The organism is Mesorhizobium kamtschaticum (genome assembly GCF_056174585.1).
This window is the reverse complement of record NZ_CM149691.1, coordinates 849,279-905,557: the sequence shown is the minus strand read 5'-3', so window position 1 is coordinate 905,557 and position 56,279 is coordinate 849,279. Positions and strand designations below refer to the sequence as shown.

Annotated in this window: 52 protein-coding genes, 1 tRNA gene and 3 pseudogenes (2 of these 56 cut by a window edge); 25 read left to right on the top strand and 31 right to left on the bottom strand. The window is 62.3% G+C overall.

Going from position 1 to position 56,279, the window contains the following annotated elements:
- Positions 1-689 carry the 3' portion of an acetamidase/formamidase family protein gene (locus tag AC0V7N_RS04330; RefSeq protein WP_475455021.1) on the top strand. 256 nt of this gene lie to the left of the window's left edge, so only the last 689 of its 945 coding nucleotides appear in the window; its start codon lies beyond the left edge, outside the window; it ends in the stop codon at positions 687-689.
- A pseudogene (locus AC0V7N_RS04325) lies at positions 686-2,492 on the top strand (ABC transporter ATP-binding protein). The gene AC0V7N_RS04330 and the pseudogene AC0V7N_RS04325 overlap by 4 nt, the downstream one beginning before the upstream one ends.
- A gap of 86 nt (positions 2,493-2,578) precedes the next feature.
- On the opposite strand, the gene AC0V7N_RS04320 reads toward AC0V7N_RS04325, so the two are convergent.
- From AC0V7N_RS04320 to AC0V7N_RS04310, 3 genes are read right to left on the bottom strand one after another with little or no spacing between them, the layout of a single operon-like run.
- Positions 2,579-6,124, bottom strand: a complete 3,546-nt coding sequence (locus AC0V7N_RS04320; RefSeq protein WP_496627731.1) for a glycoside hydrolase family 99-like domain-containing protein — start codon at positions 6,122-6,124, stop codon at positions 2,579-2,581.
- 38 nt (positions 6,125-6,162) lie between these two features.
- Positions 6,163-7,464 (bottom strand): rhamnan synthesis F family protein, encoded by a 1,302-nt coding sequence (locus AC0V7N_RS04315; protein ID WP_475455015.1) that lies wholly within the window; start codon positions 7,462-7,464, stop codon positions 6,163-6,165.
- Positions 7,454-8,233 (bottom strand): glycosyltransferase, encoded by a 780-nt coding sequence (locus AC0V7N_RS04310; RefSeq protein ID WP_496627730.1) that lies wholly within the window; start codon positions 8,231-8,233, stop codon positions 7,454-7,456. The genes AC0V7N_RS04315 and AC0V7N_RS04310 overlap by 11 nt, the downstream gene beginning before the upstream one ends.
- Before the next feature lie 468 nt (positions 8,234-8,701).
- On the opposite strand from AC0V7N_RS04310, the gene AC0V7N_RS04305 reads away from it, so the two are divergent.
- The 10 genes and pseudogenes from AC0V7N_RS04305 to AC0V7N_RS04260 all read left to right on the top strand — a co-directional run bounded on the left by AC0V7N_RS04305 (position 8,702) and on the right by AC0V7N_RS04260 (position 19,370).
- Complete coding sequence (locus AC0V7N_RS04305; RefSeq protein ID WP_475455011.1) at positions 8,702-9,910, top strand: ABC transporter substrate-binding protein; 1,209 nt, start codon at positions 8,702-8,704, stop codon at positions 9,908-9,910.
- A gap of 12 nt (positions 9,911-9,922) precedes the next feature.
- Positions 9,923-10,702 (top strand): ABC transporter ATP-binding protein, encoded by a 780-nt coding sequence (locus AC0V7N_RS04300; RefSeq protein WP_475455009.1) that lies wholly within the window; start codon positions 9,923-9,925, stop codon positions 10,700-10,702.
- A complete protein-coding gene (locus AC0V7N_RS04295) occupies positions 10,695-11,405 on the top strand; it encodes an ABC transporter ATP-binding protein (protein ID WP_475455007.1) in 711 nt (236 codons plus the stop codon). Before AC0V7N_RS04300 ends, AC0V7N_RS04295 begins: the two co-directional genes overlap by 8 nt.
- A 7-nt stretch (positions 11,406-11,412) precedes the next feature.
- Entirely contained in the window at positions 11,413-12,300 is an 888-nt protein-coding gene (locus AC0V7N_RS04290) for a branched-chain amino acid ABC transporter permease (RefSeq protein ID WP_475455005.1), read from the top strand.
- Between the two features lies 1 nt (position 12,301).
- Positions 12,302-13,297 carry a branched-chain amino acid ABC transporter permease gene (locus AC0V7N_RS04285; protein ID WP_475455003.1) on the top strand — a complete coding sequence of 332 codons (996 nt, stop codon included), beginning with the start codon at positions 12,302-12,304 and terminating at the stop codon, positions 13,295-13,297.
- A 298-nt stretch (positions 13,298-13,595) separates the two neighbouring features.
- Positions 13,596-14,435: a hypothetical protein gene (locus tag AC0V7N_RS04280; protein ID WP_475455001.1), complete on the top strand. Its 840-nt coding sequence runs from the start codon at positions 13,596-13,598 to the stop codon at positions 14,433-14,435.
- A 424-nt stretch (positions 14,436-14,859) separates the two neighbouring features.
- Entirely contained in the window at positions 14,860-16,743 is a 1,884-nt protein-coding gene (locus tag AC0V7N_RS04275; RefSeq protein ID WP_475454999.1) for a putative bifunctional diguanylate cyclase/phosphodiesterase, read from the top strand.
- Between the two features lie 26 nt (positions 16,744-16,769).
- Positions 16,770-17,008, top strand: a pseudogene (locus AC0V7N_RS04270) (ABC transporter ATP-binding protein); the annotation flags it as partial.
- Positions 17,009-17,264: 256 nt separating this feature from the next.
- Positions 17,265-18,173 carry a tyrosine-type recombinase/integrase gene (locus AC0V7N_RS04265; RefSeq protein WP_475454997.1) on the top strand — a complete coding sequence of 303 codons (909 nt, stop codon included), beginning with the start codon at positions 17,265-17,267 and terminating at the stop codon, positions 18,171-18,173.
- Positions 18,174-18,176: 3 nt separating this feature from the next.
- Positions 18,177-19,370 (top strand): IS91 family transposase, encoded by a 1,194-nt coding sequence (locus AC0V7N_RS04260; protein WP_475453809.1) that lies wholly within the window; start codon positions 18,177-18,179, stop codon positions 19,368-19,370.
- 1,062 nt (positions 19,371-20,432) lie between these two features.
- Here the strand turns inward: AC0V7N_RS04260 and AC0V7N_RS04255 are convergent.
- The 10 genes from AC0V7N_RS04255 to AC0V7N_RS04210 all read right to left on the bottom strand — a co-directional run bounded on the left by AC0V7N_RS04255 (position 20,433) and on the right by AC0V7N_RS04210 (position 30,617).
- Complete coding sequence (locus AC0V7N_RS04255) at positions 20,433-20,720, bottom strand: hypothetical protein (RefSeq protein WP_475454995.1); 288 nt, start codon at positions 20,718-20,720, stop codon at positions 20,433-20,435.
- 251 nt (positions 20,721-20,971) lie between these two features.
- A complete protein-coding gene (locus AC0V7N_RS04250) occupies positions 20,972-21,766 on the bottom strand; it encodes a methyltransferase domain-containing protein (protein WP_496627729.1) in 795 nt (264 codons plus the stop codon).
- A 120-nt stretch (positions 21,767-21,886) separates the two neighbouring features.
- Complete coding sequence (locus tag AC0V7N_RS04245) at positions 21,887-22,138, bottom strand: hypothetical protein (RefSeq protein ID WP_475454991.1); 252 nt, start codon at positions 22,136-22,138, stop codon at positions 21,887-21,889.
- Between the two features lie 130 nt (positions 22,139-22,268).
- Positions 22,269-23,249 (bottom strand): 2-dehydropantoate 2-reductase, encoded by a 981-nt coding sequence (locus AC0V7N_RS04240; RefSeq protein ID WP_475454989.1) that lies wholly within the window; start codon positions 23,247-23,249, stop codon positions 22,269-22,271.
- Between the two features lie 2 nt (positions 23,250-23,251).
- Entirely contained in the window at positions 23,252-24,772 is a 1,521-nt protein-coding gene (locus AC0V7N_RS04235; RefSeq protein ID WP_475454987.1) for an acyl--CoA ligase, read from the bottom strand.
- A 280-nt stretch (positions 24,773-25,052) separates the two neighbouring features.
- Positions 25,053-26,639 carry a gamma-glutamyltransferase gene (gene ggt / locus AC0V7N_RS04230; protein WP_475454985.1) on the bottom strand — a complete coding sequence of 529 codons (1,587 nt, stop codon included), beginning with the start codon at positions 26,637-26,639 and terminating at the stop codon, positions 25,053-25,055.
- A gap of 47 nt (positions 26,640-26,686) precedes the next feature.
- Entirely contained in the window at positions 26,687-27,487 is an 801-nt protein-coding gene (locus tag AC0V7N_RS04225) for an ABC transporter permease (RefSeq protein ID WP_475454983.1), read from the bottom strand.
- The gene (locus tag AC0V7N_RS04220; protein WP_475454981.1) at positions 27,484-28,410 is read right to left on the bottom strand and encodes an ABC transporter permease; all 927 of its coding nucleotides are present in this window, start codon (positions 28,408-28,410) and stop codon (positions 27,484-27,486) included. Before AC0V7N_RS04220 ends, AC0V7N_RS04225 begins: the two co-directional genes overlap by 4 nt.
- Positions 28,407-29,492 (bottom strand): ABC transporter ATP-binding protein, encoded by a 1,086-nt coding sequence (locus tag AC0V7N_RS04215; protein WP_475454979.1) that lies wholly within the window; start codon positions 29,490-29,492, stop codon positions 28,407-28,409. The genes AC0V7N_RS04220 and AC0V7N_RS04215 overlap by 4 nt, the downstream gene beginning before the upstream one ends.
- 84 nt (positions 29,493-29,576) lie before the next feature.
- A complete protein-coding gene (locus AC0V7N_RS04210; protein ID WP_475454977.1) occupies positions 29,577-30,617 on the bottom strand; it encodes an ABC transporter substrate-binding protein in 1,041 nt (346 codons plus the stop codon).
- 238 nt (positions 30,618-30,855) lie between these two features.
- On the opposite strand from AC0V7N_RS04210, the gene AC0V7N_RS04205 reads away from it, so the two are divergent.
- On the top strand, positions 30,856-31,557 hold the full coding sequence (locus tag AC0V7N_RS04205; protein ID WP_475454975.1) for a GntR family transcriptional regulator: 702 nt from the start codon (positions 30,856-30,858) through the stop codon (positions 31,555-31,557).
- A gap of 110 nt (positions 31,558-31,667) precedes the next feature.
- Here AC0V7N_RS04205 and AC0V7N_RS04200 read toward each other — a convergent pair whose 3' ends face one another.
- Genes AC0V7N_RS04200 through AC0V7N_RS04185 form a run of 4 tightly spaced genes read right to left on the bottom strand, consistent with a single transcriptional unit; the run spans position 31,668 to position 34,436 of the window.
- Positions 31,668-32,438, bottom strand: a complete 771-nt coding sequence (locus tag AC0V7N_RS04200) for an MBL fold metallo-hydrolase (RefSeq protein WP_475454973.1) — start codon at positions 32,436-32,438, stop codon at positions 31,668-31,670.
- Positions 32,439-32,440: 2 nt separating this feature from the next.
- A complete protein-coding gene (locus tag AC0V7N_RS04195) occupies positions 32,441-32,911 on the bottom strand; it encodes a group II truncated hemoglobin (RefSeq protein ID WP_475454971.1) in 471 nt (156 codons plus the stop codon).
- Between the two features lie 23 nt (positions 32,912-32,934).
- A complete protein-coding gene (locus tag AC0V7N_RS04190; RefSeq protein WP_475454969.1) occupies positions 32,935-33,507 on the bottom strand; it encodes a putative antibiotic biosynthesis monooxygenase in 573 nt (190 codons plus the stop codon).
- Positions 33,504-34,436 carry an SMP-30/gluconolactonase/LRE family protein gene (locus AC0V7N_RS04185; protein WP_475454967.1) on the bottom strand — a complete coding sequence of 311 codons (933 nt, stop codon included), beginning with the start codon at positions 34,434-34,436 and terminating at the stop codon, positions 33,504-33,506. Before AC0V7N_RS04185 ends, AC0V7N_RS04190 begins: the two co-directional genes overlap by 4 nt.
- A gap of 152 nt (positions 34,437-34,588) precedes the next feature.
- Between AC0V7N_RS04185 and AC0V7N_RS04180 the strand changes: the two genes are divergently transcribed.
- Complete coding sequence (locus tag AC0V7N_RS04180; protein WP_496627728.1) at positions 34,589-35,509, top strand: LysR substrate-binding domain-containing protein; 921 nt, start codon at positions 34,589-34,591, stop codon at positions 35,507-35,509.
- A gap of 227 nt (positions 35,510-35,736) precedes the next feature.
- Here the strand turns inward: AC0V7N_RS04180 and AC0V7N_RS04175 are convergent, their stop codons facing one another.
- The 4 genes from AC0V7N_RS04175 to AC0V7N_RS04160 form a co-directional block, all read right to left on the bottom strand.
- Positions 35,737-36,489, bottom strand: coding sequence for an SDR family NAD(P)-dependent oxidoreductase (locus AC0V7N_RS04175; RefSeq protein ID WP_475454963.1), 753 nt, complete (start codon positions 36,487-36,489; stop codon positions 35,737-35,739).
- Between the two features lie 91 nt (positions 36,490-36,580).
- Positions 36,581-36,949 (bottom strand): DUF427 domain-containing protein, encoded by a 369-nt coding sequence (locus tag AC0V7N_RS04170; RefSeq protein ID WP_475454961.1) that lies wholly within the window; start codon positions 36,947-36,949, stop codon positions 36,581-36,583.
- The gene (locus AC0V7N_RS04165) at positions 36,942-37,829 is read right to left on the bottom strand and encodes an alpha/beta fold hydrolase (protein WP_475454959.1); all 888 of its coding nucleotides are present in this window, start codon (positions 37,827-37,829) and stop codon (positions 36,942-36,944) included. The genes AC0V7N_RS04170 and AC0V7N_RS04165 overlap by 8 nt, the downstream gene beginning before the upstream one ends.
- Positions 37,830-37,899: 70 nt before the next feature.
- On the bottom strand, positions 37,900-38,643 hold the full coding sequence (locus AC0V7N_RS04160; RefSeq protein WP_475454957.1) for an SDR family NAD(P)-dependent oxidoreductase: 744 nt from the start codon (positions 38,641-38,643) through the stop codon (positions 37,900-37,902).
- 153 nt (positions 38,644-38,796) lie between these two features.
- On the opposite strand from AC0V7N_RS04160, the gene AC0V7N_RS04155 reads away from it, so the two are divergent.
- Entirely contained in the window at positions 38,797-39,693 is an 897-nt protein-coding gene (locus tag AC0V7N_RS04155; RefSeq protein ID WP_475460201.1) for a LysR family transcriptional regulator, read from the top strand.
- Between the two features lie 26 nt (positions 39,694-39,719).
- Here AC0V7N_RS04155 and AC0V7N_RS04150 read toward each other — a convergent pair.
- Both AC0V7N_RS04150 and AC0V7N_RS04145 read right to left on the bottom strand, forming a co-directional pair.
- Positions 39,720-39,796: transfer RNA gene (locus AC0V7N_RS04150), tRNA-Arg, on the bottom strand.
- Positions 39,797-40,062: 266 nt separating this feature from the next.
- Positions 40,063-41,550, bottom strand: coding sequence for an ATP-binding protein (locus AC0V7N_RS04145; protein ID WP_475454955.1), 1,488 nt, complete (start codon positions 41,548-41,550; stop codon positions 40,063-40,065).
- Positions 41,551-41,831: 281 nt separating this feature from the next.
- Between AC0V7N_RS04145 and rpmH the strand changes: the two genes are divergently transcribed.
- The 5 genes and pseudogenes from rpmH (at position 41,832) to AC0V7N_RS04120 (ending at position 45,670) form a co-directional block, all read left to right on the top strand.
- A complete protein-coding gene (gene rpmH, locus AC0V7N_RS04140; RefSeq protein WP_008833937.1) occupies positions 41,832-41,966 on the top strand; it encodes a 50S ribosomal protein L34 in 135 nt (44 codons plus the stop codon).
- A 35-nt stretch (positions 41,967-42,001) separates the two neighbouring features.
- Positions 42,002-42,333: pseudogene (gene rnpA, locus AC0V7N_RS04135) on the top strand (ribonuclease P protein component).
- 14 nt (positions 42,334-42,347) lie between these two features.
- The gene (gene yidC, locus AC0V7N_RS04130) at positions 42,348-44,159 is read left to right on the top strand and encodes a membrane protein insertase YidC (RefSeq protein WP_496627727.1); all 1,812 of its coding nucleotides are present in this window, start codon (positions 42,348-42,350) and stop codon (positions 44,157-44,159) included.
- Between the two features lie 194 nt (positions 44,160-44,353).
- Positions 44,354-44,914: a fasciclin domain-containing protein gene (locus AC0V7N_RS04125; RefSeq protein WP_475454951.1), complete on the top strand. Its 561-nt coding sequence runs from the start codon at positions 44,354-44,356 to the stop codon at positions 44,912-44,914.
- Positions 44,915-45,103: 189 nt separating this feature from the next.
- A complete protein-coding gene (locus AC0V7N_RS04120) occupies positions 45,104-45,670 on the top strand; it encodes a fasciclin domain-containing protein (protein WP_475454949.1) in 567 nt (188 codons plus the stop codon).
- A gap of 199 nt (positions 45,671-45,869) precedes the next feature.
- On the opposite strand, the gene AC0V7N_RS04115 is transcribed toward AC0V7N_RS04120, so the two are convergent.
- The 3 genes from AC0V7N_RS04115 to AC0V7N_RS04105 are packed head-to-tail and all read right to left on the bottom strand — an operon-like array spanning position 45,870 to position 49,172.
- On the bottom strand, positions 45,870-47,417 hold the full coding sequence (locus AC0V7N_RS04115; protein WP_496627726.1) for a DHA2 family efflux MFS transporter permease subunit: 1,548 nt from the start codon (positions 47,415-47,417) through the stop codon (positions 45,870-45,872).
- Positions 47,414-48,715 carry an HlyD family secretion protein gene (locus AC0V7N_RS04110; protein WP_475454945.1) on the bottom strand — a complete coding sequence of 434 codons (1,302 nt, stop codon included), beginning with the start codon at positions 48,713-48,715 and terminating at the stop codon, positions 47,414-47,416. The genes AC0V7N_RS04115 and AC0V7N_RS04110 overlap by 4 nt, the downstream gene beginning before the upstream one ends.
- Positions 48,708-49,172 carry a MarR family winged helix-turn-helix transcriptional regulator gene (locus tag AC0V7N_RS04105; protein WP_475454943.1) on the bottom strand — a complete coding sequence of 155 codons (465 nt, stop codon included), beginning with the start codon at positions 49,170-49,172 and terminating at the stop codon, positions 48,708-48,710. Before AC0V7N_RS04105 ends, AC0V7N_RS04110 begins: the two co-directional genes overlap by 8 nt.
- A gap of 174 nt (positions 49,173-49,346) precedes the next feature.
- On the opposite strand from AC0V7N_RS04105, the gene AC0V7N_RS04100 reads away from it, so the two are divergent.
- The 3 genes from AC0V7N_RS04100 to yihA all read left to right on the top strand — a co-directional run bounded on the left by AC0V7N_RS04100 (position 49,347) and on the right by yihA (position 51,076).
- Positions 49,347-49,661, top strand: coding sequence for a hypothetical protein (locus tag AC0V7N_RS04100; protein WP_475454941.1), 315 nt, complete (start codon positions 49,347-49,349; stop codon positions 49,659-49,661).
- A gap of 120 nt (positions 49,662-49,781) precedes the next feature.
- Positions 49,782-50,420, top strand: coding sequence for a CatB-related O-acetyltransferase (locus AC0V7N_RS04095; RefSeq protein ID WP_496627725.1), 639 nt, complete (start codon positions 49,782-49,784; stop codon positions 50,418-50,420).
- Positions 50,417-51,076, top strand: a complete 660-nt coding sequence (gene yihA / locus AC0V7N_RS04090; protein WP_032937353.1) for a ribosome biogenesis GTP-binding protein YihA/YsxC — start codon at positions 50,417-50,419, stop codon at positions 51,074-51,076. The genes AC0V7N_RS04095 and yihA overlap by 4 nt, the downstream gene beginning before the upstream one ends.
- A 58-nt stretch (positions 51,077-51,134) precedes the next feature.
- On the opposite strand, the gene AC0V7N_RS04085 is transcribed toward yihA, so the two are convergent.
- From AC0V7N_RS04085 to AC0V7N_RS04065, 5 genes are all read right to left on the bottom strand, one after another.
- The gene (locus AC0V7N_RS04085; protein ID WP_475433006.1) at positions 51,135-51,323 is read right to left on the bottom strand and encodes an integrase core domain-containing protein; all 189 of its coding nucleotides are present in this window, start codon (positions 51,321-51,323) and stop codon (positions 51,135-51,137) included.
- A gap of 145 nt (positions 51,324-51,468) precedes the next feature.
- Positions 51,469-52,842: an IS30 family transposase gene (locus AC0V7N_RS04080; RefSeq protein WP_496627724.1), complete on the bottom strand. Its 1,374-nt coding sequence runs from the start codon at positions 52,840-52,842 to the stop codon at positions 51,469-51,471.
- Positions 52,757-53,416, bottom strand: a complete 660-nt coding sequence (locus tag AC0V7N_RS04075; protein ID WP_475460199.1) for an IS3 family transposase — start codon at positions 53,414-53,416, stop codon at positions 52,757-52,759. The genes AC0V7N_RS04080 and AC0V7N_RS04075 overlap by 86 nt, the downstream gene beginning before the upstream one ends.
- The gene (locus tag AC0V7N_RS04070) at positions 53,395-53,745 is read right to left on the bottom strand and encodes a transposase (protein ID WP_183460044.1); all 351 of its coding nucleotides are present in this window, start codon (positions 53,743-53,745) and stop codon (positions 53,395-53,397) included. Before AC0V7N_RS04070 ends, AC0V7N_RS04075 begins: the two co-directional genes overlap by 22 nt.
- Positions 53,746-53,918: 173 nt before the next feature.
- Complete coding sequence (locus tag AC0V7N_RS04065) at positions 53,919-54,659, bottom strand: TetR/AcrR family transcriptional regulator (protein ID WP_475454935.1); 741 nt, start codon at positions 54,657-54,659, stop codon at positions 53,919-53,921.
- Between the two features lie 127 nt (positions 54,660-54,786).
- Here AC0V7N_RS04065 and AC0V7N_RS04060 point away from each other — a divergent pair, with 127 nt between their 5' ends.
- Both AC0V7N_RS04060 and AC0V7N_RS04055 read left to right on the top strand, forming a co-directional pair.
- Positions 54,787-55,974, top strand: coding sequence for an HlyD family secretion protein (locus AC0V7N_RS04060; RefSeq protein WP_496627723.1), 1,188 nt, complete (start codon positions 54,787-54,789; stop codon positions 55,972-55,974).
- 73 nt (positions 55,975-56,047) lie between these two features.
- A protein-coding gene (locus AC0V7N_RS04055) for a DHA2 family efflux MFS transporter permease subunit (RefSeq protein WP_475454931.1) crosses the window boundary here: on the top strand, positions 56,048-56,279 show its start. It continues 1,364 nt past the right edge of the window; 232 of the gene's 1,596 nt are visible here — the first part of the coding sequence; it begins with the start codon at positions 56,048-56,050; its stop codon lies beyond the right edge, outside the window.

Genomic DNA, 56,279 nt, shown 5'->3' with positions numbered 1-56,279 from the left:
AGATGTTCAAACCGTCCGGCTTCGGCTGGACGGCAAACATTCCGGGTTTTGGGCTGCTCGCCGACGACTTCAGGGAGCCGGCGCTCAACATCTGGAAGTACGACGCCGCCTCGCTCGAACCGGCGCTGTTCGGCAAAAACGCGCGTGTGCCGCTGAAACCCTTTGCCGGCACCATCGGCAACGCCCCGGCTGAGATGGGCCACCATTCGGTGGTGCCGCCGAGGCGCGTCGGCGGCAATCTCGACATCCGCGACCTCGCTGCCGGCACCACGCTTTACCTTCCGGTGGAAGTGGCGGGTGCGCTGTTCTCGGTGGGCGATACGCACGCCGCGCAAGGCGACGGCGAGGTCTGCGGCACGGCGATCGAAAGCCCGATGGATGTCGTGCTCAAGCTCGACCTGGTCAAGGACGCCAGGCTGAAGACGCCGCGCTTCACCACCTCCGGCCCGGTGACACGTCACCTCGACGCCAAGGGCTATGAGGTGACGACCGGCATCGGCCCCGATTTGATGACCGGTGCCAAGGAAGCGGTGGCGCAGATGGTCGACCTGCTCGCCGGGCGGTACAAGATAGACCCGGTCGAGGCCTACATGCTGGCCTCGGTGTGCGGCGATCTCCGCATCAGCGAGATCGTCGATATGCCGAACTGGGTGGTGTCGTTCTACTTCCCGCGCTGCGTGTTTGAATGAACGCAGGCGTGGCCAGAAAACGGACCGGGGCGGCTGCCCCGGTGGCGGCGGGACCGGTGCTCGACATCGCCAACCTGTCCGTCAGCGTGCGTGGCGAGGACGGCGAGCGCGAGGTCGTCTCCAACCTGTCGCTGACGCTGGCGCGGGGCGAAACGCTCTGCATTGCCGGCGAATCCGGCTCCGGAAAGTCGATGACGGCGCTGGCAATCATGCAATTGCTGCCGCAGCCTGCCGCCCGCATATCGTCAGGCAAGATCCGCCTTGGCGACACCGACCTGGCAACCCTCGACGAGCGCCGGATGCGCCGCATTCGCGGCGACCGCATAGCCATGGTCTTCCAGGAGCCGATGACCTCGCTCAATCCGGTGCTGTCGATCGGCCGGCAGCTCACCGAATCGATCGAGGCGCATACCAGCCTGTCGCAGGCTGAGGCGCGTCAACGCGCCATCGAGGCGCTGAAGGCGGTGCGTATTTCCGAAGCCGAAAGCCGGCTAAAACAGTTTCCGCATGAACTGTCCGGCGGCATGCGCCAGCGGGTGATGATCGCCATGGCGCTGGCGCTTGAACCCGACGTGCTGATCGCCGACGAGCCAACGACGGCACTCGACGTCACCGTGCAGGGTGAGGTGCTGGAACTGTTGCGCGACCTGCAGCGCCAGCATGGCACCAGCGTCATCCTCATCACCCACGACATGGGCGTGGTCGCCGAAATGGCCGACCGCGTCATCATCATGCCGGCACGGCCGCATGGTCGAGGAGGGCAAGACGTCGGACATTTTCGCCCGGCCGCAGGCCGACTATACGCGCGAACTGCTCGCCGCCGTGCCGCGCATCGGCAGCGGCGTCGGCCGCCAGAAATCCAGGGATGCGGCCGAAGCCTCAAAACCGACCAACGTCGCCGATGTCAAAGACCTGCATGTCCGCTTCGATCTGCGCGGTGGCGTCTTCGGCCGGGTCACCCGCCGGGTCCATGCGGTCGAGGGCGTCAGCTTCTCGATCGCGCCCAACGAAACGCTGGCGCTGGTCGGTGAATCCGGTTGCGGCAAGTCGACCACCGCCAAGGCGCTGGCCGGACTGGTGCCTTATAGCGGCGACATCGTCATTGGCGGGCGCAATCTCTCTGGTCTCGGTCGCGACGAACGCAAGGCCGTGCGCCGCGACGTGCAGATGATTTTCCAGGACCCCTTCGCCTCGCTCGACCCGCGCATGCGCGTCGGCGATCTCGTCGCCGAGCCGCTGGTGATCCACGGCATCGCCTCGAAGGACGAGCGCCACGCCCGCGTGGCCGCACTGTTCGAGCACGTCGGCCTGTCGGCCGATCAGATGGAACTTTATCCGCACGAATTCTCCGGCGGCCAGCGCCAGCGCGTCTGCATCGCCCGTGCACTCGCCTTGCGGCCGAAGCTGATCATCGCCGACGAAAGCGTGTCGGCGCTCGACGTCTCGGTGCAGGCGCGCGTGCTCGATCTGTTGAAGGAATTGCAGCGCGAATTCGGTGTCGCCTATCTCTTCATTTCGCACGACATGGCGGTGGTCGAGAACATTTCCGACCGCGTCGCCGTCATGTATCTCGGCCAGATCGTCGAGATGGGCACGCGCGACCAGGTCTTTTCCAACCCGCGCCACCCCTACACCAGACGGCTGATCGAGGCCGTGCCGGTGCCCGATCCGGCACAGCGCAGAAGCCGCTTCGCCCGCCTCGACCAGGAAATCCCGAGCGCCACGCGCAGGATCGGCGAGGCCCCGCTGAAACTGGCCTTGCAGGATGTCGGCAACGGCCACCTCGTCGCCGCCAGCAATTAGAGCAATTCCAGGAAAAGTGCGAAACGGTTTTCCGTCCGGAATCGCGTCAAAACAAGGAATTCGCGCAGCCATCTCACTTCGCCAGCTCACGCCGCCGGGGAACGGCTTTCCGGTGGTTTTGCAGGGAACTCGCCCAATGCCTTTAGCGAATACAAGCTTTCGATCTCTTCCGCCGGGCGCCCGGGGAACTGCCGGTTCCAGAGCTGTACGACATGTTCCGCCATTTTCAGCTTGATGGCCAAATCCGTCCCGTATGTGCGCAACACATGGTGATGGATCACCTGCCGTGTGCGCAGCAGGGCCTCTGAATGGGAAGCCATGATGAGGCTGGTTACGCTCTCCCTGTGCCGGCGGTGATGGTTGAGCATTGCGGACTCGTAGGCGACGGAGCCGTTACGGATTGCCTCGAGGATAAAGTACCAATCGCCGCTCGTAGGCAGGGACAGGAGGTGCTCGGCGAAATCGGTCGTGATTTCAAACTTCCGGAAAACCGCGGCACTGATGTTGAAGACCGTATTCCTGACACCCAGCCCGTCGTTGATCTCCTGTTCCGCCGAAACCCGGTAGCTGCGTTTCCATTTGAAATTGGAGAGATCGGTGAGGTACGGGCTGGACGGATAGTCGCCGACGATCTCGCTTCGATCGTTGATGATCTTCGATGCGCAGAAGGCAAATTTCACGCTGGGATCGCGGAACAAGGGCACGAGTGTTTCGAGGAAGCCCGGGTCCGATACGTCGTCGGCTTCGGCGATCCAGATCAGATCGGCCTTTGCAAGCGCTATGCCCTGGAACCACTGAGGATAGGGCGCTCCGGAATTGCTTTCATTGACGACGACACGTGTGCCATGGATGCCGGCATAATAATCCAGAACCGATTGGCTATCGTCTGTCGAGGCATCGTCCAGGATGATGAGCTCGAAATCCTGAAAGGACTGCCCCAGGATACTGTCCATACGCTCGTGCAGATAGCGGGCGTAATTATAGTTCGGCACGATGATCGATACAGCGGGCGGCTTGTTTGCGACCTTACGCATCGTCGACAGCAGGCGTGGAAAGACCCGATCGGTGGAATAATGCCGCCTTGCCTTGACGCTCGCCTGTTTGCCGAGCCGCATCCGCAACGGCTTGTCCCGGATCAGTTTCAGCGTCGCATCGGCCATCGCGGCGGGATCGGCCCATTCGACGATGATGCCGGCATCGTCTTCGACGAAATCCGGTGCCCCGCCGCTGTCTGCGAAGCAGATCACCGGCAATTCGGCGAATGCCGCCTCCAGCATGACACGGCCGAACGGCTCTTCGCGGGAGGTCAGAAGAAACAGATCGGCACCCAGCAGATGGCCGCGCACATCCTCGACATCGCCCAGAAATGTAACCTTTTCGTCCAACCCGTCCGCCCGCAACCTGTCGAGTTGCTGGGACCACGTACCGAGAGCCTCATCCTGTTCCCGCTGCGGAAACGAGCCGAGCCAGTAGAAATGATAGTCCTCGACCCCGCGTGCCCGAAGAATTCGGGCCACCTCGATAAAGAGGTCGGCACCCTTGCGGAATGGCATACCGAGGCCGGATCCCAGGACGATGGTCTTGTCCATCGGCCAGCCGAACAGCCGGCGACGTTCGAGGCGCGGGATTTCCGCACGATTGTGATCGGCGCCGGGTTGCGGAACCGCACTTGGAATGACGTCTATGGCATTCGTTTCGACCTTGTACTCGGCTACCAGATAGTTCCGGACACTTGAGGAGCACGCTATGAATCTCCGCGTGTGGGAAACGACATCCCCCATGTCGTCCTTGGCGTATCGGGCGATGCTCGTTGCCAATTCCCTGGCATGCGTCAGGATAGGGATGCCCAGTTCACCAAGCAGCGCGTGCACACGGCCGGTGGCCAGACTGTTGCAATAGATGAGATCCGGTCTGCCACCGTACCAATCGGTGATGCTGGCCAGCCTCGTGGCGGCCGTCTCGGTCTGCGAAACCAGATCATCCAGAACGACGGTATCGACGATGCGTCGAAACTGTTCGAGCCGTTCACCACCTGCCAGGCACAGCACCTTGATCTCCAGGTCTGTGTGCGCCTGGAGCCACTGCACGATGTCGATCAAAGATGACTGCGCTCCACCGACACCCGCATCGTGCGACACGAACAAAACGCGCCAGGAAGGGTCCTTGCGCGATTTGCCAGCGACTGGTGGAGCCGTCAGGACGTCCCGCGTCTCCTGCAGATAGGCGTATCCATAGCGGGCATCAGGCTCGAGATAGGCTCCCTCCGCCCATTCGTTCCAGGCATTGACGAAGATCAGGCGGCTGTCGAAATCGGCGAAACGATCGCATGTATCGACGACCGCGTTGGCGAGCCATTCTCCATAGAGGGACGGCGACGCGTTGGCCAGAATGTAGGCAGCCGTCATCCTGCGCGCAGTATTGTCCCAGGAGGGGCAAAGTCCGCGAAACAGCGTGTAGGGAACCTGCGGATAGGCGCGGCTGCGATTGGCAAGCTCCGCCCAGTCATAGATCCTCCCCGTGAAGCCGCTGTCGAGCGTCGGGATAGAGGCGCTGATTTCGGGGGATCTTCCAAGACTCGGCGGAAACTCGATGGCGGCGTCGAATCCGAATTCGTCAGGATCGACCATGTCGAATGACTGCGGATAGGCGAGAAAAATCTCGCCGATGCCGGCTTCCCGGCAATAGGCTCTCCAGCGCTGTGCCGTTTCAGCTGCTGACGGAAACAATCCGGGCCGGTAGACCATAAGCAGTGGCTTGCCGCCGATACGGATGTAGCGCCGGTCCCGAAAATAGCCGGATACATATTCGATGAAGGCCAGGTCGTCCTCGGGCGAGTGTGATTGCGGAATCAACACTTCCTGCTCGCGCCCATCCCAGCGGCGGCTCCAGTGCTCGTTTGCCCAATTGATGCAGAAGCCCAGTTCGTGCGCATCGTTTTCGACGAATTGGGTGATCGGCATCTCGAGCAGGCGCCTGCCGTTGAACCAGTAGAAGTGGAAACAGAACCCCGAGATACCGTATTGAAGGGCAATCTCGATCTGCTCCTTCTGGATATCCTTCACCCGCAAATCATAGAAACCGAGGTCAGCCGGCAGCCTGGGTTGATAATGACCCTCGAACAGCGGCACCGCGCGTGTCACGTTCGTCCATTCCGTGAAGCCCTTTCCCCAAAAGGCATCATTTTCGGGGATCGGGTGGAACTGTGGTAGGTAGAAGGCGATGACGCGCGCCCGCAAATCGGCAGGTCGCTTCTCGCTCGATCGTGGCACATAGGTGTCGGGCCTTTGGATGGAGCCACTTACGGCCACGGACAAATTCATGGCCGCGGCACGGGTCTCGCGCTCTTCACTCTTGCCGAAGCGTATGTAGTGATCCAGCGGATTCATCGCCGCCAAAGCGACGTCGCGATACCTGGCCAGATAGTACTCGGTGTCGAAATCCGGATTCGGGTTTCGGAACTCGGCGACGCCATGATCGATATAATGCAGGATCGGGTCGATCCCGCTCGCTGCTACATCCGGATTTTGAGCCAGATACCATGGTTTATCGAACTGTCCGCTGGCGCGAATTCGTTGCCAAACCCGAAATCTCCTCCACCGCTTCCTGCTGGTGCTCGATCTTACAAAGACCATCAAGTCGGATCTATTCAATAGGGTCTGCCTCGCGGGAATCAGGCTGCATTTTCATCGTCCCAGGCAGTTCCGGAGATCTTCGTGCAGATCATTCCGAGTATCCGCTCGAGCGCATGCTGCAATGTGCCGTCTAGCTGACCTGCTTCGCTGGGAAATGACGTCAGGGACAGATCAAGCTGCTTGAGGGGTTCCAGTGCCTCGCGCCGAACCCAGAACATCGTTCCGGCAAAGAAGTCGAGGCGGCAGTCAGTCGCCACCCCCATCGTCTCCAGCAGGTTGAGGATCATCGACTTGTTCTTGCCCCACGCGGCGTCCTCGCTCTTCCATTCATTGGGCAATCGAAAGCGACGGGACCCGATCATGTCCGTCTCCCGCGAACGCTCAAACTCGGCGATGATGCGGTCAACCACGTCGCGGGATCCGATCAGGTCGAAGACACTCGCCTGGCGCCAAACCTCACCAAGGATCATCCGCGGTCCACTCAGATCCGACTTCTTGCCGTGCAGTTTGCAGATGAGATCGAAGGGATCGAGTCGTCCTTCGCGCAGCAATTGGATGAAGGGACCGACGTCGCGACCGCGATTGTCATAGACAATGATCTCGGCGTTCCGAAATCGTGCCTGGACGCGTTGCGCGAGTGCCGCATCGGGTCGGGTCAGTGTGAGGATGAGATGGAACGGACGACCGATCGCCTCCAGCAGCGCCTCGAACTCGGGCCAGAGATCGGGATAATGCAGATGCAACGCAACGGCGATCTTCGGCGCGGCGATGGGCGGGCGTTCCGGAGGTCGGATCGAGGGACCTTCAAAGTGCCGCGACAGGGTCTTCTGCAGATTAGGACTTGCCACCCCAAAGCCCCAAGCGGCGACGCTTTTGAGCGAATGGGTCAAATCGCGCCCTTCCGGTCCCGCAATATGCAGGAGAGGGCGCAGCACAATGCCTTGGCCCAGCGGCAGCTCAAATCGTTTCTGGCGACGGCGGCGGCGCAACACTGTGCCAAGATCCCTGATCGTCAGGGGGCGGATGCTTGCGGCAACGATGTCGCTTCCATCGAATTGCAACACCAGGCCGCCTTCGCTGCTTTTGAGCAGATAGGACGTCCGCTTGATAACCGGCACATAGACGACCCTGTTCGGATGTCCTGGGCGGCGAACAATGAGCCGAAGAAACGGCATCCGCCTGTCTGTCGGCGAAATCTCGACGATGTAGCGTCCCGGCGCGTCGATGGGGATTTCGCTCACGTCACTGCTTCGGTCGACGCCGCATGCCTCTTCTTTTCGCGGCTCGCGGGGCAGGACATCAGGCAAGGCAACTCTGGTGTCGGCAGTGTCAGGCGACATAGCCGCTGTTCCGATTCGCGTGCGATCGGTCAAGGATGCTGTCAAATATACCTATCAGTCGGCCCAGGGAATTGATCAGTCTGTTTCGATTAAGCGTAAGGCAGTAGAAGCCTATTTTCGTTGAATAGCGCAGTATGTCCACAAATGGGCTATAGGCGATGCCGTATTTTTTGCGCAAGTGGATTTCCGAGCGCATCTTCGACCGATACCGGAAGATCCGGGACCGGGTTGATTGCGCAACCGAAGTGCCAACGTCGTGGACGGCATGCGCGCTGCTGACAAGGATCATCGGCTCGTCACGCTGCAGCAGACGATGCGAGAGGTCGTCATCTTCGAAATACAGAAAGATATCCTCATCAAACCCGCCCGTATCAAGGAAGAGCGTTCGTTTGATCATGAACACGCCGCCATTGACGAAGCGGACGCAACAATCCCCCCACACCTGCCGGATACGTGTGGGCAGCGACACGCCGGAAAGGCGATCGATTTCGCTCTGCTCGCGAAACCATAGCCGCCCATCCACCGTGTTTGTGCGCGGCACGAAGACGCCGCAATTCGGGTAGCGTTCAGCCGCCTGCACAAGCGCATCGACGGCGTCCGTCCCAAGACGCACGTCGGGGTTGATGAACAGCAAATACTCCCCCGATGCCGCCGCCGCGCCGATGTTGCAGGCGTGCCCGAAGCCGAGGTTTACAGCATTATCAATACGATGAATGGAAAAGCCCGATAGGGCTGCAGAAGATCGTCGGTACTTGCATTGTCGACGCATATGATCTCCAGCCCTGGCGGCAGGCGAGCGAGCGCACCACGCACGGTATGCGCGCTGTTATGCGTCACGGTAATAGCGGTTATCGACCTATTCATTGCCAAGCCATTCCTGATATCTCAGTTGGCTTCCCCGTGGAAGGCTAGCGATCCATGCGCAATCTAAGCGCTGCCACGCAGGCGGTCGAGTCAATACTCCTGACTAAGATAGGGGTAATGGTCGCGCCAACCCCGCCATGCCACTGGTCACGGCTCACATCGTCGTGCTGCGTCCCTGGCTTCCGGCTGGCGCGATCCAGCCAATCGGCTCGGCTGGCCACCTGGCGGCGGTAAACTCCCGGCGAGGAAGGGCTGCTTCGAACCAGAAATCCGCAACGGCCCCTTGCCGTTCATGCCCATCTTGCTCATGTTCAATACCGTTTGCTGATGATCGTTGGGGGACGGTCGCATTCACAATGGGAGGAAGTTGACCATGAAGGCATGCTATTTCGTTTCCGCCGCGCTTCTCGCCGCGGCTGCAGTCCCCGCCTCGGCCGCCGAAATTTCCGATGGGAAAGTCAAGATCGGCATCCTCAACGACCAATCCGGCGTCTATGCCGATTTCGGCGGCAAATGGTCGGTCGAGGCGGCCAAGATGGCGGTCGAGGATTTTGGCGGCAAGGTGCAGGGCGCGCCGATCGAGATCATCAGCGCCGACCATCAGAACAAGCCTGACATCGCCTCCAACATCGCTCGGCAGTGGTATGACACCGAACAGGTCGATGCCATCATGGAACTGACGACCTCCTCGGTCGCGCTCGCCGTCCAGGGGATTTCCAAGGAAAAGAAGAAAATCGATATCGTCACGGGTGCTGCGACCACCGAGCTGACCGGCAAGCAATGCTCGCCCTATGGCTTCCACTGGGCCTATGACACCCATTCGCAGGCGGTGGGAACAGGCGGCTCCCTGGTGCAGCAGGGCGGCGACAGCTGGTTCTTCGTCACCGTCGACTATGCCTTCGGCTATTCGCTCAAGGAGCAGACCGCCAAGTTCGTCGAGGCCCACGGCGGCAAGGTGCTGGGCGAGGTGCGCTATCCGCTGGGGTCGACCGATTATTCATCCTTCCTGCTGCAGGCGCAGTCGTCGGGCGCCAAGGTCATCGGCCTGGCGAATGCCGGCCTGGACACCTCCAACTCGATCAAGCAGGCGGCTGAATTCGGCATCGTCCAGGGCGGCCAGCGCCTTGCGGCACTTCTGTTCACGCTGGCCGAGGTGCATGGGCTGGGCCTTCAGGCAGCGCAAGGCGTCGTGCTGACCGAGGGCTATTACTGGGATCGCGACGACAAGAGCCGCGAATTCGGACAGCGCTTTTTCAAGCGCACCAACCGCATGCCGAACATGATCCAGGCGGCGACCTATTCGGCGGTGACGCAGTATCTGAAGGCGATCGACAAGGCCGGCACCGACGAGACCGAGGCTGTCGCCAAGCAATTGCATTCAATGCCGGTGGACGACGCCGTTATGACCAACGGCAAGGTGCAGGCGGACGGCAACATGGTCCACGACATGTATCTCTACCAGGTCAAGGCGCCCAGCGAGAGCACCAAGGATTGGGACTACTACAAATATCTCGCCACCATTCCCGGCAACGAGGCCTTCCTGAGCGAGAAGGACAGCGGCTGTCCAACGGCGGCCCAGTGATCGGCGCGGCCCATGGCGCCGCCTGACCTCAACGCGAACGAGCCTCGGGTAGTGCTGTCCGCCCGCGGGCTGCGGCGTGATTTTGCCGGCTTCGTTGCCGTCAAGAATGTCGATCTCGATGTCCGCCACCGCAACATCCATGCGCTGATCGGACCCAACGGCGCCGGCAAGACCACCGTTTTCAACCTGCTCACCAAGTTCCTGGCGCCGACCAGCGGCCGGATCGAACTGCTCGGCCACGACATCACCCGCACCTCGTCGGCGAAAGTGGCGCGGATGGGGCTGGTGCGCTCGTTCCAGATATCGGCGATCTTTCCGCATCTCAGCGTGCTCGACAATGTCCGCGTCGCGCTGCAGCGGCCGGCTGGCCTCGGCGTCCAGTTCTGGCGCTCGCTTGCCGCGCTCGATCGGTTGACGCCGCGTGCCGTGGAGCTGCTGCGTTCCGTCGGTCTCGACGATGCCCGTAACAAATTAGCCGGCGATCTTTCCTATGGCAGGAAGCGCGTGCTCGAGATCGCCACGACCCTGGCGCTCGATCCGAAAGTGCTGCTCTTGGACGAGCCGATGGCCGGTATGGGACATGAGGACGTGGCCACGGTTTCCGCCCTCATTCGTTCGGTCGCCGGCGACCGCGCTGTTCTGATGGTCGAGCACAATCTGACTGTCGTCGCCGATCTCTGCGACTGGATAACGGTCATGCAGCGCGGCGAGGTGCTTGCGGCCGGCGACTACGCCACGGTCAGCCGCGACGAACGTGTGAAGGTCGCCTATATGGGCACCGCCGATGACTAGCGCCGCGCCCCTGCTCGCGGTCCGCGGTCTCAACGCCTGGTATGGCGAGGGCCATGCGCTGCACGGCGTCGATCTTGAGGTGTTTGCCGGCGAGACGGTGACGCTGCTCGGCCGCAACGGCGTCGGCAAGACGACGACGCTGCGCGCCATCATGGGGCTGATCCGCAAGCGAACCGGCGAGGTCATTTTCGACGGAGCCGACCTGATGCGGCTGCCGCTGCACCGCACCGCGCATCAAGGCATAGGCTTCGTGCCCGAGGAGCGCGGCATCTTCGCGACGCTGACCGTCGACGAGAACCTGGTCCTGCCGCCAATCGTCGCCGAGGGTGGCATGAGCGTCGCTGAGATATTCGATCTCTTCCCCAATCTGAAGGAGCGGCGCAACAGTCCCGGCACGAGGCTGTCGGGCGGCGAACAGCAGATGCTGGCGATCGCGCGCATGCTGCGGACCGGCGTGAAGATGCTGCTTCTCGACGAACCGACCGAGGGCCTGGCGCCCGTCATCGTGCAGCGCATCGGCGAGTTGCTGGTGACGTTGAAGAAGCGTGGCATGACGATCCTGCTGGTCGAGCAGAATTTCCGCTTCGCCAGCCGTGTCGCCGATCGTTTCTATCTGATGGAGCACGGCAAGGTCGTGGCCGGGTTCCCGGTCGGCGAACTCGCTGACCGCATGACGCAGCTCCACGACGTTCTGGGGGTATGACGGCGCCATGACGATGATCTTCGGAATCCCCGTCCAGGCGCTCCTCGGCCAGTTGCTGGTCGGGCTGATCAATGGCTCCTTCTACGCCATGCTGAGCCTGGGTCTGGCTGTCATTTTCGGCCTGCTGCGCGTCATCAATTTCGCCCACGGCGCCCAATATATGCTCGGCGCCTTCGTCGGTTATCTCTTGCTCACCTATCTCGGCATCGGCTATTGGCCCGCACTGATCCTCGCGCCGCTGATTGTCGGCCTCTTCGGCATCGTCGTCGAGCGCCTGGCGCTGTCGCGGCTTTACGACACCGATCCGCTCTATGGCCTGCTCTTCACCTTCGGTCTCGCGCTCGTGCTCGAAGGCATATTCCGCTACTATTACGGCGTGTCGGGAAATCCCTACGCCGTGCCGCCGCTGCTTGCGGGCGGCACCAATCTCGGCTTCATGTTCCTGCCCAATTATCGCGGCTGGGTCGTGGTCGCCTCTGCGATCGTCTGCTTCGGAACCTGGGCGCTGATCGAGAAGACCAGGCTCGGCTCCTATCTGCGCGCGGCAACCGAGAATCCGCGTCTGGTCCAGGCCTTCGGCGTCAATGTGCCGTTGCTGCTGACGTTGACCTACGGCCTCGGCTCCGCCCTTGCCGGCCTTGCCGGCATTCTGGCGGCACCGATCTATCAGGTGAGCCCGCTTATGGGATCCGATCTCATCATCGTCGTCTTCGCGGTCGTCGTGATCGGCGGCATGGGATCGATCCTCGGCGCGATCGTCACCGGCTACATGCTCGGCCTCGCCGAGGGCCTGACCAAGGTCTTCTATCCCGAGGCTTCCAACCTCGTGGTCTTCGTCATCATGGCGATCGTGCTTCTGGTCCGGCCGGCCGGCCTGTTCGGAAGGGAAGCCTGACATGTCGGAAGAGACATCGGACATATCAGGGCTGACGCTGCGCGAGACATCAGCCAGAACCTCGGGCTGGCTTGAATGGACGCTGGTCGGGCTCGGCATAGCGGCGCTGCTGGCGGCGCCATTCCTGGTCTATCCGATCTTCCTGATGAAGATGCTGTGTTTCGCGCTGTTCGCCTGCGCGTTCAATCTCTTGCTCGGCTACACCGGCCTGCTGTCTTTCGGCCACGCCACCTTCTTTGGCGGCGCCGCCTACTTCACCGCCCATGCCGTCAAGGTGTGGGGCTGGCCGCCGGAAGCCGGCATCCTGCTCGGCGTGGCGGGCGCGGCGCTGCTCGGCCTCGTCATGGGTTTCTTCGCCATCCGCCGGCAAGGCATCTATTTCGCCATGATCACGCTGGCGCTGTCGCAGATGTTCTTCTTCTTCTGCGTCCAGGCGCCCTTCACGCAAGGCGAGGACGGCATTCAGGGCGTGCCGCGCGGCATGCTGTTGTTCGGCGTCCTCGACCTGAACGTCTCGCTGAACATGTATTATTTCGTGCTGGCGGTGGTCCTGATCGGCGTCTTCGCCATCTGGCGCATCGTCAATTCGCCCTTCGGCATGATCCTGCGCTCGATCCGCGAAAACGAGAACCGCGCCATCTCGCTGGGCTATTCCGTCGCCAACTACAAGCTCGGCGCCTTCGTCATGTCGGCCGCGCTGGCCGGGCTGGCAGGCTCCCTCAAGGCGATTGTCTTCCAGTTCGCCACGCTCACCGACGTCACCTGGCAGATGTCGGGTGAGGTGATCCTGATGACGCTGCTCGGCGGCATCGGCACGATGGTCGGACCGATCATCGGCGCGAGCCTCGTCGTCGGGCTGGAAAACACCCTTGCCACCTCCGGTTTCCCGGTGACCATCGCCACCGGGCTGATCTTCATGGTCTGCGTGCTGATCTTCCGGCGCGGCATCGTCGGCGAACTTTATGCGCGACTTCTCGAGCGGCCGAGCAAGGACTGATCAGCTCCAGATCGACTGCGCGCGATTGAGGGGATCGCGAGGCAAGTGAGGCAAGGCAGTGTCAAGTTCGAGCCGGCGGTGAAGAAGAACGGAGCCATCGCACGCAAGGCGTCTGCCTCCGTGGGTATGGACGGGCTCACTGATGCGCAATATGGATGGGGATGAGGGCTGCTGTGGCGCTCACATTTTCACCGCGTCGCTAGGGCAGGTGACGTTCGTTGAATGACGCTGCGCAGGGCGGGTTGGCCTTCTGGTCCGACGCCGCCCGCGGAAGTGTCGATATCGGGGGATATGGTCAATGACTGACAACAAGCCAGACGTTACCAAGGATTGGCAAGCGACGCAGGGCCAGAAGTCGTCCGCCACGCGTCTTCGCCTTTTCGCCGCACTCTCGTGGATCGTCGCCATTGGCGGCGAGATCTACGGGATTATCCTGCTTCGCCAGAACAAGTTCGACCAGGGACACCTGCCGCTGATCATCGGCCTTCTGGTCGGCATTGCGATTTTCGCAATCGCCGGCAACTTGCTGTGGAAGGCGGCCAACAGGCACGATCCGGCGCGTGCATCCGACGCGGCCAGTTTTTTCTTCCAGAACCAGCTCGGCGCAATCATCACGCTGATTGCCTTCCTCCCGCTGGTTTTCCTGATCCTCTCCGACAAAAACATGGATCCGCAGACCAAGAAGGTTGCCGGCGGCCTCGGCGCTGCGCTGGCCGTGCTCGCGACGGTCATGGGGATCAGTTTCAAACCGCCGTCGGTCGAACAGTACACCCAGGATATGAACACATGCGCGGCCCAGATCAAGTCGGGCCAGCCTACCACTGCCTGTTCGCCTGACGTCGCCGCTCAGGCGCAGGCGATCGCCACGGACAGCGCCGCGGTGACGGCGGCGACGCAGGACGCGAGCCACCCCGCCGGTCAGGATGTCGTCTACTGGATCGCGCCCGAAAACGGAGCCGCGAAGTCCACGGAGCCGCATGTTTTCCACCTCTGCGCAGGCGTGAGTCCGCTGAAGGACAAGACGGTGAATAGCGGCTCCGTGACGGAGGCCTACGCACAGAACGCTATCCGCATCACGAAGCAGATCGATATGGAACAGAAGCAGTGCGGGTTTACCGCCAAAGCCAGCACCAACTGAACCGACCCGCGCTCGATCGTCAGCGCCTACAGCATCATGGTGCCAGCAAGCGCCCGGGTGCCTTGGTCGCCGACGATTGCGGCTAGCGTGGAGCCGGTTCGTGCCGAGATCAGGTTGGAGGAGAGGTTGCCCCTCCAGCTTGACCCAGATTTCGCTACAGACGTCTTGAGGTGGGAGTGTCGTCTGTCCGCTTCTCGCGGGCGAGCACAAGAAGGGGTGTCACTCGTAGGCAAATCCAGCGATTGCGCTGTAAGCTGCTGAAATCCTTAACGCGATTTTCACTCCACTAGCCTAGCTACTTGCCCCTATGACGCACTCGATGCAGCCTGTTCAAGGGTCCGCCCCTCTGGGGCAGGGTGAATCCGTGGACGCCGGGATTCTCCGGGATCAGTTGGCTGATCTGCGGACCGGGATCTTCATTTCGATGCCTATCGGCACTGTCCTCTCGGCCCTGATCCTGGCCGTGCAGATGCTTTCGGGCGGCGGCCTTGCTGCGGTGCTGTGGTTTGCGGCGGTCGGCGCAATAAATTGCGCACGCATAGCACTTGCTCTCTCTCAATCAGACAGGGCCGACAGCCGGCTGAAACCGGTCGGTGCACGGCTTTCTTCTTATGGGATTCTGGCTCTGGCGTCGGGCATCGCCTGGTCTTTTCTGGCGGTGCTGACCGATGGATACACCACGCCCCAGGCGCCGATCTATCTGATCGTTCTCGCCGGCGCGTCGGCCGGTGCCGTCACCTACGGAACATCATACGCCCCGTCCTCGATCAGCTTCATGACGCTGCCGCTTTTGGTCACCATCGGATGCCTTTTGGCAAAAGGCGGTGTCGAGAATTATATTCTGGCTTTCACAGTCCTGCTTTTTCTCGCTGGAATGATCAGAAGCGCGCTTCTTGGGCAAGCCCGCTTCCGCGAGGCGAGCCGCCTCAAATACGAGGCGAAGGCGTTCGCCACCGAGATGGAGCGAAACTCCAGGCGGGATCCGCTGACGAATTTGCTCAACCGGTACGGGCTTGAGCAGGCCATCCGCCAACTCGGACTTGCCGACGGTCCGTTCGTGGCCATGCTGATCGACCTGGACGGCTTCAAATCCGTCAACGACACCTATGGCCACAATATCGGTGACGGCCTGCTGGTCAGGGTTGCGCGCAGAATAGAGAACCATGCGCCACCAGGCGCAACCATTTCGCGCATCGGCGGAGACGAGTTCGTGCTGCTCTTTCCTGCCGGGAAATCCGCGCTTTCGACCGACGAACTGGCATCCTCGATCATCGCGGCAATCGCAAATCCGGATCCGGTGTTGAATTCGGTGCGCGTCGGCGCTTCGATCGGCATCTATGTGTCGGAGAGACCGCAATTGACGGAGATGCTGCTGCGGGCGGACTTCGCGCTTTATGCGGCCAAGCGCAGTGGCAGGAATGAATACCGTCTCTTCGATGCCGGGCTCGATCGCGGGCTCGAGCGCAAGCATTGCATCGAGCGCGATCTGCGCGGGGCCATCGAAACAGGCACGCTTTGCTCATGGTTCCAGCCCATGGTGCGACTGGACACGAATGCCGTCGTCGGCTTCGAGGCGCTGCTGCGCTGGCGACACCCGGTTCACGGGCCCATTTCCCCGCCTGAGATCGTCACCGCGGCGCGTGAAACCGGGCTGCTTTCCCTGTTGACGGAAACCGTGTTTCTCAACTGCTGCGCCATGATCGAAGAGCTGGTGAGAAGCGGGCGTCAGCATGTTCGGGTCGCGATGAATCTCTCGCCGCGCGAGCTCGAGGCAGGCAATGTCGATGAAATGATCCTCGACAGCCTCAGGACGAAGAATGTCCCTGTGGCGATGCTCGAGATAGAGATCACGGAAGAAGCGCCCGTGGATCGCGACAGAGTTGACGAAAAGCTGGAACGCCTGGCGGATGCGGGCCTATCGATTGTGCTGGATGATTTCGGCACCGGTTTTTCGACGCTGGTTTCGCTGAAGGACAGCCGAATCCGCAAGATCAAGATCGACAAGGACTTCGTTCGCGATCTCGCCAAGTCCGTGGAAGATCAGGCCCTGGTCAAGGCGGTCATCGATCTCGGGCGAACGCTGGGAATGGAGGTGGTCGCCGAGGGGGTCGAAACGGACGCGGACCGTATGATCCTGCGGTCGCTCGATTGCATGATCGCGCAGGGTTTTCTGTTCTCGGCAGCACTTCCCATGCATGATGCGCTGGCCTTCGAGCCAGGCCGCTTCGACACCTCTGCCGCCGCCAAAGCCCTTTTTGATCCCGCAGCGGGCCTGCTGCGCAAATCGCAAACCGGCAACGCCGCTTAAGCAACGGCCGCACGCCGACCGGCGGCGACGAGCCGACATCGGTGCTCGACGTCTCCATCCAGGCGCAGATCCTCAACCTGTTGAAGAACCTGCAGGAAGCATTGCGCCTGACCATGCTGTTCATCAACCACGACCTGCCGCGCCGCGACCGCATCGCCGTGATGAGGCAGGCGAAATTTGCGAACTGGCGCCAACCGACGAGCTCTTCGAGCGGCCGAGCCACGCTTATACGCGTGAATTGCTGAGGCTGATGCCGAGGCTTTGAGTGGGGTGGGTGAGTGCTGGCGAAAGTGGTCGGGGCGCTATGTGCAACGACGTTGAGGCATTCCGCAGCGATCGCCTCGCATGAAGGACGCCAGGCGCCGATGTGCAGGGGTCTTGAGATGGGCCGGTGAACGAACCCGCTGCGCGGGAGGGCGCCTGCGATTGAGGTAGAGGGCACAGGCCGGGCGTCGCGCCTGCATTGAGCGTCGTCCGGCGGGGGCAGAGCATGACGGGCTTCTTCAACAAGGAGCCTGACCATGCAGCACCCCGTTCTCGATGGACCCGTCAGCCTGCTGCGCCGGCGGCTGATCGACGACATGAACATGCGGCGCTTCTCACGCGAGACGCAGCGCAACTATCTCCGCGACATCGGACGCCTGGCGACATTCCTCGGGCGCTCACCAGACACCGCTACCGCCGACGACCTGCGCCGGTTCCAGATCGAGCAGCAGGAGGACGGCGTTCCCGTGCCAACGATGAACAGCATCGTGTCGGCGCTGCGCTTCTTCTTCACCCACACGCTCGACCGCCCGGACCTGGCGCGCAGGCTTGTCCGGCTGGCGCATCCGCGCAACCTGCCCGTGGTGCTCAGCCGCGACGAGGTGGCCCGGCTGCTCAACGCCACCACGTGTCTCAAGCACCAGGCCGCATTGTCAGTCGCCTATGGCGCGGGCCTGCGGGTCGCCGAGGTGTCGATGCTGAAGGTTGCCGACGTCGACAGCGAGCGCATGCTGCTGCGCGTCGAGCGTGGCAAGGGCGGGCGCTATCGCAACGCCATGCTCTCGGAGGACCTGCTCACGCTTCTGCGGGAGTGGTGGAAGGTCGGACGTCAGCAGGGCGTGATGCACCGCGACGGCTGGCTGTTCCCCGGACAGCATGCGATGAAGCCGATCAGCACGCGGCAGCTCTATCGCATAGTCGTCGAGGCGGCCCAGGCCGCCGACATCGCCAAGCGGGTCGGGCCGCACACGCTGCGCCACAGCTTCGCCACCCACCTGCTGGAGGACGGCACCGACATCCGGATCATCCAGGTCCTGCTCGGGCATGCCAAGCTCAACAACACCGCCCTTTACGCGAAGGTGGCGACCCGGACGGTGCGTGCCGTGACGAGCCCGCTCGACAAACTGGGGCTGTTCAAGCCGGGAGAGGTCTCGCCCGACATCTGAGCCGTGCGCGCCTCGATCGAGGTCGCGGACATCTTCCGTGCTGCCGGACCCGCTTACCGGGCCGCCCATGCAGGTCACCTGAGCCTCGCCCAGCTCAAGGTCATGTCGGCGATCGAGTATTGCCGCACCGCAGCCCTTGGCGGTCACGTCGAGGCTTGCGAGGACTGCGGCCAATGGCGGATCGCCTACAACTCCTGCCGCAACCGGCACTGCCCGAAGTGCCAGGGCGCGATGGCACGGACATGGTTGGCCGAGCGCGAGGCCGACCTGCTGCCGGTCGGCTACTTCCATGTCGTGTTCACGCTGCCCGCCGAGGTCGCCGACATCGCGTACCAGAACAAGGCGCTCGTCTACGACCTGCTGTTCAAGGCGGCAGCGGAGACGATGCTGACTATCGCCGCCGACCCAAGACACCTCGGCGGGCGCATCGGTATCACCGCGGTGCTCCACACCTGGGGATCGGCGATGACGCACCATCCGCACCTGCACATGATCGTGCCGGGCGGCGGCATCGCGCCGGACGGAAGCCGCTGGATATCTTCTCGGTCGGCCTTCCTGCTTCCGGTGCGCGTACTCGGCAAGCTGTTCCGACGGCTCTTCCTCACCCGGCTGGTCGCGCTACACGACGCAGGACGGCTCGCCTTCTTCGGATCGATGGCGCACCTGTCCGCGCGGCAGGCATTCGTGCGGCACCTGTCGCCGGTCCGCAAGAAGCGCTGGGTGGTGTACGCCAAGGCGCCGTTCGCCGGGCCGGAGGCGGTGCTCGCCTATCTGTCCCGCTATACCCACCGGGTTGCGATCTCGAACCGCCGCCTCATCCGGTTCGATGAGGCAGGGGTCACGTTCCGCTACAAGGACTATCGTCGTGACGGCACCGATCGGCAGCAGGTCATGACGCTCGCCACCGACGAGTTCATCCGCCGATTCCTGCTCCACATCCTGCCACGTGGCTTCCACCGCATCCGGCACTACGGCCTGCTCGCCGGCTCCGCTCGCAAGACCAGCCTCGCACGCGCCCGCGAACTGCTGAACGTCGTTGCGCCGTCGGAGGACGACAACTCGGTAGAACCGACTGATTTCCGTCCGCCATGCCGGTGCTGCGGCGGAAGCATGATCATCATCGAGACGTTCGAACGGTGGCGACAGCCGCGCGGACCGCCGGACACCACGGCGACGAACCGGGAGAACTCTCCATGACCCGGCATGGCATGCTCCAGCCTTCAGCCGCAGGCACTCAGCCTCCGGCAACGGACCCACGCGTGTCCATGGTCATTATCGACGCCGAACGGGTCGCGTCCGGCCGCGCGACGAGCCGACAATACCGCGTGACTGAAAGGCGAAACGGTCCGTCCGCATCAAACCCGCCACTTCCCAGCGGCGGTCGCGCCATCGCCGACACCAGCCGAAAATCGAAATCCCCATAACCATCGCCTGTGGCCCGCGGGTTCCTTCCTCGGGGACTTTCGTACGCCTGCCGGCGCCCGAAACTCTTCACGAAGGCGGTCCGTCAGCTTGCAGGTTGACGTGTTTAGAAGCTGCCGTTCCGCTGTTGACCCAAGGCAGGCACTCAACTCAATTGACCGGTGTCATCACCAACCAGGAGCGCTTGGCGTTCCCGCGAGAAAGACCAGACATTAGCCTCGTCTGCTTCCAGGACCCAGATGCTGTCGAAATCGTCATCGGGCCATGATTGCGGAGCGATCCCTGTGCCACCGACAAGCGCAGCTGTCAGAGCAGGAATAGACTCGTGTTGCCAGCTAACCAACACCGGTGATTGGGCTGTGCGGATGGCATCCGCCGCTAACTGCTCTTGGCCCTTTGAATGAGTGACATCCGGTTCAAGGCCAAGGCGCCTTGCCAGTGGAGTGATTGTCTGGCTAGGCCGCTTGCTCCGAGTGCCGGAATCGTCTCTTTGATCACGCCCGACGCAACAATTGATGCAGGTCTGCCCAGAGGTAGAGGCGGCTCGTAAAAAAATCGGCAAAGGCCTCCCGCGCGTTGCCAGCCGCGCACCGTCAGTGATGCGGGATCACTTTCGCCCTGTTCGGTGACCCCGAGGTCTGGACCGCCTGGGATCGGCTTTTCGGCATGACGAATGATCATTACAAGCTTGTTTGGCATCGTTTCGCCTGCCTCTCACCTTAGCATTGGATCAAGTCGACTGGTGTCGCCAGGGTCGCTCTCGATGCAAGCTCGTTTCCACCTGTTATAAACCCGACATGGCGGCATCGGACTGCCGGACCAAAAAATTTCCTTCATCTAGCGCAGCGGGATGCCAAGGTAATCCTCCCGACTTTTCACCTCGGCTTCGCTTAAATACCCCATTCGGAGGCAGTTCGCGACTTCATATGGGTGGTTCTGCGGGATGGAAAACGTGGCGTTCAAGTCATCGAGGCACCCCTGCCGCAGCGCCTTATCCACCAGTTGCTGCAACGTCGCTTCTTTACCTTGCTGGTGTGATCGATGTTGGCCGAGGACATAAACCCCGACGACAATGGCTGCGAAAGCGCCGGCTACCAGCAGTCGCAATCGCGCGTTATTGGGCATTTGCCCTCCGCAGAACAGCGCAGCCTCTCAGGCTAAAGGGCTTGGTCAGGGTGAATCCCTGCTGATCAATCCTCCGGCTGGCGATTGACCCTCGGTCGAGGACTGGTTGGCACCGATCGGTGTTGCAGATGGGGTCCGCGCGTTCTTGGGCCCAGTCGTGGTGGCAATCGGTGCCGTCGTTGTGGTTGGCACTGGTCACGCAGGTGCTTCGAAGATGGTCAGTTGGCGCGCGGTAGACCCTGTACACCACGTCACCGCTTGCACAGTCGCGCCACCAGGCCGCGAAAGCCGAATGGCAACCAAATCATTTGAATATCGATTTGATCCGACGCAAATGCGCTCTTGCCGAGGAAATCCGCAAGTCCTTTTAGATCAAATGTTTGTCGGGTTTCGGGGCCAACGAATTGCAACCGCTTCATTGAAGAGCAATCTGTCGCATAGATCGACATTGTTCCGCCTGGACGCAGAACCCTGTGGGCTTCCGCCAGGGCGGTTCCGGTCGGCGAGCAGAAGTAAATCACGTTGACGGCCAGAACCTTGTCCACTGAGGCGCTTTCCATTGGCAGCCGCTCGAAGGTGCCCTGGATCAGTTTCAGCTTTCCGTCTTGAATTGCGGCTCGATTTCGAATTTGGGCCTGACGAAACATCGTCGGCGACCGATCCACCCCTGTAATCGTACCGCTGTGCGCTAGTCTGGCCATTTTCTTGAGCGCCCAACCCGGCCCAAACCCTATTTCAAGCACGTCATCCTGCTCGCCGATGTCCAATCGTTCGATGGCCCGCCTGTTGGGCAGGTGATTTATCAGGCCCATGACTGCTCCGGCCGCACGCCCGCACATGCCCTCCGGCATGGAAAACTGTTGCGCAATAAAATTGTGCAGGCCAATGGTGCCTATGCCATCGAGTGTCTCGACGACGGATGCACGTGGTGGTGCCAGATGCCAGCCAGGCGCGCCTTGGAACGCAAGGCCGTCGTTTCCGCCGCATCTGTCAACCTGTGGAACCAATGGTATTGCAAGCGGCTCCTGGGCTTTTTCATCCAACATTCATTGTGCTCTTTATTGCGGGCGATACCCAGGATGCCAGTTCGATGCCGCAGCGTCCGAAACGTATCCGGCGCCATGGCGGCAGCGGCCATCGTTGCAACCGCAGACACACTCACAGGGCTACGATCGCCCAACGACGGTGTAGGTCGTCTCTATGGTTTGAGGAACATGGGACCGATCAGCCGGGCCTTTTCGAGTGGAGGGAGAAACGACATCGCCGCAATAGCGGTGCCGATGAACCCTCCGCATCGCCACAGGAAGCGCCAGCGCCAAAAAGCAAACGATGGCAACGATCGGTACCGCGACGACTGCAAGGGCCACGCCTAGAACCAGCGCGGACGCAATCCAGAAGTTTTCAGCGATCCTGTTCATGAGATGCCTCCATTTTCCCTGAAGCAATGAGCCATTTATCTTTCCCGCGCATTTCCGCTGGAATACATATTCGTAAGATGCCGTAGTGGCGGACGCATTGCCGGCGTCTCAAGGCTCAGCCCGCCACGCCTCACCCATAACACCCGCGCTCCACCGCCAGCCGCCGCACCAGCGCCAGCACGGCGTCGATGGTCGGTGTCGGCTTGTCCGTTAGCCGGCCAAGTTCCTGCACCGCGCTCACCAGCGCGTCGATCTCCATCGGCCGCCCGCGCTCCAGGTCCTGCAGCATCGAGGTCTTGTGTTCGCCGACATCGCCGGCGCCCTTGATGCGGCGGTCGACCTCAATGGGAAAGCGCACGCCGAGGCTTTCGCCGATCGCTTGCGCTTCCAGCATCATGCTGCGGGCAAGCTGGCGGGTGCCTTCGTCGGCGACGATCGCGGCCAGCGTGGAGCCGGTCAGCGCCGAGATCGGGTTGAAGGAGAGGTTGCCCCACAGTTTTACCCAGATCTCGCTGCGGATATCGTCGCGCACCGGCGCCTGCAGGCCGGCCTTGACCATCTCCTCGGCCAGGCGCGTGACCCGTTCGCTGCGCTCGCCCGAGGGTTCGCCGAGCGAGAAGCGCTTGCCCTCGACATGGCGGATGAGGCCGGGCGCGTCGACCTCGACGGCGGGGTAGACGACCGAGCCGATGACGCGCCGTGGCCCGATCCGCTGCCAGATCGCGCCGCCCGGATCGACCGCGTTCAGCCTGGTGCCTTCGAGCGGCCCGCCAACACCGTGGAAATACCACCACGGCACGCCGTTCTGCATGGTGACGACGGCGGTGTCTTGTCCCAGCATCGGCGCGATCTGGTCCAGCGCCGGGGTCAGCGAATGGGCTTTCAGCGCCAGAACTACGCAATCCTGCACGCCGAGCTCCTCGGCCTTCGCGGCGGCCCGGACGGGCGCGACCGTTTCCTGGCCATCCTCGATCAGGCGCAGGCCGTTTGCCTGGATCGCTTCGAGATGAGCGCCGCGCGCGACGATCGACAGATCGGTGCGGCCGGCGATCGCCAGCTTGGCGGCGAGATAACCGCCGATCGCGCCGGCGCCGAAAATGGTGATCTTCATCGTCAAAGCCCGAGTTTGGCGGCAAGGCCGATGCGCTGCAACTTGCCCGTCGCGCCCTTGGGGATCTCGTCCAGGATCAGCACTTTGCGCGGCACCTTGAAGTCGGCAAGCCGCGTCGCGGCATAGGCGCGGATGTCGCTTTCGGTGGCGCTCATGCCTTCGCGCAACACCACGGCGGCCGCCACCTCTTCGCCGAGCTTGTCATGCGGCATGGCGAAGGTGACGACCTGCGTCACCGCCGGATGGTCCATCAGCACATCGTCGACCTCGAGCGGCGAGATCTTTTCGCCGCCGCGGTTGATGATCTCCTTCAGCCGGCCGGTCACCCTGAGGTAGCCGTCCTCGTCGAGCACGCCCTGGTCGCCGGTGTGGAACCAGCCATGCGCGAAGGCCGTGGCGTTGGCGTCCGGGTTTTTCTCGTAGCCTGCCGTGACATTGGGTCCGCGAATGACGATCTCGCCGGTCTCGCCGGCTGTCAGCAGCCGTCCGTCGGGTGCCATCACCGCCACGTCGGGACCGGCGCCGGCCCCGACGCTGCCCGGCTTGCGCAGGCCCGGCGGCAGCCGGTTCGACGCCATCTGGTGGGCGGCCTCGGTCATCCCGTAGGATTCGATCACCGGGCAGCCGAAGGTTTTCTCCAGTTCGCCCATCACTTGCGCCGGCAGCGACGCCGAGGATGAGCGGATGAAGCGCAGGCGCGCCGCCGCCAGCACCTCTTCATTGCGCGCCGCGCGCGGCAGGATCGCCTGGTGCATGGTCGGCACCGCCGTGTACCAGCTTGGCTTCGCCTCACCCAGCCACTGGAAGAAGCGCAGCGCGTTGAAGCCCGGCGTGCAGTAGATGCTGCCGCCCGCTGCCAGCGACGACAGCACCGCCGCGATCAGGCCGTGTATGTGGAACAGCGGCATGATGTTGAGGCAGCGGTCATCGGCGGTCAGGCCGAGGGTTGCGCCAATATGGGCTGATGAGGCCGCGATGTTGGCATGGCTGAGCGGCACCAGTTTCGGGCGCGATGTCGTGCCCGACGTGTGCAGCAGAAGCGCGATGTCGCTATCCCCCGCCATGTCGGGCGCCGCTTGCGGGCCGATCGCCGCGCCCTCGATGGTGAAACTGCCGGCAGGGGTATCGGGCGAAACAACGAGCCGGAGCACGCCAATGCCGAGCCGTTCGGCCACCGCCACCGCAGGACCGGTCTCATTCTCCGCGACAAGGATCGCCTTGGCGCCGATGTCGGTGAGGTAGAAATCGAGTTCATCGGCGCGGTAGGCGGGGTTGAGCGGTGCCGTCGAGGCAGCGGCCGCCACGGCAAAAAAGGCGGTGGCCATCTCCGGCCCGTTCGGCAGCACGATCGCCACCCTGTCGCCCCGGCCGATGCCGAGCGCGTGCAGCCGCTCAGCGGTGGCCGCGATCAGGCTGCGCAGTCCGCCATGGGTGAGGGGGGCTCTGTCGAGCCCCAGGATCGCCGGTGCGTCATCGGCGCCGGCGACGAGACGATGGGAGAGGTCTTTTGAATTCGTGCTCATGGTCACCGACTATGTTTCAAACGACTGCTTCTAGAAAGCCCTGGGGACGATTCGGACCCGGACAATTGTCGACGTCGGCGCCGCCCCTCATTGCCCTGCCGGGCATTTCTCCCCGTAAACGGGGCGAAAGACGCTGCCACCGATGGTTTCGCCAACCACCAGCGTCGCAAAAGAGGCGCCAGCGGTACGTCCATCTCCCTTCTCCCCGCTCACGGGGAGAAGGTGCCCGAAGGGCGGATGAGGGGCAGCGCCGACTTCCGGAAACCGGTCTCCGATCCCATCAATACCCCAGAGCCATGCCATCCTTGCGCGGATCGGAGGCGCCGGTCAGCGTTCCCTTCTCCCAGTCGATCAGCACCACTTGACCGCCGCCGAGCGGGTGATGCGGTTCGGCGATGCGATGGCCGCGCTTGCGCAAGCCTTCGAGCGCTGCGGCGGGAACGCCGCGCTCGGCTTCAACCGTATCATCATTGTAAAACACCCGTGGCGCATCCAGCGCCTGCTGCGGGTCCATGCCGAAATCGATCATGTTGGTCAGGAGATGGACATGCCCGAACGGCTGGTAGCCGCCACCCATGACGCCGAACGGCATCACCACGCGGCCGTCCTTCGTCGCCATGCCGGGCATGATCGTGTGCATCGGCCGCTTGCCGGGCGCGATGGCGTTCGGGTGCGCCGGGTCGAGGCGGAAGCTCGAGCCACGGTTCTGCAGCACCACGCCGGTCTTCGGGCCGACGACGCCGCTGCCGAAGGAGTAATAGGTCGAGTTGATGAAGGAGACAGCGTTGCGGTCGCGGTCGACGATCGAGATGTAGACCGTGTCGCTGCCGGGCAGCTCCAGGCGCGGCAGGTGCGTCATGGCGCTGTCGCGATGGATCTCGGCGCGCAGCCGGTCGGCATAAGCGCCGGATAGGAGCTGTTTTACCGGCACCGGGGCATGGTCCTGGTCGCCGACATAGCGGTCGCGGTCCTGATAAGCCAGGCGTCCGGCCTCGATTTCCAGATGCAGGCGCTCGGCGCCATTGGGGTCGAGCCCGCCCAGCTTGAAGCCTGACAGCACGTTCAGCATAAGCAGCGCCGTCAGCCCCTGGTTGTTCGGCGGCATCTGGTGGATGTCGTAGCCGCCATAGGCGGTGCTGACCGGCGCCACATAGTCGCCCTTGGTCGCGGCGAAATCCTCATGCGAATGCAGCCCACCCAATTCTCTGAGCCGGCGCACCATGTCGTCGGCGACAGCGCCCTCATAGAAGCCGGCGCGACCCTGCTTGGCGATCACCCGCAAAGTGGTGGCGAGTTCCGGTTGCCGGTGGACGTCGCCAGCCTTCGGCGCCTGGCCGCCCGGCAGGAAAATGCGCGATGCATGTTCGTCGGCCGACAGGTCGGTTTCCGGTTCGGCCCAGTCGAAGGCAACACGGTCATGCACGACGTAGCCGTTCTCGGCATAGTGGATGGCTGATGCCAGCACCTCGGCCAGGCTCTTGCGGCCATGGTCCTCCAAGAGCCGGCTCCAGGCGTCGACGGCGCCAGGCACCGTCACTGCATGCGGTCCCTGTTTCGGAAGCTCGCCAAAGCCCTTGTCCAAATACCAGTCGACCGTCGCTTTGGCCGGCGCCCGGCCCGAGCCGTTGAAGGCCAGGACGTCGCCCTGTCCCTTCGGGCAGTAGAGGACAAAACAATCGCCGCCGATGCCGGTCGATTGCGGCTCGACCACGCCTTGCACGGCGGCGGCGCAGACGGCGGCGTCCATGGCATTGCCGCCGGCGCGCAGCATGTCGACGGCGGCAAGCGTCGCAAGCGGATGCGAAGTCGCGGCAACCGCTTGCGTGGCACGAACCGGCGAGCGGCCGGGAAACTGGAAATCACGCATTCTGTCTGGATATCCCTTGGTCACGTCAGCGAATTGGTCTGGTGAAATCAATGCCGCCGGCCGAAGATCTGCGCAACCGATAGCAGCAGGACCGATAGCACGATCAGGCAGGTCGAGATGGCGGCGATGGTTGGGTCGATCTGGTCGCGCAGCGCGTTGAACATGCGACGCGTCAAGGTGGTCGTCTCGCCACCCGATATGAACAGCGAAACCACCACCTCGTCGAAGGAGGTGATGAAGGCGAACAACCCGCCCGAAACGATCGAGAAGCGGATCTGCGGCATGGTCACCTGCCAGAAGGCGGCAACGCGCCCGGCCCCTAAGCTGCGCGCTACGCGCTCCTGGTTCATGTCATAGGAGCGCAAGCCGGACAGCACGGTGAGCACCACCAGCGGCAAGGCCTGCACCGTATGCGCGATGACCAGGCCGGTCAGCGTGTTGTTGAGGCCGATGCGGGCGTAGAGGAAGAAGGTGCCGATGCCGATCAGGATCACCGGGATGATCAGCGACGCCGTCAGCAGCGCGTTGATGGTGCCGTTGAGGCGTAGCGTGCCCCGGTTGATGGCATAGGCGGCGGCGGTGCCGAGCGGCGTCGCCACCAGCACGGTCATAACAGCCACCTTGACCGAGACGATGGTTGCGTCGCGCCATTCCGGCGACTGGAAGTAGCTCTGGTACCAGCGCAGCGACCATTGCTGTGGTGGAAACTGCAGCAGCGTCGAATCCGAAAACGACATGATGACGATGATGATCGACGGCGCGATCAGGAACAACAGCACCAGGCCGCCGAGCGCGTAAAGCCACAGACGTTGCCGGTGCGAGATCGGCAGGCCGATATCTCCGCTCATCGCGAACTCCACACACCGGTGGCGCGCGCGCCGAGCAGCCACTGGAAGAGACCAAGAAGTGCCAGCGTGACCACCAGTAGCACCACGCCGAGCGCGGCGCCGGCGCCCCAGTTGGAATAGAGGCTGGTGGTCTGTTCCATGCGCATCGCCCACATGATCACCTTGCCGCCGCCCATCAGTGCAGGGGTGACGAAGAAGCCGAGGCAGAGCACGAAGACGATGACCACGCCCGAGGCGAGGCCGGGCAGCGACAGCGGAAAGAAGATCTGCCGGAAGGTGGCGACCGGGCCGGCGCCAAGGTTCATGCTGGCACGCAGGCAGTCGGTATCGATGGTCTTCATCGAGGCATAGAGCGGCAGCACCAGGAACGGCAGCAATATGTGCGTCATGCCGATGACGACGCCGGAAAAATTATTGGCGAGCGACAGTGGCTGGCTGATCACGCCGAGGTCGATCAGCCAGTTGTTGATCAGGCCTTTGCGCTGCAGGATCACCAGCCAGGCATAGGTGCGCACCAGCACCGACGTCCAGAACGGCAGGATGACGAAGATCAGGCAGATCGAGGCCGCCCGACGCGGCAGTTGCGACAGCATGTAGGCCAGGGGATAGCCGAGCAGAACGCAGGCGCCGGTGACAATGAAGGCGACCTTGAAGGTGGTGACGAAGGTCTTGATGTAGGAGGCCTGCTCGAAGAAGCGCGCATAGTTGGACGCGCTCAAGGCGCCGGCCTCGTCGAACAGCGACAGCCAGAACAGCCAGCCGATCGGCACGATGATGATGGCAAAGACGAGGAACAGGCTGGGCGACAAAAGCGCCAGCAGCCGCAGCGATTCGCGCCGCGCATCGGCGCGCAGCATCCGCGCGTTGAGGTCACGGCCCGCGTCGCCGGCCGTTTCGTTCAGAAGGGCGGATTGCGCGCTCATCCCTCGGCCGCCACCAGGATCGTGTCCTGCGCATCGAGACCGAGGCTGATCGGCTGGCCGGGCGCCGGCAGCCGCGCCAGCACATCGCTGCGGCAATAGTCGCGTAGCGTCAGTTGGCGGCCATCGCGCAGCACCGCGTAGCAGACGAAGCTGTCGCCCTGATAGATGATGTCGACGACCATCGCCTCGAGCACATTGACGCCGTTCGACGGCTCGCCCGCCGTGACCAGCCGCAGCTTTTCCGGCCGCACCACCATCAAATGCTGACCCGGCATTGGCGCGGCCCCGGCGGTGTGGATCCGCCTGTCCTCGTACCAGACCGACCCGTTGCGGCATTCGACAGGGACAAAATTCGACTCGCCGATGAAGCCGGCTACAAATTGCGTCTTCGGCGCGGCGTAGAGTGTTTCCGGCTTGTCGAGCTGTTCGATACGTCCGGCGTTCATGACAGCGATGCGGTCCGACATGGTGATGGCTTCGCGCTGGTCGTGCGTGACATAGACAGTGGTCATGCCAAGCCGCCGGTGCAAGGCGCGCAGCTCGATCTGCATATGCTCGCGCAGGCCCTTGTCGAGTGCCGAAAGGGGCTCGTCCATCAGCACGATGCGCGGCTCGAAGACGATGGCGCGCGCCAGCGCCACGCGCTGCCGCTGGCCGCCGGAGAGCTGGTCGACACGCCGCTCGCCGAGGCCCTTGAGCTTCACCAGTTCCAGCGCCTTTTCGACACGTTCAGCTGTCTCGGCCGCCGCGACACCGCGCTGCTTCAGCGGAAAGGCGATGTTGTGAAAGACGTTCATATGCGGAAACAGCGCGTAGTTCTGGAACACCATGCCGATGTTGCGCCTGTGCGGCGGCGTGGTGATGATCTCGTCGCCGCCGACCCGGATCGAGCCGCCATTGGCTCTGACGAAACCGGCCAGGATCATCAGCAGCGTCGTCTTTCCCGAGCCGGAAGGCCCAAGCAGCGTCAGGAATTCGCCGGCCTCGACATCGAGGTTCAGGTCGCGCAGCACCGGCACGCTGCCAAATCTCTTTTCGATCCGGCGCATGCTGATCGGCAGCGCGGATGGCGCAATGGACAAGATTCTTTTCTCCTTAGGCGGCAAACAAGAGGTGGCGACGCGGGTGCTGGTCGCGCCGCGTCGCCGTGAGTTTACGGCTGAGGTCTATTGCTGGATCAGATTGTTGAACTTCTCCGTCGCCTCGACCAGATTGTCGCGCCAGAACTCGGCGTCCTGCAGCACCTGCTTCTTGACGTTTTCGGGCGCCGAATTGATGCCCTTGATCCGCTCCGGCGGGATCTTGCCGGTCTCGAAGGCCTTCTCGTTGACCGGGCCGTTGTCGACATAAAGCGGCAAATTGGCCTGCAATTGCGGGCTGACGAACATTGCCAGCGCCTTCATCGCCGCCTCCTTGTTCTTGGCACCCTTGGGGATGACCATGCAGTCGGCGGTGAGAACACCCTGATCGAAGGAGAAGCTGACCGGCGCGCCTTCCTTCTTCAAGGTGCCAGCGCGGCCGTTCCAGATGCTCGCCATGTCGACTTCGCCATCCTTGACCAGCTGCATGGCCTGGGCGCCGGAGGTCCACCAGGCATCGACATGACCACGGATCTTGTCGACGGATTTCAGCGCGCCGTCGATGTCGACCGGATAGACTTTGTCGATCGGCAGGCCCGAGGCGAGAGCGGCGACGCTGAGCGTCTCGGTCGCCTGGCTGCCGGAGAGAGCGCGCCGTCCCGGAAACTTTTCCACGTTCCAGAAGTCGGCCCATGTCTTCGGGCCTTTGTCGCCGAAAACATCGGTCCGGTAGATGAGCACGACGGAGGTGTAGGAAATGCCGACCCAGTCGTCATGGACCAGCTTCGGGTTGATGCCGCTCTTGTCGATGATGTTGTAGTCGAGCTTCTCGAACAGCCCTTCCTTGGAGCCCCGCGCGCATTCGTCGGCGCCAAGCTCGGTGATGTCCCATTTCACCGCATTGCCGGTCACCTGCAGGCGCACGTCGTCGAGGCCGTTGGTGGTGTCCTGCTTGATGGTGATGCCGAGCGCGTCGGCGGTCGGCTTGAAGAAGGCCTTGGTCTGCGCCTCCTGATAGGTGCCGCCCCATGAGGCGACGGTGATGGTATCGCCCGCCATGGCGGGGGCCGCGACCGCTGCCATGAGGGCGGCAACCGCGACAACGCTAACGCTTCTGGTCCTGTTCATTTTCGGCTCTCCAACCGGTGTTCCCATTGTTTTTGATTTCGCATGCTATTTTGTATACAATTTTGAGTGTAGCTTCGGGATCGGCGATGTCAACACCGCTCGGAGTCGCCTGAAGGCATCGATGATGGGCTGGGAGGACGCAACGCCGGGGCGTGGCAAATCCCGCCGACTTTGAATACAGCTATGCGTGAGAACACATCGACTTCCGGCGGACAGACCGGAGAACTGGAAACGGAACTTGGCCAGGGAAACCAAAAATACACTGCGCGACTCGGTCTATTCCGCGCTCAAGGCGATGATCGTGACCGGCCAGATTCCGCCGGGCTCGCGCGTCACCGAGAACGACATTGCCGTCAGGCTGAATGTCAGCCGCACGCCGGTGCGCGAGGCCTTCAACCGCCTCGAGCGCGACGGCCTGGTCACCGGCCGGCCGCGCCAGGGCTATGTCGTCACCGAATTCGACATCAACATGTTCCGCGAAGCCTTCGACATCCGCGAACTGCTCGACGGCCATGCGACCGAACTGGCGGCGGCCGCCGCGACCGAGAAGGACAAAGCACGGCTACGCGCCATGCTGGCGGAATGCGAGCGGCTGGCCGCCATTCCGGACCGCACCACCAGGGAAAAATTCCAGGAGCTGGAAGTCGGCATCGACCTCCACCGCGTCATTGCCGAGATCAGCGGCAATGTGATGCTGCACGGCATGCTGTGCGGCATCCTCGACAAGTGCCAGCACTATGTCTGGACCGAACTGTTGTGGCTCGACGAATGGAAGATCGCCCGCGACGAGCATGCCGAGATCGTCGAAGCGATATGCGCCGGCGATGCTACCCGCGCTGGCACGCTGGCCCGCGCCCATGTGCGTGGCTCGCGCGACAATGTGCTGCGCCTGCTGCAGGCGAAGTCGGATTATCAGAGCTTTCTCGCCAAGGCGTCCTGACCGGGCCGGTGACTGGCGCATGCTTGCCAACGGAAGTCTGGTTGCCCAGAGATCTTGCTCTCGCGACCACCGCCGTTTTGCCGACGTCGCCCCTCCTGTCTACGTCGAATTCAATATTTCAGCGAAACTGGTACGCCTTTCTCCAGCAATCGTAGTCGCCCTTCAAGTCCAACTACCGAAAAAGCTCCGGCCAGATCATTCTGCGTTTGAATGAAATGCTCCCAGCCTTCATTGTGTACGGCGAAAATAGCAGCCTGGTGAAAAGCATGGGCCGCCTCGATGGCATCATTGCTGTCCATCGTCATATGAAAAGCACCGCGTGGCTGCGCTGAGCCTGTGGACAGGATCGCGGCGGCCACATTGAAACGCTGAGCGACCTCGGCAACGCCCTGATACCAAACCGTGTCGCCGGAAATGTAGATAGCGGCGCCGTCATCGATGTTCAGCGCAAATCCGATGACATCGCCGCTGACAGGTTCTATCCCGACAGGGCCATGCCGGGCGGGAGTTGCCGTGATGCGCAGCAAACGACCGTCCTTCGCCGGCAAAGTAACGCTTGCCCAACGAGCGAGGCCTTCGGCGTTGCCACCGAGACGCGCGGCGCCGGCAACAGTGGTCAGGACCCGATCGACGTGCGGAAGCAGAGCTCTACCGGCATGGTCGAGATTGTCGAAGTGCTGGTCGTGGCTTAACAGAATCGCGCTCAGGGTGCCCAACGCGGCGGTTGTCATTGCGGGTTTTGTCTTCTTGGTAAGCGTAACGCCGCGCGCTTGATACGAGCCGGGATCGTCGAAGGTAGGATCGGTCAAGAACCGGAAGCCACCGATTTCCACCAGCACAGTGGGGCCTCCGATCAAGGTGATGGTAACGTCCTCGGACATGTCTATTTTTGATCCTTCTCCCACCGCCAGCGCGGGATGGATTTCAGGGGAAACAGGTCAGCGTCGGTCTTGGCATTTGAGTTGACGCGCGCCACTTCGGTCCCGAATTCAACCGCACTTCGCAGCGTCGCCAAGAACCGATGGTCGTTGGCGAAACCCGCCTTTTCGACGGCGGCCATGAACAAATCTATGAAGCGCTGTCGCTGCTCGCCCGAAATCCGCAGATGCCGATGGATGGCCACGATCCTGTCGAATCCACCGAGTTCGTCGCTGTATCGCGTCGGGCCGCCAAATTCCTCGCAGAAGAACGCCGTCAAGTGATCGACATGGGTCGCAACCGGATGCTTGAACACCGGCTGAAGAACCGGGTCCTCGAAGATGGAATGATAGAAAAGCTCGACGATCTTGCGGAGCCCTGCTTCTCCTCCTGCGTGCTCATAAATGCTCGGCTCATGGGAATCTTCGGACACCATGCTTCTCCAACGGGTTCAGTGTTCTACCCCTTCGTGCTCGTCTCACGATTGGTCGCGCCGTAGAGCCACCATTGCGCATTTCGGGCGAGAACGGGCATCACAAAATAGGTCATGGACAAGACCAGCAGCGCGCTCGTCATCGCTGTGCGCAATAGAAACGGCAAACCAGCGTAGAGAGGTGCTATGAGCCAGAGAGCGACACTCACCAGTGGCCAAATGCCGATCCATGTAAGGGCCGCCATGCGGTAACGGGGCGGAGCCGCTGAATTGGTCGGGATGTCATACCAGGCTTCCAACCCAGTCAGTTCACGGCGCCGGGCGTTGCTCGCCAGCATTCCTGCCCGCGCCGCAAGGGCCTGCCGTTCAGGGGAGACTTCCCAGGATCGCAGGCTTTCGCTGTCGGCAAAACGATAGATGACATGATAGGCGCGACCTGAGGGTCCCACGGGCCCGCGCAACACTTCCCCGGAAACCCGCCCCTTCCTCCGGCCAGCGTCGATCAACTCGTGCAGGACCGTTTCGAAGGCCACCATGTTGCTCGCGGGCACGACCAACGAGAGGACGACACCAACGCTTTCATCCGACAGCGGGCTCATGTCGGTGGCAAAACCGGCGCGCCGACTTCACCGATCTCCAGTCTCAACAGCTTGGCGTCCTGCAGGACGCCGCGGTACCGCGCATAGGTTCCCCCACACGTGGTGACGTATAGCGCAGTCCTGTCTTCCTCGTTCCGGCCAAAGGCACAAGCCGTGCTGCCGACAGCTCCCTCGTCGGGACCGGCGAGCGTGGCGCGTGTCCCGTCGGGTCTGAGACACATCACGGTCTGCGCTGGGTGGGTTGCTATGTACAGCGCCCCGGACGCCGAAAACGCAAAGTCATCGGCACGCAAGTTCTCCGCGTAGGGCGACAGGGGACCGGCCGATCCGTCGGGTCGGATCGCGACGCGGAAGATCTGATTGCTATCGGTGACAGAGAAGTATGCGTGATCGCCCGACACTTTGATGCCGTTGGCGCCAGGCATTCCTGGATTCATTGGGCGCAGGCGGTCGTCGTTCACCCACGGACGCCATGTACGTTGCAGCAGATCCACCTCGAGAATCCTGCCCGTCAAGCTCTCACAGACCAGTAGCGAACGTCCGTTGCTGTGGAGAATGCAGCCGTTCATGAACAGGGCATCGGCGATCTCCACCCAAGGATGGGATGTTCCATCCGGCTGGATACGCCACACATATCCGGGCGCCTGACCAACAGATCCTCCCGTGGCCCATAGGGTTCCGGACCGGTCGAAGGCCAATCCGGCGACGGGAGCTGGCAATTGCACAAAAGTCGAGACGGAGCCCGACGCCGGCTCGAAACGCTCGATGCGATGGTGAGAATGCAGACTGACAAACACGTGTCCAGTCTCGGAGACGGCCAGATTCTCGGCAAAGTGGCCCGCCGGCCATGACGCGACCACTTCCGACGGCACCGGCCGCCAAGGGCCGGCATCGTGACCGGGAAAAGGGTCGGGCGTGTCGGAGCTCATGACGTCATGCTGCCCTCTATCTTCGCCACGTTTGATCCAGAGCCCTTGATGCCTAAGCAATTCTCGAACGTGATACTGGATTACAGGCCCCTGAAGGGCGCACGGCTGAGATGCTAGACGGTAAGCAAAATTCGGCATATTGAATTACTTGAATGCCCGATATAAATGACACGAAACTCCGGCAGCTGGATTTTTCGCTGTTGCTGATCTTCCAGGAGGTTTACCGCAGCCGCCGTTCGACGGCTGCTGCCCAGCGCTTGGGGCTCAGCCAGCCCGCGATAAGTCACGCGCTTGGCCGGTTGCGCCAGATTCTGGACGACCCGCTCTTTGTCCGCCGGCCCGCCGGGTTGCAACCGACACCATTTGCAATCGAGTTGGCGCCGAAAGTGGACGTGATTCTGAACTTGGCGGGAGACGTCCTCAGCGGCCCGGCGGAGTTCGATCCCATTGCCAGTCATCGGCTCTTCCGGGTCTCGGCGAATGATTTCGTCGGATCCCTGCTGACGCAGCCTCTGATATCATTCTTCGCTGGCGCCGCACCGTCGGCACGCCTAGCGGTGAGTTTTGCAGGCGGTCCCAGCCAGGCCTTCAAGAAGCTTCGCGAAAATGATCTCGACCTTGCAATCGGCCGGTTTCCTGACGTGCCGGATGACTGCAAGGCAATTCGCTTGTTTGAAGAAGACTATCTTGTGGTCGCCCGCGCCGATCACCCGCAGCTCCACCAGGGGCTGAATCTAGCCGCGTATCTCTCCCTTGGTCACCTTATCGTGTCGTTCTCCGGTGATCTTGTCGGCACTATAGACGAGTACCTCTCCCGAAATGGCCTTTCCCGCCGCGTCGTCGCGAGCTCGCCGATGTTCCTGAGCGCCTTTGCCGCTGCGGCAAGCAGCGACCTGCTCGTTACCGCGCCCAGGCGGCTGGTCGAACGCTTCGCCAAAAACTTTGGTCTGCAGTCGTGGCCGTTTCCCTTCGCATCCGATATCTTCTTCATCGACGGGGTTCGAACACAATACTCAATCTCAGATCCCGCGATCGATTGGCTCATCGAAAATATCATCGCCTTGCTACAGTGAAACGATCGATGTGTCGGGAATGAGCACCCCAACTTACACCGCCAATCGAGTCAATAGCCGGTTCGTCCCTTGCCAACTTCGGCTTATACTGGCGAGCGCCCATGTGCGGGATCGCGAGACGATGAGCGAGGCCGGTGGCTGGCGCGGTTTGCCAACGGAAGCCTGGTTGTCGTGAAAATATTGCCCTCACGGTCAGCCGATCGCTCCGGCGAAGCGCTTTCAAGCCTTCAGCCCTTGTGCTCCTGAAGGCTGTTGCCGCCGTCGACCACCAAAAGGGCGCCATTGACATAGCTGGCGCCTTCCGAGGCCAGGAACACGACTGCCGCAGCAACTTCATCCGGCCGCCCCGCCCGCGCTGGCGGCGTATGCAGGGCCGCTTTCAGCTCCATCTCGCTCGACGAGCCTGTTGCGATCCAACCCGGGGCGACGGCATTGACTGTCACGCCGTGTCTTGCCACTTCGAGTGCCAGCGTGCGCGTCAGGCCGACCATGCCGGCCTTGGCGGCGGAATAGGCTGATGTGCCCACGAAGGACACCAGCGGCCCGGTGACCGACGCCACATTGACGATGCGCCCATAGCCCGCTTCGACCATTCCCGGCAGGAACGCATGGGTGACCAGAAACGCCGTCTTCAGGCTGACCTCGATGCCTTGATCCCAGTCGGCCTCGGTCATCGCGACAAAAGTCTTGTCGACCGAGGGTGATGCCAGCGAGCCCATGCCGGCATTGTTGACCAGTATGTCGACGGCGCCGACCTCAGCCCGCAGCCGCGCGACATCGGTGGCCTTGGTGAGATCGGCAACCACGGCCGTGGCATCGATGCCTTCGGCACGAAGCTCGGCGGCGCGATCGAGCACGCGTGCGCTGGCGCCGGTAAGGAACACGGCATGGCCAGTGCTGCCAAGCTGGCGGGCGATGGCAAAGCCGATGCCGTCGGCGGCTCCGGCGCCGGTGACCAAGGCGTGTCTGCTGCTGGTCATGGTCATCAGGCTCCGTTGGTTTCCATCAGCCGCAGACAGTAGGGCTCGGCAGGAGCATTATATCTTCGGCCGACAGTCCGCTTGGTCCAACTTAGCCAATCTCGTCGACCCGGCTCGGGTAGAAGGCGATGTAGTCCTTGATCCGGGCCATCGCCTCGAACGGGCTCTCATAAGTCCACACCGCGTTGATGGAGCGATCCCCGCCGGCCGGAATGCTGTAGTAGGCGGCGTCACCCTTGTAGGGGCAAAACGTAATGTGCTCGCTGCGCACGAGCGCGGCCATATCGACATCCCGGCGGGGAATATATTGAACGGCGGGATATGTTATCTCACGAAGCGTCAGTGCCGCGCGCGTGTCGGCGATAATCTTTCCGCCGACCGTGACCACGACGCGGGACGGGTTCGCCTCGATCGAAATGGGGTGGTCTGGCCCCGAAATCTTCGCCACCCTGTCAGTCATGACTTCTATCCTCTTCGGTTGAAAACGGAACTTCGGCGCTCAGGAAACGGGTGACGTCGGCGACAAACAGCGCCGGATACTGGAACAAGGAGCCATGCGCGGAATCGGGATAGATGATCAGCTGGGCGTTGGGCAGGTTCTGCTGCAGGATGTACGAGTTGATCGTATAGATGATGACGTCGTTGCTGCCGTTGACGACCAGGGCAGGCTGCTTGATGTCCTTCAGATAATCCCAGGCGTGTTCGCGTTTGGCACCCCATTTGGCTATAGCGGTCCGCTGCGCCAATGCAGCCTTCTCGGTTACCTGAGGATCGCGATCCTTGGTGCGGAGCTGAGAGCGTTTGAGAAACCGGCGGCCGGCGGCCTGGCTCGCTTGCGAAGGCGTGAAGTGAACGCGAAGCCAGAGATCGTCCGGATGCTCATAGGTTTTACCAAAGATCTGGGCGCCCTCCGGCGTACCGGTGTCCATGCTCTCGCCGCTTCGTGGTCCGGTGCCAACCAGCACCAGTCGGCGAACGAGATCCGGGGCTTGCAGTGCAATTTCCTGCGCGACCAGTCCTCCGATGGAGAAACCCAGCACATCAGCCTGCCTAAGCCCGAGCGCTCTGATGAAGGCGATCGCGTTGGCACCCATCCCGGCAAACGAGCCCGGAACGTCGCCGGAACTGCCGGACACGCCGGCGTTGTCGAACAGGATGACTTCGCGCTCCTTGGCAAAGCCGTCGGTCACGGCCGGGTCCCAATGGTCCATCGTGCCCATGAAATGCATGTTGAAGACAAGCGGCACGCCGCCCGGTTTACCGAAGCGCCGGTAGGCGAAGCGGATACCGCCGGCATCCACGAACTGCGTCGGCGCCGTCTGGTGAGTGTATTGGGTCACTGAGATTGCCTCTTGAGGTGTCGGGACGTCGTTAGCCGGGCGCGGAACAGACTTCCGCGCCCGGAAAGGATCAGTGGGACTTGCCGCCGTCGACGTTGAGAACATGGCCGGTGATGAAGGAAGCTGCGTCCGACGCGATGAAGACGATCGCGTTGGCAAGCTCCTCGGAGAGGCCGAGACGACCCATCGGAACGGTCGTCACCAAGGTCGCCTTGTTCTCTGGTGTGCCGGTAAAGCGGGTCAACATGCCGGTGTCCGTGGGGCCGGGCGCCACCGCATTCACACGGATCCCCGATTTGGCGATTTCGAGGGCCACTGACTTGGTGATGCCTTCGACGGCGTGCTTGCTGCCGACATACACAGAGGCGCCTGCCGCACCCTCGTGGCCGTAGGTCGAAGAGATGTTGATGATGCTGCCGCTGCCCTGTTTCTGCATGACGCGCACCTCGTGCTTCATGCTCAGAAGCACGCCGAGAACATTGGTGTCGAACGTCGCGGCATAGCTTTCAGCGGTCTGGTCGGTGATCGGGCCGACCTGGCCCTCAGTGCCTGCATTGTTCACCGCGACATCGAGACGGCCAAACCGCGCGACGGTCTTGTCGACCAAAGCGCGGACATCATTCTCCTTGCGGACGTCGGCGTTGAAGAACTCGGCTTCCGAACCGAAAGAACGCAGTTCTTGGGCGAGCGCGTTGCCAGCCTCGTCACGCCGGCCGGCAACGACCACCCTTGCGCCATTCTTGGCGAAGGCGATGGCGGCGGCGCGGCCGATACCTGTCAGTCCGCCTGTGATCAAGACAACGGGGTTGTTCATTTATCCAGTCCTTCAAGATATGGCCTCCGTGCGAAGCGGAAACCCGGTTGGGTGGCGAAGATCGTTTTCTTCTGCCTTGATTTGGGCTCTGCTGGCGCCACGGAAAAAGACTTTGTAGGTTGGGACCCATGCCGCCAAGGCATGGAGCGCGTCATGGAGTTGAGACACCTTCGTTATTTCGTCGCCGTCGCCGAGGAGGGCAGCCTGACGGTCGCGGCAAAGCGTCGGCTGCACACAGCGCAGCCGTCCTTGAGCCGTCAGATGAGTGATCTGGAGTATGAGGTCGGCGTGCGGCTCATGGTCCGCACGGCACGAGGCATCGAACTCACTGCCGCGGGCCGGGTCTTCCTCGACCACGCCCGGTTGGCGCTAGCCCAGGTCGAGGCGGCACGTGAAGCCGCACGCCGCGCCGCGGAGCCATCCAAGCCAACCTTTGCCCTTGGTTTCCTGACCGGTCAGGAAATGGACTGGCTGCCCGAAGCCATGCGCATTCTTCATGATGAACTTCCCAACATGGAGGTCACCGTTTCCAGCCAATATTCGCCGCAACTCGCTGACGCGCTTATGCGAGGCAAGCTTGACGTCGCCTTCATGCGGCCAGAGGCGCAAACACCGGATCTAATCTACAGGCTCGTCGCAAGGGAGCCGTTGATCGCCGTCTTGCCGCATGATCACCGCCTTGCCACGTATGATGCTATCGGCCCGCACGATATTGTCGGTGAGACGTTCGTCAGCGTGTCGAATACGGCGCCGGCACTGCGGATCGTCATCAACGACTATCTGGAGCAATCCAAACTTGACATCAGGCCGGATCACGAGGTCGACAATCTCGCAATGGCCATGTCCCTGATCGCCTCGACGCGGGGCGTGGCGTTCTTGCCGGCCTACGCTCGGAACTTCATGCCACGGTCCGTGGTCAGTCGCCCGTTGACGGACGATGCGCCAACGATTGATCTGGTTGTCGGCTATCACAAAGCGAATGGATCGCCGACCTTGAAGCTATTCCTGTCAAGAGTGGACGAACTGATCGCTCGCGATCGAAGAGGCTAGGTGACTACCGGGGCGTAATGGAATTTTGGCGCGCCCGAAGAGATTCGAACTCCTGACCCCCAGATTCGTAGTCTGGTGCTCTATCCAGCTGAGCTACGGGCGCGCATCAGGCCATGTTTTCAACGGCCCCGCGATCCGATCCCAAGGACCGGCCGCGAATGTGTGCAGTTCCCTAGCGACTGAATTTAGGAAAAGCAAGTCGATCCGGCAAAAGTTTTGTCGCGAGTCCGTCATCTCGTGATAACGGCCCCGATCCCAAGGCTTTGAAGCTGCCGGGGAGCCGGCCTGATTTCAGGCTGAGAGGGGGAAGGTCGTGGAAAGCATCAGCTCTGAACGGCAAGAACCCTCAGGAAAACAGCGTCGGGGCTGTCACGCCGGGCGGCGCAGGCTGCCGCGGGCCTGGTCGAGCCGCACCGGCTGGTCGGGGATGGTAACGGCGAAAGTCGTGCGCCCGCCAATCGACTCGACCAGTTCCACCGTGCCGCCATGCGCGCGGATCAGCTCGTGCGCGATCGCCAGGCCAAGGCCGGTGCCGCCGCTGCGTGCCGAGCCGCGGAAGGCAGCGAACAGGTTTTCGCGCGCTTTCGGCGGCAGGCCGGGACCGGTGTCGGTGACGGCGATGCGGCTGACGCTGCCTAGGCGCACGGCCGATACGGCGAGCCGTCGCACCACGGCACTCTCGGTGTCGGCCGCCATTGCCTGCACCGAATTGCGGCACAGATTGGTGAGCACCCGGAACAATTGGTCGGAATCGGCGTCCACCTCGAAAGCCGCCTCGACGGCGTTGATGAACTCGATGCCCTCTTCGATGTCGAGCAGCCCGTGCACGTCCTCGACCAGCTGGCGCAGCCGCACCCGGCGGCGCGAAGGCGGCGGCTCCTGCGTGCGACCGTAGTGAAGCACGCCTTCCGAATAGGAGACGGCACGGTCGAGCGCGCGCAAAAGCTTCGGCGCGAAGGCCTGCACGGTCGGATCCCTGACCTGGCGCAGGCGGTCCGACATCAGCTGTGCGGAGGCCAGGATGTTGCGCATGTCGTGGTTGATCTTCGAGACGGCCAGGCCGAGATCGGCAAGGTGCTTCTGCTCGGAGAGCATCTTTTGCAGCCGTTCCTGCATCTGCGACAACTCGCGTTCGGCAACGCCGATCTCGTCGGCGCGGGCGGCGGGATGGATGATGCGCCCGGGGTCGTCAGGGGCTTCGGAGAATGACAGCATCGAGCGCGTCATGGTGCGGATCGGCCCGATCATGATCAGGTCGATCGCGGCATAGACCAGCATCGCCGTGAACAGCGAGATCAGCAGCGAGACGAAGGCGACGTTGCGCGAATAGATGAGCATCGCCTTGCGCAGCGAATAGTCCGGCATGATCAGCTCGAACTCCTTGTCGCTGTCGCCGACCGGCCCGAAAACACGCAGCATCCGGTCGCCGCCGAAGAACAGCGTGTCGAGCGCGCCGGTCATGCCCTTGACCATGCCGACACTGGCGAGGTCGATATGCTCGTCGACCTGCGGCGGCATGTCCGCCACCACCAGAAGCCGCGAGACGCCGCCATCGCGCACCGCGATCGCCTTGGCGCCGATCGCCATCAGCACGTCGTTCTGGGCCGTGCGCGACAGTGAGGTCGACTCGCCCTGCACCAGCACGATCGACACGGCGGCGGCCGTGCTCAGCCGCTCCTTGAGCCAGCTCAGCCGATAACTGGCGATCCAGGGCAGGAAGATGAGCACTTCGGCCAGAAGCACGAAAACGATGGTCAGGAGCAGCAGTTTTGTCGAAAGACCGCGCGACAGCGGCACGCTGCGGACGGCGGCGGGCGCCGTGCCGATCCCTTCCCCCGCTTGGCTGATTTCGCTCATGCGACTCTGTCTTCACAATCACTTGATCAGCCAAGATTAGGTCATTACGGCATTTTTGCCAATTTCATCCTTTGGCTGGAACATTAAATTACCGTCATAAAGCCAGCATCCCTGGCGCGACGACCCCGGATTGACTTCCAAAACCCTTCTTTCTATAAGCCCGCTCACGCTCGGGCCATTCGTCCCGGCGCGGTTTCGATCGCGCCAAAGCCGGCCCGGCAAAGCTCCTGTTACAAAGTGACAGAATCAAGAAGGGCCGCAACTCCGCGGTATTAAAACAAATGAAGCGTACCTACCAACCGTCCAAACTCGTCCGCAAACGTCGGCACGGCTTCCGTGCCCGCATGGCCACCAAGGGTGGTCGTGGCGTCGTCGCAGCTCGCCGCAACCGCGGCCGCAAGCGGCTCAGCGCCTAAGCGAGACGAGATCGTTGCCCGCAACCGGCAAGCCAGTGGGGCAAAATCCCAAGCGGCTTCTGAAACGCGCGGAATTCCTGGCCGTCCGTCGTGGTGAAAAGCGACGCGGACGGTTTTTCCTCGTCGAGGTCCTGGACCGCGGCGATGGCGGCGTGCCGCGCGTCGGCTACACCGTCACCAAGAAGGTCGGCAACGCTGTTGTGCGCAACCGCGTCAGGCGGCGGCTGAAGAAGCCGTCCGCGTCCATGCCGCAGATGACATGGTGCCCGGCAATGATTATGTCATCGTCGGGCGCGATGACGCACTGCGCGCCCCGTTCGGCCAGTTGAAGGCCGAACTCTCCCGCCGACTTCGCGGAACACGATAGGCCAAGGGCTCTCGATGGAAAACAACCGGAACTTCTTCATCACCATCGCGCTGTCGGTGCTGATCCTGACTTTGTGGCAGGTTTTCTACATGAACCCGCGCGTCGAGCAGCAGCGCGAGGCCGCCAAGATCGAGCAGCAGCGCGTGGAGGAGCAGAAGAAGGCGGCCGAAGCGGCCAATCCGGGTGCTGCAACACCGGCGCCGGCGCCGGGCACCATTCCCAGCGCGCCCGGCGGTGATACCGTCACCGCGGCCAGCCGCGACCAGGCGCTTGCCACATCGAAGCGCGTCAAGATCGACACGCCGAGCCTCGAGGGCTCGATCAACCTGACCGGCGCGCGCCTCGACGACCTCAAGCTCAAGCACTACACCGAAACCGTCGACAAGAATTCGCCCGAGATCGAGCTGCTCAACCCGCAGGCCCTGCCCACCGGCTATTTCGCCGAGATCGGCTTCGTCGGAAACGACAAGACCGGTGCTGTGCCGGGTGCGGAAACGGCGTGGAGTGTCGACGGCAATCCGACTCTGACCCCGTCGACGCCGGTGACGCTCACCTACACCAACGACAAGGGCCTGACCTTCAAGCGCACCTTCTCCGTCGACGCCAACTACATGTTCACGGTGTCGGACACGGTGCAGAATTCCGGCTCGAGCGCGGTTTCGCTGTTCAATTACGGCCGCGTCACCCGCTATGACAAGCCGCCCGTCGCCAGCACTTATGTGCTGCATGAAGGCCTGATCGGCGTCACCGGGACCGAAGGCCTGGCCGAGTACAAATACGCCAAGATCGAATCTGAAAAGCAGGTCACGCCGGGCAAGTCGACCGATGGCTGGCTCGGCATCACCGACAAATACTGGGCCGTCACGCTGGTGCCGACCGAGAAGCAGCCTTTCCAGCCGCGCTATGCCTTTTTCGAGGATGGCCGCCACCGCTACCAGTCGGACTTCCTCACCGATGCGATCAATGTCGATGCCGGCCAGTCCGCGACCGTCGAGACCGAGATCTTCGCCGGTGCCAAGGAAGTCGCCAAGATCAACGCCTATGAGGCGGACCGTCATATTCGCCAGTTCAACCTGGTGATCGACTGGGGTTGGTTCTATTTCATCACCAAGCCGATGTTCTGGCTGATCGACACGCTCTACAAACTCTTCGGCAATTTCGGCCTGGCCATCCTCGCCACCACCGTCATCGTCAAGGCCCTGTTCTTCCCGCTCGCCAACAAGTCCTACGCGTCGATGGCGAACATGAAGAAGGTGCAGCCCAAGATGCTCGAGATCCGCGAGAAATACGCGGACGACAAGATGAAGCAGCAGCAGGCGATGATGGAGCTGTACAAGACCGAGAAGATCAATCCGCTTGCCGGCTGCTGGCCGGTGGCGCTGCAGATCCCGGTCTTCTTCTCGCTCTACAAGGTGCTCTACATCACCATCGAGATGCGCCATGCGCCGTTCTTCGGCTGGATCCAGGATCTGGCGGCACCCGATCCGACCTCGATCTTCAACCTGTTCGGCCTGGTTCCGGTCACGCTGCCGCACATGCTGATGATCGGTGTGTGGCCGCTGATCATGGGCGTCACCATGTTCCTGCAGATGCGCATGAACCCGACGCCGCCGGATCCGACCCAGGCAGCGATCTTCACCTGGATGCCTGTTATCTTCACCTTCATGATGGCGGGTTTCCCGGCCGGCCTCGTCATCTACTGGGCCTGGAACAACTCGCTGTCGATCCTGCAGCAGGGCGTCATCATGAAGCGCCAGGGTGCCAAGATCGAACTGTGGGACAATCTGGTCGCGCTGTTTCGAAAGAAACCGTCGCCGGCGGAGTAGCCGCCCTTCTTCTGCAAAAGCGGAATAGAAACTCTCTCTTCGCGAAAAGCCCGGCTTGTCCGGGCTTTTTCTTTGCGCGGATAGCCGTTCACGTTCCCGTGATCGACGAAACTGCCAGCCGCCGCGGGGCGTGACTGCATGTGCATTTCCAAAGGCTATCAATTCCGATCAGCCCTCGCAGGGAGGAAGAACAAATGCGCTTGCCATCATTCAGGATCGTCGCGCTTTCCGCGCTCGTCGCCAGCACAACGATCATTGCTCCGGCCTTCGCCAAGAACCCCATGGTCGGCGGTGCGCCGATGTATGCAACCAAGAACATCGTCGAGAACGCCGTCAATTCGAAGGACCACACAACACTGGTCGCCGCCGTCAAGGCAGCCGGCCTCGTCGACACTTTGCAGGGCGCCGGTCCGTTCACAGTCTTTGCGCCGACCAACGAAGCGTTTGCCGCACTGCCCAAGGGTACCGTCGACACACTGCTCAAGCCTGAGAACAAGGACCAGTTGGTCAAGGTGCTGACCGCGCATGTCGTTGCCGGCAAGCTGTCGGGCGCCGAACTGATGAAAAAGGCCAAGGCGATGGGCGGCAAGTATGAGATGAAGGCCGTCAGCGGTGACACGCTTACCGCCGAAGTGAAGAAGGGCAAGCTCTACATCGTCGACGAATCCGGCGATGAGGCCAAGGTGACGATCGCCGACGTCAACCAGTCGAACGGCGTGATCCACGTGGTGAACAAGGTTCTTGTCCCGAAATAAGCTCCCCTTTCATCCAAAGCCAATAGCCCCGTGATCCGCGTCACGGGGATATTGGCGTTGGAAGTTACGTCTTTATAAGTAATTGTTTTGTTTATATTTTTATTCGAGCGGTTCGAAACTTCCCTGCCGCCAAGGCGTAACTGTTGGCGACAATCGAATTAACAATTGTCGCAACGGAAGGGTTCTCCAATGGCACAGTCCATCCTCAAAGCACTCTGCGTCTCGGCCGTGCTGGCTGTTTCCGGTCTCGCCGCCACCACCTCCTACACATTCGCCAACCCGACGGTTGGTGGCGCGGCGATGTCGACCTCCAAGAACATCGTCCAGAACGCCGTCAACTCGCCGATCCACAAGACCCTCGTAGCAGCCGTCAAGGCGGCCGGCCTGGTCGACACTCTGCAAAGCGCCGGCCCCTTCACGGTGTTCGCACCGACGGACTCGGCCTTCAAGAAGCTCCCGGCCGGCACCGTTGCCACGCTGGTGAAGCCCGAGAACAAGGCCAAGCTGGTCAAGATTCTGACCGCGCACGTCGTCTCGGGCAAGATTTCGGCCAAGGACATGATGACCAAGGCGAAGGCCATGGGCGGCAAGTATGAAATGAAGACCGTTTCGGGCGACACGCTGACCGCTGAAGTCAAGGGCGGCTCGCTTTACATCGTCGACGAGTCGGGTGGTGCCGCCAAGGTGACGACTGCCGACGTCAACCAGTCGAACGGCGTCATCCACGTCGTCAACAAGGTGCTGTTGCCGAAGTAACGGCTTCCGGCGAAAGGGGGCAATGGCAGCTCGTTGGGCTTTCTCGGCCTGCCATCCCCGCCTCATGACGAGGTGCCACGTTTCTTGGGAAGCCGTATCGGCGAGGCCGGGGTCCTGTAGTCCCTCACAGGGCCCCGGTTTCTTTTGAGGGTATATGCGCGATGGGTCCGGACGGGGCATCAGCCGGCCCGTACAGACGTCACTCCATGACGGCGCTGTGGTCGACCTTGGCCGGCGTTCCCGGCTTGCGCAGCAGGAGAACCAGCGGGATAGCGGCCAGCGACAGGATCATCATCAGCTTGAAGTCGTTCATGTAGCTGATAACAGTCGCCTGCAACGTCACCACCCCGTCAAGTGCTGCGCGGCCGGCGGCGGTGTAGGGGTTCATCGCTTGCGCGATCGCCGGATTGCCGAACGCCTGGTTGAAGGGCGTCACATAGGCGGCGATGTTGGCATGGTTGATCTGCACGTTCTGCGTCAACAGCGCGGTGACGACTGAGATGCCGACGCTGGAGCCGATGTTGCGCGACAGGTTGTAAAGCCCGGTGCCTTCCGCGCGCCGCTCCGGCGCCAGCGTGGCGAAGGTGATGGTGGTCAGCGGCACGAACAGGAAGCCAAGCCCCGCGCCCTGGACAAAGCCGGTGCTGATGATCGTCCATTGCGAGACATTAGGGGTCCAGCCGGTCATGTCGTACATCGCCCAGGCGGTGATCGCGAGGCCGATGAACAGCAGCCATCGTGTATCCACCTTGCCGATCAGTCTGCCGACCAGGAACATGCACGCCATCGTGCCGAGACCGCGCGGGCCCATGACGATGCCGGCCGTCACCACCGGATAGCCCATCAGCGTCTGCAGATAGGGTGTCATCAGCGCCAGCGAGGCGAGATAGGTGATGCCGATGATGAAGATGAAGATCATGCCGACCGCGAAATTCCTGTCGAGGAAAAGCCGCGGATTCACGAAGGTGTTTTTGGCGGTGAAGGTGTGGACGAGGAAGATGTAGAAGGCCGACGCGCAGATCAGCGCCTCGACGATGATCTCGGAGGACGAGAACCAGTTGAGCTGCTCGCCGCGATCGAGAAACATCTGCAGCGCCGCGATAGTGATGCTGAGCATGCCGAAACCCAGCCAGTCCAGCCTTGCCTTGATGTCCAGCTTGGTTTCCAGGACGAACAGAGAGACGCCGGCGAAAGCCAGCGCCCCGATCGGCACGTTGATGTAGAACACCCAGCGCCAGCTGAAGTTTTCGGTCAGCCAGCCGCCGATGACCGGCCCGAGCACCGGTCCGACCATGACGGAAATGCCGAACAGCGCCATCGCCGAGCCACGCTCTTCCACACTGTAGATATCGAGCAGGATGCTCTGCGACAGCGGCACCAGCGCCGCGCCGAAAAAGCCCTGCAGCAAGCGGAAGCCGACGATCTGCGGCAGCGACTGCGCGAAACCGCACAGCACCGAGGCGACCACGAAGCCGGTGATCGAGGTCAACAGGATGCGCTTGCGGCCAAAGCGGTTGGCGAGGTAGCCCGAAGGCGGCGTCATCACCGCCGCAGCGACGATGTAGGAGGTCAGCACCCAGTTGATCTGGTCGGCGCTGGCCGAAACGCTGCCCTGGATGTAGGGCAGCGCCACATTGGCGATGGTCGTGTCCAGCGCCTGCATGATGACCGCCAGGATCACGCAAGCTGTGATGGCGCCGCGATTGGCGACCACCGGTGTGGCACCTGCCGCGGTCGCGCTGCTCATGATTTCTGTCCGAACCGGTTCAGGAGGTTGGTGACGAAGTCCGGCAGGCCGCGCGCATGGCCGGTCTCGACGTCGACCACGACGCTCATCCCGCCACGCAGCGGCGGCTTGCCCATGATATCATCGACCGTCACGCGCATCGGGATGCGTTGCACGACCTTGACCCAGTTGCCGGTGGTGTTCTGCGCCGGCAGCAGCGAGAAGCTCGACGACGAGGCCGGGCTGATCGAAGCAACCGTGCCGTGCCAGACGGCGCCCGGATAGGTGTCGACGCTGATCGTCGCCGTCTGTCCCGGCCGCACATAGGTCAGCTCGGTTTCCTTCGGCTCGGCCTCGATCCACAGATCGGTCGACGAGACCAGGCTGAAGGCCGGCTGCGAAGCCGGCAGATACTTGCCGACCTGCAGCGCGTCGACATTGGTGACGACGCCGTCGAACGGCGCCTTGACCACGGAGTCGCCGAGGTTGCGCTGCGCATCGTCGACGCCCGACTGGGCCTGCAGGTAGAACGGGTTCTTTTCCACCGGCTGGTCGGCATCGCCGCCGAGTTGGGCAAGCATGGCCTGCGCCTGCGCCTTGGCGACGGACACTTTCTGGCGCGCGGCGACGAGGTCGTGCTGGGCGCTGTCGAAAGTCGCCTTGGAGGCGGTCGAGGTCTTGAGCAGGTCCTGCTGCCGCTGGAAGGCGGCCTCGTAGTAGGGAATGTCGGCCTGCGCCTGTTCGATCTGCACCAGCGACTGTTGGTAGCTCGCCTGCAGGGTCAGTACCTGGTTGCGCACGGTCCCGAGCTGCGCCTGGGCGGCGGCGAGAGCGGTTTCGAAGGAGGCCGGCCGCAGGCGAAAGAGCACGTCGCCCTTCCTCACCGCCTGGTTCTCGTGCACGTCGATCTCCTGCACGGTACCGGAGACGTCGGTGGACACGCCGAGCGACTGCGCCTGGATGTAGGCATTGTCGGTCGACATCACCTGGCCGCCGGTCACGTAGTAATAGCCGCCGACGACCAGCGCGACGGGAAGCAGGGCAAAAAGCACCGGCCGCGTCAGGCCGCGCTTCGGCTTGACCGGGGCCGGAGCAGGAGGGGCAATGGCGGCAGGCGCCTGCTGTGGCTGCGGCTCCTTGGTCGGCGCCTCGAGTGCCGCCGGCTCCAGCGCAACGGGCGCTTCCAGCTCGTCATTGTCGATGACGACATTGGCGCGCCTCTGTTCGCGTTCGCTGTCGAGCCGAATGATCTGGTCGCCGGAGCGACCCGTTGAAGGGTCGTCTTCGGCAGGTTTCTTGGGGGATGTTGATTCAGCCATGTACTTTCTCCCGGTCGACGGCTGGTTGGGTGCAAGCCGCGAGCAGATTGGATTTGATCAAGCTTAGGGTTTGCAGCAGGTGCTGCTGTGTTTCAGACGAAAGGCCGGTGAAGGCCTCGTCTCGTGTTTTCTGGCCGTTGCTGCGCATGATCTCGAGCAGCGGGTGAGCCTGCGGGGTCAGGTAAAGCAGCCAGGCCCTGCGGTCGGTCGGGTCAGGACGGCGCTCGATGAAGCCGCGCGCCTCCATCTTGTCCAGCAGCCGCGCAAGCGTGATCGGCATGATCTCGATGAGGTCGGCCAGTCTGTTCTGGTGGATGCCCTCATGCAGCGAAAGATCGGCCAGCACCTGCCACTGGGCGCGTGTCAGCCCCGAGGTCCGCGAACGCTGCTCGAACCGCTTTCGAAGCAGGCGTGCGACGTCGTGCAGCACGAAGCTGATATTGGGCGAGGAGGACATGGGAGGAGATCAGGATCTAGGGACAACTTTTCGTGAGCATGCTTATTATCATCATGCACATAATCCTGCTGGACGGCGCGCGCAAGACGGGCTAAGCCGCGAAAAAGAAAAATTGCATGGGCCACGACACCGAAGGCGCGCCTGGCGGGGGAATTTGCCGGCAAGGATTTGACGATGAATTGGATCAAGATCGCAGCTGTCGCGGCTCTCCTGGGGTGCCCCGGTATCGCGTTTGCAAACGAGGCGGTCAGCTGCGGTGGCGCCGCCATGCTGGGTGGCGCGCAGTTGAACTGCAGCCACGTCAAACCCGCGGCACCGCCGCAATTCTGCACGTTTAGCTGGGATCTCCACACCACGGCGGGCGATCAGAAAGTCGTCGAAGGCAGCTTCCTGCTGCCGCCCGGATCCTCGAACGTCACCGTCTACCAGGGCAGCGGTTTCGACAGCGCGCTGTCCAATCCGATCGTCATCTGCCGCGGCAACAAATGAGCTTGTTCGTCACGGAAGACTCGCTCCTCAGCCGATTGGTGCTATAGGGCGGATCACGTTATTTGACCAGGCGCCTGCGGTTGCGGATGCGCCTCTCTGCCAATTCCCGGACGAACCGACATGGACGGACCCAACCCCGGCATCAAGCACCCGATCCCGATGCACACGCGCGTCGGCTTCCTGAAGCCGCTGGTGACGGAACCGAACATCGAGATCGGCGACTTCACCTATTATGACGACCCGGACGGGCCGGACAAATTCGCGCAGAAATGCGTGCTGCACCACTATCCCTTCATCGGCGACAAGCTCATCATCGGCAAGTTCTGCGCCATCGCCGAAGGCGCGCGCTTCATCATGAATGGCGCCAACCACGCCATGTCCGGCTTTTCGACCTACCCGTTCAACATTTTCGGCCATGGCTGGGAAAAGGGCTTTGACCCGACGACATGGTCGAAGGAGGTACGCGGTGACACGGTGGTCGGCAGCGATGTCTGGATCGGCATGGAGGCGGTGATCCTGCCCGGCGTGGAAATCGGCCATGGCGCTATCATCGCCGCCAAATCCGTGGTGACGCACGATGTGCCGCCCTATGCGATCGTCGCCGGTAACGCGGCGAAGATGGTGAAGATGCGTTTCGACGACAGGACGATCAGGCGGCTGCTGGCTTTGGCATGGTGGGACTGGCCGGTGGACAAGATCGGCCGCAACCTGGACGCCATCAGGGGCGCCAACATCTCTCTTCTGGAGGCAGCAGCTTGAACGCTCTGAACAGCACTGTGATCACCACCGACCTCTTCACGCGCGGGTGGATTTTCATCCGTGGCGTGCCGGCCATGAAATTCCTGCCGCCGGAAGGGCCGCCGGAAATCGCCTTTGCCGGCCGCTCCAATGTCGGCAAATCGTCGCTGATCAACGCGCTGGTCAACCAGAAGGGGCTGGCCCGCACGTCCAACACGCCGGGGCGCACGCAGGAGCTCAACTATTTCGTGCCGGATGGATTTTCGGGCGAGGGCGCCGATTTGCCGCCGATGGCGCTGGTCGACATGCCGGGCTACGGCTACGCCACCGCGCCCAAGGAGAAGGTCGACGAGTGGACCAAGCTGGTCTTCGACTATCTCAAGGGCCGCGTGACGCTGAAACGGGTCTATGTGCTGATCGACGCCCGCCACGGGATCAAGGCCAAGGACGACGAGGTGCTGTCGCTGCTCGACAAGGCGGCGGTGTCCTACCAGATCGTGCTGACCAAGACCGACAAGATCAAGGCCGCCGGCGTGCCGCGGCTGATCGAGGAGACGCTGGCCAAGATCAAGAAGCGCCCGGCGGCGTTTCCGTTCGTCCTGGCGACGTCATCGGAAAAGGGCGAGGGGCTGGAGGAATTGCACGCCGCGATCGTGCTGGCCGCCAATGGCGGCTAGAGCAATTTCAGGAAAAGTGTGAATGGTTTTTGGAGTGCGCCCCTCGGAGCGGACAGGATCAAGCGGCGGTTTTGACCATCTTCCGGGCGTGTTGGTCTTCGAACTGTTGCGGGCTGAGATAGCCGAGCGCTGAGTGCAATCGGCGGGTGTTGTAAACCTCATCAATGAAGCGGGGAAGGTCCTCAGCGACGTCGGTGAAGGTTTCATAGGCCATCGGATAGATGGCTTCGACCTTCATCGTCTTCATGAAGCTTTCCGCTTTGGCATTATCGTAGGGATTGCCGCGCCGACCCATCGATCCAATAAGATCGTGCTCGGCGAGAAGCTTGCGATAGAGGAGCGCGGCATATTGGGCGGATTCAAACGGTCGTCGCAACACCGATTGTGTGTCCTCATGGCAGCAACTCGTCAAGCGCTTCTGCCGGCGTCTTCCAGTTCAAGGTCTTTCTCGGTCGAGCATTGAGGGCCGCGGCCACAGCGGCGATTTCGTCAGCGCTGTAGATGCTCAGATCAGTGCCTTTCGGGAAGTACTGACGCAGCAGCCCGTTGGTGTTCTCGTTAGTGCCACGCTGCCACGGGCTTTGCGGATCGCAGAAGTAGACCTGGACGCCGGCATCGATCTTGAGGCGATCATGCTGGGCCATTTCCGCTCCCTGATCCCAGGTCAGCGAACGGCGGAGTTCTTCGGGCAAAGTGATGATGGTGCGCGTAATTGCGTCGCGGACGGCTTCGGCTCCGTGTCCGGCAAGCGCAGGGCCATTCTTCATGCGCGGAGCTTCGCCATGCCCCGCGAGCCGGGGAAGATGAAGCAGCATCGTGAAGCGCGTCGTACGCTCTACCAGCGTGCCGATCGCCGAGCTGCCAAGACCAAGAATGAGGTCTCCCTCCCAGTGACCCGGCACCGCGCGATCGGCCGCTTCGGCGGGGCGTTGGCTGATCATGATCTCCGGCAAGACAAAGCTTTTGCCTCGCCTGCGTACGCGCGCCCTGGGGACCCGCAGCACGCGCCCCGTTCGCAAGCAGGCCGACAGTTCGCGGCGTAGCGCTCCCCGACCCTGAACAAACAGGGCTTGATAGATGGCTTCGTGGCTGATGCGCATCGTCTTGTCGTCCGGGAAGTCGATCGGCAAGCGTCGGGCAATCTGCTCCGGGCTCCAAGCTCTGGCCCATCGCCGATCCTTTCGCGGGCCATGCCGGCGGCCCTTCCACGGAACGGTGGGACCAGGAACGGCGGTGCCGCTCGGGGTCATGACGACGCCTGCCAGTCGCTGTTCTACATAAGTGCGCAAGGTTGTGTTGAGCGCAAGCTTGGTCGGTTTGGACCGACGGGCCGATCGCTCGGCGTGCCATTGGGCTGTCGATGCACGATACTCCAGGCCGCCGCTGCGTGTCGCGGCATTGCGTCGTAGCTCACGAGAGATGGTCGAGGCAGATCGGCCAAGTCGGCGTCCGATCTCGCGCCTCGAAAGGCCCTGAACGCGAAGAAGTGCGATCTCCTCGCGTTCCGCAAACGAGAGATACCGCCCGGACGGCGGCTTGGCCGAAGATCTGAACATTGCTGGTGGCATGCCGCCTGCCTTTCGGAACAACCTGGTTCCCACAGGCTGCGACATACCGGCCGCCAGCGCAGCATCCTCGCTGGTCATTCCCTGCGCGATCCCCAACCAGAACTGCTGGAGTTCAGATCGCCCTGCGACTGGCGGCCGCCCCGGTGACGGCAACGGCGCCCGCCCAGACCGGTTTGATCGTCGCTTTCGAATGCCCATCGCAACCTCCTGCGTACAGGTGTTGCGACGACCGTTTGAATCCGCCTTGCGCGCCTCGATCCGAGTGATGGACGCAGCCCGGCGGCGGCTTTCGCCGTTCGATTGCCGCCTTCAATGCTGCAACGGTCAAGCGCGCGTCGATCGACCGGCCGATGGCGTAACCAACGACCTTGCGGGACCAGGCATCCAAGATGACCGCGACGTAGACGAAGCCTGCCGCAATCGCCACGTAGGTTATGTCGCTTACCCAAAGCCGGTTCGGGCCATGGAGTGTCACGTCCTTCGCCAGGTTCGGGAAGATCGGCAATTCATGATTGCTGTCCGTGGTGGAGATGAAGCGTCGCCTGATCCTGGGTTGCAGATCATGCTCGCGCATCAATCGTCTGACCTTCTTGTGGTTCACGACAATGCCGCTCTGCCGCAGCGCCGCCTGCATGCGGCGATAGCCGTAGGCTTCGAAGCTGTCGGAGATCTCACCCATCGTCTCGACGAGCGCTGTGTCATCCACGGCGGTTTCGGGCTGATCGTAGTAGGTTGATCGCGCGATCCCCATCAGCCGGCATCCTTCAGCGATGGAGACACCGCGGGGCCGGTGATCACGGATGTAGGTCCGCTTCTGGGACGTGGTGCGCTTTTCAGAGCCCCCTTTAGAAACTCGATTTCCAAGGCTTGCCGGCCTACCAGCCGCTCCAGCGCGGCGATCCGAGCTTCATAGGTCTGCATCGTCTCGGCCGCCGCTACATCCTCGTCGAAGGCGCCGGCCTCGTATTTCTGGACCCAGATACGGATCAGGTTACGCGCTAGTTCGTGCCGCCTGGCCAGACCATGAAGCGTCTCACCGGAGAGGAACTCTTGCACTACCTGACGTTTGAACTCGATGCTGTGCGCGCGATGTGCAGTCATGGCTTCCATCCTTCGAAAGCCCGGCTTCCAAGTCAATTCTGCTTAGTCAATCTGTCCGCTCCGAGGGGCGCACTCCAGTTTTCCCGGGAAAAGCGCATAGCGCTTTCCCTTGGGAATTGCGTCAAAACAAGGAGATAGAGCGGGTCGCCGCTTCCGTGAAACGGTGAACGGCTCTAAGCCTTTGCCTCCAGGGCAATCATCGCGTGGCTTTCTTCCGCCGCAAGCTGTTCGGTGCCATAGGTCTTCAGGAACATGTCGACGCCCGACCTGACGATGTGCTCGATCTCGTCCTGGCCCGGAGCTTTGGTGCGGTAGGCAAAGATGCATTGGCGGAAAAGGCCGCACAGGCACAATTCGGTGATTTGATAAGCAGCGAGATCGACATCGTCGATCCGCAACAAGCCGCGGTCGATAGCGGCGTTTAAAAAGGCCATCATCTTGTCGTGGCCGCGTTTGGGACCGCGTTCGTAAAACCGCGCGCCAAGCTCGGGCATCCTGTCGGTGACACCGATCACCGTGCGTTGCGCCTGGATGACCTTGGCCGACGTGATCTTGAGTGACAGCACCTTGCCGTATTTCACCAGCGTCTCGCGCAAATTATCGGCGCGATCGAGGAGGTCGTACATGTTCTTGAAGATGGTGCCGCGCTCTTCCTCGATCAGCGCCTCGAACAGCTCTTCCTTGTTGGCGAAGTAGACATAGATGGTGCCTTTGGAAACACCGGCTTCGCGCGTTATGTCATTCATGGAAGCGGCCTCGAAGCCCTTCTCGATGAACACGCGACGGGCGCCATCGATGATCTGGCTGCGCTTGACCGGATCCTGCCCTGCAGCGGGGCGGCCGCGGCGTATGCTGTCAAGCAAATCGCACGGGTCTTTGGTCAGGGTTTCGGCATTGGGTAAGGTTTCGGCCATAGGGTGACACCTCGGAAATAATTCGAACCAACCGGTTCGATTGCCTCTTGATATGGTCCTCTTTTCACGCTATGTCAACGGCCGGATCGAACCGAACGGTTCAGTATTATTACTTTAGAGAGATGTCATGTCCTCGAACGCGCCCAGCACTGCCGAAGTCCGCCCTTTCCCCAACGCCAAGGTTGCGCCAGCGACCGAAGCTCCGGAAATTCCTGTCCATCCGGTCGCACCGCCGCCTGCGGCTGAAGCTCCGGCCAAGAAGAAGCGCTCGGTGCGTTCCTTCCTGCTGCCAATCATCGGCCTTGCCCTGTTGAGCGGCGGCGCCTGGTACGGCTACGACTACTGGACCACGGGCCGCTTCATGATCTCGACCGACGATGCCTATGTCCAGGCCGACATGGCGTTCGTCTCGCCCAAGATTTCCGGCTATGTCGACCAGGTCAAGGTCAGCGAGAACCAGGTGGTCAGGGCCGGCGACCCACTGCTGACGATCGACGATGGCGACTACAAGATCGCCGTCGCTCAGGCCGAGGCGCAGATCGCTACATTGAGCAAGACGCTCGACCGCATCGACGCGCAGACCAAGGCCGCGCAGGCCTCCCTGCAGCAGGCCCAGGCACAGAAGGTTGCCGACCAGGCCGCTGCCGACAATGCCGCCCGTGGCCAGCAGCGCGCCGCGCAACTGGTCAAGACGCATGTCGGCACGCAGGCGCAGCTGGACGACGCCCAGACCGCGCTCGACCAGGCCAATGCCGCTCTGGTCGGCGCCGATGCCCAGATCGCCGCCGCACAGGCCAACATCGGCGTGTTCGAGTCACAGCGCGCCGAATCGGCAAGCACGCTCGCCTCCTTGCAGCTCAGCCGTGATAAGGCCGCGCGCGATCTGTCCTTCACCGTGCTCAAGGCGCCTTATGATGGCGTCGTCGGCAACCGTTCCGTCGAGCAGGGCGACCTCGTCAGCCCCGGCCAGAAGCTCGCCGTCGTCGTGCCGATGGACAAGCTCTACATCGTCGCCAACTTCAAGGAGACGCAGCTTGCCCGGCTGGTTCCTGGCGAAAAGGTCAACATCTCGGTCGACGCCATCGACGGCCAGCCCATCCAGGGAACCGTCTCGTCACTGGCGCCGGCTTCAGGAGCGGTCTTCTCGCTGTTGCCGCCGGAAAATGCCACCGGCAACTTCACCAAGGTGGTGCAGCGCGTCCCGGTCCGCATCGACGTACCGGCCGATGCCCTGAAGACCGGCAAGCTGCGCGCTGGCCTCAGCGTTATCGTCAACGTTGACAGTCGTACCGCACCTGCCGCGACGACCAACTAAGCGCTTCTCGGAGGGCGGTTCGGTGGCTGATTAAGCACCGAGCCGCCCGGCCTGCATCAAGGAGGCCCATGCAATGGCAACCGCAACAATCACCGCAGGAGCGCCGCCGGCACAGCCGGCGGTTCCTGATACCATCTCGACGCGCCGCGTCATCGCCTTCCTGGCGATGGTGTTCGGTATGTTCATGGCGATCCTGGACATCCAGATCGTCTCGGCCTCGCTTTCCGAGATCCAGGCGGGCCTCAGCGCCAGCTCCGATGAAATTCCCTGGGTGCAGACGGCCTATCTGATCGCCGAGGTGGTGA

Bases quoted from the DNA above. Each gene is read 5' to 3' on its own strand.
- AC0V7N_RS04115 (WP_496627726.1), bottom strand. From the start codon at position 47,417: ATGAGCAGCGCGACCGCGGCAGGTGCCACACCGGTGGTCGCCAATCGC.
- AC0V7N_RS04225 (WP_475454983.1), bottom strand. From the start codon at position 27,487: ATGAGCGGAGATATCGGCCTGCCGATCTCGCACCGGCAACGTCTGTGG.
- AC0V7N_RS04210 (WP_475454977.1), bottom strand. From the start codon at position 30,617: ATGAACAGGACCAGAAGCGTTAGCGTTGTCGCGGTTGCCGCCCTCATG.
- AC0V7N_RS04195 (WP_475454971.1), bottom strand. From the start codon at position 32,911: ATGGTGTCCGAAGATTCCCATGAGCCGAGCATTTATGAGCACGCAGGA.
- AC0V7N_RS04180 (WP_496627728.1), top strand. From the start codon at position 34,589: ATGCCCGATATAAATGACACGAAACTCCGGCAGCTGGATTTTTCGCTG.
- AC0V7N_RS04285 (WP_475455003.1), top strand. From the start codon at position 12,302: ATGTCGGAAGAGACATCGGACATATCAGGGCTGACGCTGCGCGAGACA.
- AC0V7N_RS04235 (WP_475454987.1), bottom strand. From the start codon at position 24,772: ATGAGCACGAATTCAAAAGACCTCTCCCATCGTCTCGTCGCCGGCGCC.
- AC0V7N_RS04060 (WP_496627723.1), top strand. From the start codon at position 54,787: ATGTCCTCGAACGCGCCCAGCACTGCCGAAGTCCGCCCTTTCCCCAAC.
- AC0V7N_RS04155 (WP_475460201.1), top strand. From the start codon at position 38,797: ATGGAGTTGAGACACCTTCGTTATTTCGTCGCCGTCGCCGAGGAGGGC.
- AC0V7N_RS04320 (WP_496627731.1), bottom strand. From the start codon at position 6,124: ATGGTCTTTGTAAGATCGAGCACCAGCAGGAAGCGGTGGAGGAGATTT.
- AC0V7N_RS04220 (WP_475454981.1), bottom strand. From the start codon at position 28,410: ATGAGCGCGCAATCCGCCCTTCTGAACGAAACGGCCGGCGACGCGGGC.
- AC0V7N_RS04240 (WP_475454989.1), bottom strand. From the start codon at position 23,249: ATGAAGATCACCATTTTCGGCGCCGGCGCGATCGGCGGTTATCTCGCC.
- AC0V7N_RS04265 (WP_475454997.1), top strand. From the start codon at position 17,265: ATGCAGCACCCCGTTCTCGATGGACCCGTCAGCCTGCTGCGCCGGCGG.
- AC0V7N_RS04305 (WP_475455011.1), top strand. From the start codon at position 8,702: ATGAAGGCATGCTATTTCGTTTCCGCCGCGCTTCTCGCCGCGGCTGCA.
- ggt (WP_475454985.1), bottom strand. From the start codon at position 26,639: ATGCGTGATTTCCAGTTTCCCGGCCGCTCGCCGGTTCGTGCCACGCAA.
- AC0V7N_RS04070 (WP_183460044.1), bottom strand. From the start codon at position 53,745: ATGACTGCACATCGCGCGCACAGCATCGAGTTCAAACGTCAGGTAGTG.
- AC0V7N_RS04290 (WP_475455005.1), top strand. From the start codon at position 11,413: ATGACGATGATCTTCGGAATCCCCGTCCAGGCGCTCCTCGGCCAGTTG.
- rpmH (WP_008833937.1), top strand. From the start codon at position 41,832: ATGAAGCGTACCTACCAACCGTCCAAACTCGTCCGCAAACGTCGGCAC.
- yidC (WP_496627727.1), top strand. From the start codon at position 42,348: ATGGAAAACAACCGGAACTTCTTCATCACCATCGCGCTGTCGGTGCTG.
- AC0V7N_RS04125 (WP_475454951.1), top strand. From the start codon at position 44,354: ATGCGCTTGCCATCATTCAGGATCGTCGCGCTTTCCGCGCTCGTCGCC.
- AC0V7N_RS04315 (WP_475455015.1), bottom strand. From the start codon at position 7,464: ATGTCGCCTGACACTGCCGACACCAGAGTTGCCTTGCCTGATGTCCTG.
- AC0V7N_RS04185 (WP_475454967.1), bottom strand. From the start codon at position 34,436: ATGAGCTCCGACACGCCCGACCCTTTTCCCGGTCACGATGCCGGCCCT.
- AC0V7N_RS04100 (WP_475454941.1), top strand. From the start codon at position 49,347: ATGAATTGGATCAAGATCGCAGCTGTCGCGGCTCTCCTGGGGTGCCCC.
- AC0V7N_RS04300 (WP_475455009.1), top strand. From the start codon at position 9,923: ATGGCGCCGCCTGACCTCAACGCGAACGAGCCTCGGGTAGTGCTGTCC.
- AC0V7N_RS04255 (WP_475454995.1), bottom strand. From the start codon at position 20,720: ATGCCCAATAACGCGCGATTGCGACTGCTGGTAGCCGGCGCTTTCGCA.
- AC0V7N_RS04170 (WP_475454961.1), bottom strand. From the start codon at position 36,949: ATGACTGACAGGGTGGCGAAGATTTCGGGGCCAGACCACCCCATTTCG.
- AC0V7N_RS04175 (WP_475454963.1), bottom strand. From the start codon at position 36,489: ATGACCAGCAGCAGACACGCCTTGGTCACCGGCGCCGGAGCCGCCGAC.
- AC0V7N_RS04160 (WP_475454957.1), bottom strand. From the start codon at position 38,643: ATGAACAACCCCGTTGTCTTGATCACAGGCGGACTGACAGGTATCGGC.
- AC0V7N_RS04280 (WP_475455001.1), top strand. From the start codon at position 13,596: ATGACTGACAACAAGCCAGACGTTACCAAGGATTGGCAAGCGACGCAG.
- AC0V7N_RS04085 (WP_475433006.1), bottom strand. From the start codon at position 51,323: ATGAAGACGATGAAGGTCGAAGCCATCTATCCGATGGCCTATGAAACC.
- AC0V7N_RS04095 (WP_496627725.1), top strand. From the start codon at position 49,782: ATGGACGGACCCAACCCCGGCATCAAGCACCCGATCCCGATGCACACG.
- AC0V7N_RS04200 (WP_475454973.1), bottom strand. From the start codon at position 32,438: ATGTCCGAGGACGTTACCATCACCTTGATCGGAGGCCCCACTGTGCTG.
- AC0V7N_RS04250 (WP_496627729.1), bottom strand. From the start codon at position 21,766: ATGTTGGATGAAAAAGCCCAGGAGCCGCTTGCAATACCATTGGTTCCA.
- AC0V7N_RS04295 (WP_475455007.1), top strand. From the start codon at position 10,695: ATGACTAGCGCCGCGCCCCTGCTCGCGGTCCGCGGTCTCAACGCCTGG.
- AC0V7N_RS04245 (WP_475454991.1), bottom strand. From the start codon at position 22,138: ATGAACAGGATCGCTGAAAACTTCTGGATTGCGTCCGCGCTGGTTCTA.
- AC0V7N_RS04310 (WP_496627730.1), bottom strand. From the start codon at position 8,233: ATGCGTCGACAATGCAAGTACCGACGATCTTCTGCAGCCCTATCGGGC.
- AC0V7N_RS04145 (WP_475454955.1), bottom strand. From the start codon at position 41,550: ATGAGCGAAATCAGCCAAGCGGGGGAAGGGATCGGCACGGCGCCCGCC.
- AC0V7N_RS04065 (WP_475454935.1), bottom strand. From the start codon at position 54,659: ATGGCCGAAACCTTACCCAATGCCGAAACCCTGACCAAAGACCCGTGC.
- AC0V7N_RS04110 (WP_475454945.1), bottom strand. From the start codon at position 48,715: ATGGCTGAATCAACATCCCCCAAGAAACCTGCCGAAGACGACCCTTCA.
- AC0V7N_RS04275 (WP_475454999.1), top strand. From the start codon at position 14,860: ATGCCTATCGGCACTGTCCTCTCGGCCCTGATCCTGGCCGTGCAGATG.
- AC0V7N_RS04105 (WP_475454943.1), bottom strand. From the start codon at position 49,172: ATGTCCTCCTCGCCCAATATCAGCTTCGTGCTGCACGACGTCGCACGC.
- AC0V7N_RS04120 (WP_475454949.1), top strand. From the start codon at position 45,104: ATGGCACAGTCCATCCTCAAAGCACTCTGCGTCTCGGCCGTGCTGGCT.
- AC0V7N_RS04080 (WP_496627724.1), bottom strand. From the start codon at position 52,842: ATGGGCATTCGAAAGCGACGATCAAACCGGTCTGGGCGGGCGCCGTTG.
- AC0V7N_RS04190 (WP_475454969.1), bottom strand. From the start codon at position 33,507: ATGAGCCCGCTGTCGGATGAAAGCGTTGGTGTCGTCCTCTCGTTGGTC.